Source organism: Pseudopedobacter beijingensis (genome assembly GCF_042678145.1).
In the GTDB taxonomy this organism is placed as follows: domain Bacteria; phylum Bacteroidota; class Bacteroidia; order Sphingobacteriales; family Sphingobacteriaceae; genus Pseudopedobacter; species Pseudopedobacter beijingensis.
Genome location: NZ_JBHUDG010000012.1, coordinates 56,175 through 113,845 on the forward strand (window position 1 = coordinate 56,175; position 57,671 = coordinate 113,845).

Below are 57,671 nucleotides of genomic sequence, written 5' to 3' on the forward strand. Positions count from 1 at the left end.
AGCACATGAATAAAAATCTTTTTGCAAAAGGAGTAGACGGCTGGTGGTTAGACGCTACAGAACCCGTAATGAAGCAAAGAAATGTTTCTGACGGAATTGTTCATCATGAAAACGAAGTATCCGATATGTTGCATAACCCTAAAAATCAACAGACAGCTTTGGGAGACTTTGAGATTTATGCAAACGCCTATCCTTTGCAAAGTGTTGCAGGAATTTATGAAGGCCAGCGTAATGCAAATAAAAATAAACGCGTGTTTATTATGACCCGATCTGCTTTTGCAGGGCAACAACGTTACGCTTCTATGCTATGGTCTGGCGACATCAGAGCTAGCTGGCAGGTTCTAAAAAATCAAATAGCAGGAGGCGTTAATTTATCTATGACCGGTATCCCGTATTGGAATACGGATATTGGAGGTTTTTTTATTACGCCCAACTACCCCAAAGGAGTTACCGATACCGCCTATCAAAAACTATATGTAAGATGGTTGCAGTTTGCAGCATTTACACCCATGTTTAGGTCGCATGGCACACAAACTCCACGAGAAATTTACCAGTTTGGCGAAAAAGGATATTGGGCGTACGATGCAATAGAGAAGTTTATCAACCTGCGTTATCAGTTGCTTCCCTACATATATTCCAATGCATGGGAAGTTACCGCCGCCGCCTCAACCATGATGCGTGGTTTGGCAATGGATTTTAAGCAGGATAAGAAAACCTGGGATATTAACGACCAGTATCTTTTTGGAAAAAGCTTGCTGGTAGCGCCAATTGTCGACTCGTTAAGCAATACCCGCCAAATTTATTTACCCAAAGGAACTACTTGGACAGATTTCTGGACGGGAGAACAACATCAGGGAGGAAACACCGTAGTAAAAAAAGCACCTACAGATATTATACCCCTATACGTTAAAGCAGGCTCTATTATTCCGTTTGCCCAAAAACAACAATATGTTGGAGAAAAAGCAGACGAAACACTTGAATTAAGGATTTATACAGGTGCCGATGGTGAGTTTAGTTTATACGAGGACGAGGGGGATAATTACAATTACGAAAAAGGAATATCCTCTTTAATAGCTTTTAGTTGGAACGATAAAAACAAGAGCCTAACTATAAGTAAAACAAAAGGAGAGTTTCCGGGGATGTTAAAAAAACGTCGTTTCCATATTGTATTGGTTAATCAATCTAAAGGCACAGGAGCCCAAATGTCGGCCAGCTTTAAAGCGGTGGAGTATTCAGGTAAACAACAGCAAATTAGATTTTAGGATATAGATGTTCTGATTGCTTACAAAAGCGAAAACGCCAATAAAAGTAATCGGGAAATGCCCTCTGACAAATAAAGATCACTAAAAACAAATAGATGAAAAGATATATTATAGGAATAGCCATCGCATTAGTTGCATGTAAAAAGTCTGATTCTACAACAGACAAGAAAACCAATGGCGAAGGAAATAACAATACCATTCCAGAAAATACAATAGTATTTGATGCCGCAGCCACAGCAGAAGAAAAGCGTGGCAAAACAGGTTTTCTAAGCTCTATAACTTTAGAAGCCCCACATAACGATCTGATTTTACCTCTAAAGCCCTATATCTGGCGGGTGGGCAGAGCCAATAATGAAAACTTTGATCTGTATCCAAGATTAAAGAGCCTGAATGTAGAAAAGCAGCTTCTAATAGTCAGCGACTTCAGAAACATTTTGCCAACATCTACCATTTTTAAACAATATGGTTATGGCGCTTTAACAGATACATTAGCCTCCAGAGCTCAGAAAAAGCAATACACATACGAGTGGGATCTGTTTAACGAACCCAATGATTCTTTGAAAAAAGACTTAAACGAGTTTATGCTTAAATATTGGAATCCCGCTTATCATGCCGTTAAAGCAAAATTTCCGGACGCTATTATTCATGGTCCCTCCATTACTATAAACAATTCCGGCGATGCAAAGGCAGACTCGGCACTCATCTATAAATTTATTGATGCAGCCATTGCCCATAATACCCTTCCAGATTATATCAACTGGCATTTTCAGATAGGTTATAACATTAGCGATTGGCATGGAAACTATGCAAAATCAATAAAACAGTATTTAGCCCAAAAAGGAAAAACAGTTAAAGGTTTTGTAGCAGGCGAAACAGTCCGCCCCGGAGACGAAAGAAATACCAGTCCGGCAGTATTGGTAGATGTTTTTGCCGCACAGGAAATCCATAACATTACACAAATTCATGCAGCATGGACTTCTGTGCCTGTTTATGGTGTAGCCACGTCTACACTACCCGTATTGGGTGGTTTACTGGCCGATACAAAAGGAAAAGATACCAGAGGAGCCTGGTGGACTTACGAGTTTTACGCCAGAACAAAAGGAAAAAGGATGATTTGTAAGAATGGCGAGTCGGGCAATAAAGGATTGGTTGGACTAGGGTTTAGAGACGACACCAATAATAAAATAAGTATTATGCTTGGAGTGCGGGACCCTCTGGGCGCTCAAAACAACCAGATACTAAGGGTAACCAATATCAACCAGCTTAAAAATTTAAGTAGCAATGGAAAAGTAAAGATAAAAGTGTGGTACAACAAGCAAACAAAAGATGCTGTAACTGCTTATGGCGCTAAAAATTTAGAATTAATTAAGGATTACAATATAGAAGTAGCAGACAACCAAATAAACATCCCTTTCAACTTATTAAAATGGGATGCCTTACTGATAGAAATTACCAAACCAGAGTAACAAAGAGGGCAATAACCTCCTACCTCTTCCTTTTACGTCATCCCGACCGAAGTGGAGGGATCTCTAACTTTAAGTCTCAGAAACGGGTTGAATGATGAACTTTATGAATGATGAACGGGGTTAAACTATGAATTGTTTTAAATGTTGAATTTTTAATGCTCAATGTTTGAATCGATGAACTATCCCTATTTATCTGAACCACGGATTATATGGGATTATTGGATTTCACGGATTTGATAAGTATAGCAGACTGGTATCAGTGTAATCTTTCAATCTTTTAAATCAGTGATTCTGACAACAAGAATTTAAAACAGATCTTTCGACTGGCAAGTATGCTTAAGAAAACCTCCTGCCTCTTCCTTTTAACCTGATTTCGATTATAAAAAGGCTATGAGAGTAATGCCAAAAGAGATTGCTTCGTTCCTTGCAATGACAAAAATAGGGGCGTCATTGCAAGGAACGAAGCAATCTAGTTAGCTGTTCAAAATGTTAGCAATAGCGCATCTCGAACTTAAAAATAAGAAGAATTTTATATACGTAAACATAGCGATGGATTTAAAAAATCCACCCGATTTATTAGTTCAGGATAACCCTTTGGAATATCCCGAACAGCTGAAAAAGATTGCCACCTGCACAGGTTTCGAGTGCCTCAACCTGACCTCCTTCTCCTTTGTCACCCTGAGGTTCTCGAAGGGCTCAACCTGACCTCATCCAAAGATTTGTCGATCGTTTCTTGTTGTCCGATGTTCGAAAGACGAAAAACAAAGAACGACCAACGAATAAGCAACAAAAAAACGCCATTCCGGTTCCAATCCATAGCAACCGAAATGACGTCTTTTTTAAGTTTACCCCTCTGTTTATCTCTTCACTACTTTTTTGATGACTGCGCCATCTTTGCCACTAAAACGTAACAGGTAAGTCCCTGCCGGATAGTCAGCCAAAGAAACTGTTATGCTGCTTTCGCCTGCCTGTATCTGCAACTGCTGTAATACCCGGCCGTTTAGATCGGCAATGGTTAAAAGGTTATAACTATTGCTGCTAAAACTGCTGTGTACCAGCTCTGTTGTAGGATTGGGATAAAGGTTGAAAGTAGAAAGTGGAAAGTTAAAAGTTACTGTCCTGATGCCCAGTTCTGTGGCGGTACCATCTTTATCTACCTGTACTAATTTGTAATAGTTGTTCCCGTTTAAGGGGTTTGTGTCTGTAAAGTTATAAGTTGTAGGTTGTAAGTTATCAGTTACCGGCACTTCGCCAATGGGCGTAAATAGTGTATTGTCGCCACTGCGGTAAATAACAAAACCTTTGTTGTTTTGTTCTTCTGCGGTTTGCCATTGCAGTTTCACCAGGTTACCGCTGGCTTTAGCGGTATAGTTTACCAGGGTTACAGGTAATGCCCCGTCCTGATTTTCATAAGCGCCCATATCTATGTTTGTACCTATAAGGCGGGCTTTGCCGGCTAAGTCTTTGGTATTGGCATCTAAACCTATATATAAAGCATTACTGCCTGCATTAATAGCCGGGCTACTGGCTTTTAAGCTGAAATCTCCATTGGCTGCATCTACAAAATCTGGATCGGTACTGCCATCCATATTGCCATTATTGGTATCTGTTAAACCTTGTACTAAGCTGTAGAAAATATCAGCTCCAGCACCATCAATGCCGGTATTATCATTGCCATATATAATACTGTTGCGTATTTGAGGATTTGAATTAGTACCCTCATTATACATTCCGCTACCGCCATAAGTAGCTCTATTTGCACTGATGCTTACATTGGTTAGAACCGGAGAGGAAGAAGAATTATAAATTCCGCCACCATCACCATCAGCTGTATTTGCACTGATGCTCACGTTGGTTAAAACCGGAGAGGACAACCGTCCATTATAAATTCCACCACCTATATCAATGGCTCTATTTGCGCTGATGGTTATGTTGCTTAAAATCGGAAAGGAATCCGGACTATTATAAATTCCGCCACCATAAGTAGCTGTATTTTGGCTGATGGTTACGTTGCTTAAAACCGGAGAGGAAGACTCACCATTATAAATTCCGCCACCATAATAATCAGCTGTATTTTGGTTGATGGTTAGGTTGCTTAAAACCGGAGAGGAAGACTCACTATTAAAAATTCCGCCACCAATATTCCGGTAAATGTATTGTGAATTTACCGTGATACTTATACCATTATAGTTGGCATTTCCACCTGTTAGGGTAAAGCCGTTTAATTCTGCGGTACCTACATCACCTGCGCTAATGACTACGTGGTAGGCATTTTCTTCGTTATTTGTAAAGCCTGCATCATCTCCATTAAAATCGCCACTTAAAATACTGGTATGGGTGCTTAAGGTTAAATCTCTATCTGTTAACTCGGTTTCTGTACCTGCAAAGCCGCCATATACTTGTACATCTTTTTTCAGTACAAAGGCATTGTTACGGTCGTTAGCATTGGCATCGCTCATGTTATCTGCCCGGTACATGGGTTTATAAGTTCCGCCTGCTACCCAAACCTGCTGTACGTTAGTGGCATTAATGGCCATTTGTAAATCGTCAGTAGCATTTGCCCAAGAGTTGCCTGTAAAATCACCATTTCCGGTTTCGGTTACATAAATAACGTTATTGGCAGCGGGGGTTAAAGATGTGCTGTATGAGCTTTCGTAAGCACCTAAGTCTATTTTTCCTTTTTGTATGCGGGCGTTACCGGCTAAATCGGTAGTAATGGCGCTTAAATCAGGGGTTTTCCCGGTAGCAAAATAAGTATTATCTCCTTTATTAATAAGGGGACTGGTGCTTTTTAAGCTGTAATCTCCATTGGCTGCATTTACAAACTGTGGGTCGGTACTGCCAGCAATATTGCCATTATTGGTATCTGTTGAACCTTGTACCAAGCTGTAGGAGATAACAGGTGTTCCTCTACCAGTAATGCCAGTATTATTGTCGTATATAATACTGTTGCGTATCTGAGGTTTTGAATCGTCATCATTATTATGCATTGCACCACCACCAGCACCAGCACCAATATTAGCTGTATTTCCGCTGATACTCACATTGGTTAAAACCGGAGAGGAAGAATGATTAGCAATTCCGCCACCAGCAAGATGAGCTGAATTTGAGCTGATGCTTACGTTGGTTAAAACCGGGTTGGAATACTCATTATTAATTCCGCCACCACTACCACTAGCTGTATTTTGGTTAATGCTTACATGAGTTAAAACCGGGAAGGAATAAGAATTATAAATTCCGCCACCACTATTACCTGAATTTGAGCTGATGCTTACATGGGTTAAAACCAGGAAGGAATAAGAATTATAAATTCCACCACCACTATTACCTGAATTTCCGCTGATGCTTACATGGGTTAAAACCGGAGAGGAATAAATATTATAAATTCCACCACCAGTATTCCGGGGTATGTTTTGTGAATTTACCGTGATACCTTCGTAATCGCTACTATTGTTGGCATTTCCGCCTGTTAGGGTAAAGCCGTTTAATTCTGCAGTACCTACAGCACCTGCGCTAATGACTACGTGGTAGGCATTGTCTGTGTTGTCAGTTGCAGCGCCTAAATCACCACTTAAAATACTGGCATTGGTGCTTAGTTTTAAATTTCTATCTGTTAATGCGGTTTCTGTACCTGCAAAACCACCATAGAGTTGTACATCTTTTTTCAGTACAAAGGCATTATCGCGGTCGTTGGCATTGGCATCGCTCATGTCATCTGCCCGGTATTTGGGTTTATAAGTTCCGCCTGCTACCCAAACCTGTTGTACGCCTGTGGCATTAATGGCCATTTGCAAATCATTAGTAGCATTTGCCCAAGAGTTGCCGCTTTGGTTACCGGCACCGGCTTGTGTTACGTAAATAACGTTATTGTCATCGGGGCTTAAAGGTGTGCTGTATGAGCTTTCGTAAGCGCCTAAGTCTATTTTTCCTTTTTGTATGCGGGCGTTACCGGCAATATCGGTAGTAATGGTGCTTAAATCAGGGGTTTTCCCGGTAGCAAAATAAGTATTATCTCCTTTATTAATAAGGGGACTGGTGTTTTTTAAGTTGTAATCTCCATTAGCTGCATCTACAAACTGTGGATCGGTACTGCCATCTATATTGCCATTATTGGTATCGGTTAAACCTGGTATCAAGCTGTACGAAACAACAGATGCACCTCCAACAATTCCAGAACTATTGCCATATATGATACTATTGCGTATCTGAGGTTTTGAACTAGTATCGTAATTATAAATTCCGCCACCACTATTAGCTGTATTTGCACTGATGGTAACATTGGTTAAAACCGGGGAGGAGGCAACATTACAAATTCCTCCACCATTATTAGTAGCTGTATTTGCACTGATGGTAACATTAGTTAAAATCGGGGAAGAGGAAGCAACATTACAAATTCCGCCACCAAGATCTTCAACTGTATTTGCACTGATGGTAACATTGGTTAAAACCGGGGAGGAGGAAGAATTACAAATTCCGCCACCACTATTAGCTGTATTTGTGCTGATGCTTACGTTGGCTAAAACCGGTTTGGAGCCAGCATTATAAATTCCGCCACCAGAATTCTGGTATATGCTTTGTGAATTTACCGTGATATTTCCACTACTGTTGGCATTCCCACCTGTTAGGGTAAAGCCGTTTAACTCTGCAGTACCTACAGCACCTGCGCTAATGACCACATGGTAGGCATTTTCTCCGTTGTTTGTAAAGCCTGCATCGTCTCCGTTAAAATCGCCACTTAAAATGCTGGCATTGGCGCTTAGGCTTAAATCTCTTGCGGCTAAAGTAGCTTCTGTACCTGCAAAACCACCATAGAGTTGTACATCTTTTACCAACAGGAAAGCAGCATCACGTTGGTTGCCCGCACTAACCGGTGTATTATCAACAGGATTTATACTCGGTGTATAAGTTCCTTTGGCTACATATATTTTTAGCGGATTGCTTGCATCCCACAGGTTAGCACTTTTGTTTGCCTGTGCCCATTGCAAGGCTTCGCTTAGCTCGCCTAAGGCATTTGTCCATGATGAGCCATTGCCCGTAGCTCCTTTTTTTACGTAAAGGATGTTTCCGGTAGGTGATATCTCCGCTGCTATAACACAAAATGTGCTGAGCAGAAGGCACAAAACCGTCAGAAATCTTCTCTGTAAAGGTGTTTTCATAATTGCTTTGTTTATTATAATAAATTATCTGTTTATTAAAGCTGTTACTGTAAAGGCTATCAAATAGGAATCATCCTGCTTGTGTTTAGGATATATAAGTCCTTTTAAAATGATTTTTCCCGTTTATTTATAGCCTACAATTGTCTCTTTTTAACAATAAGAGCTCAATATAGGACAATAGCGTATATATTCTGGCTTTTTAGGGGTGGACAAAAAGGGGGACATTTTACAATGTATTGATTATCAGTGGTAAAATTAGCTGTAGAACTACTTGTTGAGACGTTTTAAACGAAGGATTCTTAACTATGAACCAGGGAATGATGAATGAGTAACTGGATTAGATGATGAATTATAGAATGTTGAATGAATAATGATGAACTACTTTATGAACGATGAATGATGAACGGGGTTAAACTATGAATTATTGAATCGATGAGCTATCCCTATTTATCTGAACCACGGATTATATGGGATTATTGGATTTCACAGATTTGATAAGTATAGTAGACTTGCATCAGTGTAATCTTTCAATCTTTTAAATTAGTGATTATGACAGAAAGCCTTTTGACACAAACCTTTCGACTGACAGGCTCGCTCAAGAAAACCTCTTGCTTCTTCCTTTTACGTCACCCCGACCGCAGTGGAGGAATCTCCAACTTTAAGTAGCAGAAACGGGTTAAATGATGAACTTTATGAACTATGAATGATGAAAGGGGGTAAACTATGAACTATTGAATCGATGAGCTATCCCCGTTTATCTGAATCACGGATTATATGAGATTATTGGATTTCACAGATTTGATAGGTATAGTAGATTGGTATCAGCGTAATCTTTCAATCTTTTAAATCAGTGATTCTGACATCAAGAATTTGATACAGATCTTTCGGCTCGCAGACTCGCTTAAAATGACGAAGGAGTAAGAAGCAAACGATCAACGAAAGACAACCAACGAAAGACGAAAAAGATAGTCCCTCCGCACAGGTTTCGAGTACCTCAACCTGACCTCCTTATCCTTTGTCACCCTGAGGTTCTCGAAGGGTTTGTTACCTTTCGCACAGGTTTCGAGTCCTGAGGTTCTCAAAGGGCTCAACCTGACCTCATCCAAAGATTTGTCGATCGTTTCTTATTGTCCGATGTCCGATGTTCGAAAGACGAAAAACAAAGAACGACCAACGGAAGACGACCAACGAATAAGCAACAAAAAAACGCCATTCCGGTTCCAATCCATAGCAACCGAAATGACGTCTTTTTTAAGCTTTCCCCTCTGTTTATCTCTTCACTACTTTTTTGATGACTGCGCCATCTTTGCCACTAAAACGTAACAGGTAAGTCCCTGTTGGATAGTCAGCCAAAGAAACTGTTATGCTGCTTTCGCCTGCCTGTATCTGCAACTGCTGTAATACCCGGCCGTTTAAATCGGCAATGGTTAAAAGGTTATAACTATTGCTGCTAAAACTGCTGTGTACCAGCTCTGTTGTAGGATTGGGAAAAAGCTGAAGGCTAAAGGCTGAAAGCGAAAAGCCTACTATCCTGATGCCCAGCTCTGTAGCGGTACCATCTTTATCTACCTGTACTAATTTGTAATAGTTGTTCCCGTTTAAGGGGTTTGTGTCTGTAAAGTTATAAGTTGTAGGTTGTAAGTTATCAGTTACCGGCACTTCGCCAATGGGCGTAAATAGTGTATTGTCGCCACTGCGGTAAATAACAAAACCTTTGTTGTTTTGTTCTTCTGCGGTTTGCCATTGCAGTTTCACCTGGTTACCATTAGCTTTAGCGGTATAGTTTACCAGGGTTACAGGTAATACCCCGTCCTGATTTTCATAAGCGCCCATATCAATGTTTGTACCTACAAGACGGGCATTGCCGGCTAAGTCTTTGGTATTGGCATCTAAACCTATGTATAAACTATTACTGCCTGCGTTAATAGCAGGGCTGGTGTTTTTTAAACTGTAATCTCCGGTGCTTACATCTACAAACTGTGGGTCGGTACTGCCATCCATATTGCCATTATTGGTATCTGTTAAACCTTGTACCAGACTGTAGGAGATAACAGGTGTTCCTCCAAAAATCCCCGTATTATTATCATATATAATACTATTGCGTACCTGAGGTTCTGAATTAGTATCGCCATTGTAAATTCCACCACCATTAATAGTAGCTGTATTTCTACTGATGGTAACATTGGTTAAAACAGGACTTGAGGAAGTTACATTATATAGTCCACCGCCTAATTCTGTGGCTTCGTTCTCTGTAATTATAATATTGCTTAGCACTGGCGACGAATGAGATTGGTTAGCTATTCCGCCACCATCTTTGGCTTGGTTTCTCAGTATGGTTATTCCGGATAGCACTGGCGATGATTCGTAGCCGAAAATACCTCCGCCCGATTCGCCCGCCGTGTTGCGGGTAATCATTAGGTTTTGCAATACTGGAGACGACACAGATAGGTAGATACCGCCACCAGAGCACTGGTAAACCTGGTTGCCGTTTATAAGAATATCGGTACTTGATGATGCATTAGCCCCGGAAAGGGTAAATCCATTCAGCATTGCACTGTTATTGTTGCCCGAAGAAACAACCACATGGTTGGCATTTTCTCCGTTGTTTGTAAAGCCCGCATCGTCTCCGTTAAAATCGCCACTTAAAATGCTGGCATTGGTGCTTAGGGTTAAATTTCTATCTGTTAACGCGGTTTCTGTACCTGCAAAACCGCCATACACTTGTACATTGTTTTTAAGTACAAAGGCATTATCGCGGTCGTTGGCATTGGCACCGCTCATGTTGTCTGCCCGGTATTTGGGTTTGTAGGTTCCGCCTGCTACCCAAACCTGTTGTACGCCTGTGGCATTAATGGCCATTTGCAAATCATTAGTAGCATTTGCCCAAGAGTTGCCGCTTTGGTTACCGGCACCGCTTGTTGTTACGTAAATAACGCCACTGGCATTGGGTGCTAAAGGGGTATTATAGGGGCTTTCGTAAGCACCCATATCTATGTTTCCTTTTTGTATGCGGGGGTTACCGGCAATATCGGTAGTAATGGCACTCAAATTAGGTGTTTGGCCTGCATCAAAATAAGTATCGCTTCCTTTGTTAATAACAGGGCTGGTGTTTTTTAAGCTGTAATCTCCATTGGTCGCATCTACAAAATCTGGGTTGCTGGTATTGCCATTAATATTGCCATTATTGGTATCGGTTAAACCTTGTACCAGGCTGTAGGAGATAACAGGTGCAGCTCCATTACTATTATAAATCCCGGTATTATTGCCGTATATTATACTGTTACGTATTTGAGGTTTTGAACTAGTACCATCATTATAAATTCCGCCACCATCATAGGTAGCTGTATTTGCACTTATGGTAACATTGGTTAAAACCGGAGAGGAAGAGTAATTAAAAATTCCGCCACCATGATTAGCTGTATTTGCACTGATGCTAACATTGGTTAAAACCGGGGAAGAAAAAGCGTTATAAATTCCGCCACCACTACCATTAGTAGCTTTATTCTCGCTGATGCTAACATAGGTTAAAATTGGGGAAGAATTATCATTAAGAATTCCGCCACCATGATTAGCTGTATTTGCACTGATGCTAACATTGGTTAAAACCGGAGAGGAAAAAGCGTTATAAATTCCGCCACCATAATACTGGTATATGGTTTTTGAATTTACCATGATATTTTCGATATCGCTGGCATTTCCCCCTGTTATGGTAAAGCCGTTTAATTCTGCCGTACCTACATCACCTGCGCTAATGACTACATGGTAGGCGTTGTCTGTGTTGGTATTTACAGTACCTAAATCGCCACTTAAAATACTGGCATTGGTGCTTAGGTTTAAGTTTCTATCGGTCAATAAGGTTTCTGTACCTGCAAAACCACCATACACTTGTACATCTTTTACCAACAGGAAAGTAGCATCACGTTTGTTGCCTGCGTTAACCGGTGTATTATCAACAGGATTTATATCTGGTGTATAAGTTCCTTTAGCTACATATATTCTTAGAGGATTATTTGCATCCCACAGGTTAGCACTTTTGTTTGCCTGTGCCCATTGTAAGGCTTCGCTTAGCTCGCCTAAGGCATTTGTCCATGATGAGCCATTGCCCGTAGCTCCTTTTTTTACGTAAAGGATGTTATTGGTCGGTGTAATCACTATCACAGGATCGCCCTGATACTCGTACGCTCCCATATCTATAATTCCGCTTCCGCTAAATTTATATACACGGGCATTGCCGGCCAGATCTTTGGTGTTAGCATCTAAACCTGTATATAAACTATTATCTCCTTTATTAATAAGGGGGCTGGTGTTTTTTAAGCTGTAATCTCCATTGGCTGCATCTACAAACTGTGGGTCGGTATTGCCATCCATATTGTTATTAGCCGTACTGCTTAAACCTTGTACTAAGCTGTAGGAGATAACAGATGTTCCAGCACCTTCAATGCCGGTATTATTGCCGTATATGATACTGTTGCGTATCTGAGGTTTTGAATTTGGATCACTATTAGAAATTCCTCCACCAAAATTAGCTGTATTTGCACTGATAGTAACATTGGTTAAAACCGGAGAGGATTCATAATTATAAATTCCACCGCCAGCATTCGTGGCTGTATTTCCGTTAATGCTTACGTTGGTTAAAACCGGATAAGAAGCATTATTTGATGAAATTCCACCGCCAGCGGTAGTAGTTGTATTTGCGCTGATGATTACATGGGTTAAAACCGGAGAGGAAGTTTCATTATAAATTCCGCCACCCGCAGACCGGAATATAGCTTTTGTATTTACCATGATATATCCACTTCCGTTTGCATTTCCGTTTGTTATGGTAAAGCCGTTTAATGTTGCAGTACCCACAGCACCTACGCTAATGACTACGTGGCAGGCATTTTCTCCGTTGTTTGTAAAGCCTGCATCGTCTCCGTTAAAATCGCCGCTTAAAATGCTGGCATTGGTGCTTAGGGTTAAATCTCTATCTGTTAATGTGGTTTCTGTACCTGCAAAGCCGCCGTATATTTGTACATCTTTTACCAACAGGAAAGTAGCATCACGTTGGTTACCCGCACTAACCGGTGTATTATCAACAGGATTTATACTCGGTGTATAAGTTCCTTTGGCTACATATATTTTTAGCGGATTGCTTGCATCCCACTTAGCGGCATCTTTGTTTGCCTGTGCCCATTGTAAGGCTTCGCTTAGCTCGCCTAAGGCATTTGTCCATGATGAGCCATTGCCCGTAGCTCCTTTTTTTACGTAAAGGATGTTTCCGGTAGGTGATATCTCCGCTGCTATAACACAAAATGTGCTGAGCAGAAGGCACAAAACCGTCAGAAATCTTCTCTGTAAAGGTGTTTTCATAATTGCTTTGTTTATTATAATAAATTATCTGTTTATTAAAGCTGTTACTGTAAAGGCTATCAAATAGGAATCATCCTGCTTGTATTTAGGATATATAAATCCTTTTAAAAGGATTCTTCCAGTTTATTTATAGCCTACAATTGTCTCTTTTTAACAAATAAGAGCTAAATATAGGACAATAGCGTATATATTCCGGCTTTTTAGGGGTGGACAAAAAGGGGGACATTTTTCAATATGTTGATTATCAGTGGAAAAATTAACTATAGGACTAGTTGTTGAGACGTTTTAAACGAAGGATTCTTAACTATGAACTGTTTTAAATGTTGAATTTTTAATGCTTAATGTTTGAATTGATAAACTATCCCTATTTCTCTAAATCACGGATTATATGGGATTATTGGATTTCACGGATTTGATAGGTATAGTAGATTGGTATCAGCGTAATCTTTCAATCAGTGATTCTGACAGCAAGGATCGATGGTCAACCCCGCTCGGGATTGATAGTCAACCTCGCTCGGAGTTGTCAAGCTTTTCTGTTTGTAAGCTTTATTATCTACCTATTACAGTTAGTTCTTTATCAAAAGATTGCTTCGTTCCTCGCAATGACGTCCCTATTTTTGTCATTGCGAGCCAGCGAAGCAATCTCTTTTGGCATTACTCTTATAGCCATAATCGAACTCAGGTTAATAGACTTTCATCAGTGCAATCTTTTAAATCAGTGATTCTGACAGAAAGCCTTTTGACACAAACCTTTCGACTGGCAGGCTCGCTCAAGGACGAAGCAATAAGAGGCCCATCGTCAACGAATAACGATCAACGAAAGACGATTAACGCCCAATGACCAACAAATAACATACAAAATGAATGATTTTGATACTATTCTGAACAAAATTGCACCACAGCAAACCCCTTTCTAAAGAGCTTTGTATAAACACATAACCAATTTTACTTAAAAGTCTGTTTATATGGATTCAGAAAATTTATTTACAAAGAAGGTTAGATGGAAACAAAAGAACCATTTAATCCGACTGCTACTTTTAGTATTAATAAACCTATCGTTCTCGGTAGCAGTTTTTGCACAAGTTGCAGTTAAGGGTAAAGTTACCGATGCAGCAGGTCTTGCTTTGCCCGGCGCCCCAATAAAAATCAAAGGGACCACAACGGGAACTACCACAGACGCAAATGGTAATTTTACCATTACGGTACCTAAAATGGGCGTTACCTTACAGATACTATATATGGGGTTTATTTCCAAAGAAGTGGTGGTAAACAACGCTAACTTAGTGGTGGTTTTGCAAGAAGAGCAATCCAGCCTTAAAGAAGTTGTAGTTGTAGGTTACGGAACCATGAAGAAACGAGATGTAACCGGAGCCATAACTTCTGTAAGTGCCGAAGACATCGAAAAAAGAATGCCGTCAAACGTATTCCAGGCATTACAAGGTGCTGCACCAGGAGTCCAGATTACTTCAGGTTCTGGACAGCCCGGAGAAAGCTCTTCTATACAGATCAGGGGAACATCCACATTTTCAAGTGATGGCGCAAGTCCGCTGTATATTGTAGATGGCGCTCCACTAGATAATATCGACGCTATCAATCCAAGAGATATAGAATCTATAGAAATATTGAAAGATGCGGCTTCCGCTGCTATTTACGGTTCCAGATCTGCAAACGGAGTAATTATCATTTCAACCAAACAAGGAAAAGAAGGCAAACCGTCTATAGATGTTAAATATGATAGTTCGTGGGGTAACCTGGCGCATTATATGCCACAGGCAAACAGTGCCGAAAGAAAACTGTACGATCTAAAAAGACGGGAGTTCTTTTTGGAGAACAGACCAGCTAATGCCAACGAAAGTATTCAGATATTAAACGATTCGCTAAACGTTTACTTCAATGTAGATAACGATTATCAAAAGCTGGCTTTTCAGACCGGAAAGAAAGATCAGGTAGATTTGAGCCTGGGCGGAGGAAATGCAAATCTGAAATACTTTGTGAATACAGGTTATTATAAAGAAACCGGAATTATTCCCAATACAGGTTTCGACAGATTTACCACAAGGATAAACTCGGATTACAGACCTTCGAAACGTTTGAATATGGGAACCAGACTTTCTTTAACCTATTCTAAGAAAAAAGGTGTAGACGAAGGAGGTTTTCTCAATAGTATCTTAACTCGTAGACCTTATTTCTCTTTATACCATCCGGATGGTGATATTGTAGGAATCTTTAATGGACAAAAAAGTCCTGTTGCCTTGCCAAAATACATGCTGGACTTTACAGATGGCTATCGTGGTAATTTCTTCCAGTTTGTAGAAGTAGAACTGGCAAAGAAATTAAAGTTCAGAACCAACTTAAATGCAGGATATTCTTTAAACAAGCGAAACACCTTAACGCCAAGTATTATTTATGATGAGTGGCAGAAAAATAACTCAGGGTCATCAAACAATTATTTAAACTGGAACCTGATGTCCGAGAACTATTTCAGCTACTCCAATACATTTAATAAAAAGCATAACGTAAGTGCAATGTTAGGAGGGAGTTTACAGAAATGGCGATTTGAGCAGGAATCTCTTTACGGTATAAACTCGTCTACAGATGCTATTTACACCATGAATGCATTTGTTTCTAATCTGGACTTAAGCAAAACAGGAACCTGGAGAAGTGGACATGCCCTGGCTTCTGTATTTACCAGAGTAACTTACGATTATAAAAGCCGGTACCTGTTTAACGCAGTGTACAGAAGAGACGGATCATCTCGTTTTGCTAAAAATAATAAGTGGGGCGGATTCCCTTCCGTATCTGCCGGATGGCGTTTCTCTGACGAAGAGTTTATGTCTAAAATCAGACCAATAATGGACGATGCCAAACTAAGAGTAAGCTACGGTATTACAGGAAACGAACAAATTGGTAATTACGACCATTTATTATCTTATGCCACAAGTACCATTTACGATGGTGTAGGTGGTGTAGCACCCGCCAGATTAGGAATAGACAACCTGGCATGGGAACAAACCAGTCAGTTTAACGTAGGTCTGGACTTAAGCTTACTCAAAGGAAGAGTAAAACTGGTAGCCGATTATTATGATAAATACACCAAAGACCTTTTAGCCAACTTCCAGATACCAAAAGAATGGGGATACAGTTCAGTAGTACGTAATATTGGAGAGGTAAGAAACAGAGGGATAGAATTAGGGTTATCATCAGATATTATTAATAAAAAAGATTTCAAGTGGAATGCCTCTGTAAACTTTGCCAGAAACAATAACACTATAGAAAAACTATCAGAAGGAAAGCCCTATTTACAAGGAACCCTTTGGTGGATGCAGGAAGGAGGCAAAATAGGTGATTTCTATGGTTACAAAGCAATAGATATTTTTCAGTACGATCAGTCCAATGCATTTACAAACGATGGCGCACAATTAACACCCGTGTTTGAAAACAATGTGTTTACCAATACTTATTTGTTGAACGGACAAGCGTATACCGGACCAGTTAATCAGAAAAAACTACCTGATGGCAGACCTTTCAGAGGAGGCGATGTCAATTGGCAGGAAAGTTCAGATTCACAAGATTGGACTATTGATGATAAAGACCGTATGATATTGGGTAATGCACAACCCAAATATACCGGAGGAGTAAATTCGCAGTTCACCTATAAAAACTGGTCTTTATTTGTGTCCGTATATTTTGCAACAGGCTTAGATATTTACAATTATGCCGCTCAGGACAGAAATGCATTCAGATTCTCCGGTAACACACCAGCACCAGAGGTTATCCATAATATCTGGGTAAACCAAGGCGATATAGCTAAATATCCAAGACCATATAACGACGATTTTGACAATGCCAGACTAGGACAGGGAAATTCAATGTATATAGAAGATGGTTCTTATTTAAGATTACGAAATGTGAGGTTAAATTATAATCTGCCAAAAACATTGGCACAGACAATAAAAGCAAAGAACCTTAATCTATATGCTTATGTAAACAATGCCCTAACCTTTACAAATTATACAGGTTACGATCCGGAGTTTTCCAACTATTCGGTATTGGAGATTGGCAGAGACAATAACCGTTATCCGCGTAAACGCGAGTTTGGATTAGGTATAAACGTAAACTTTTAAACAGACGAACATGAAATTCTTAAAGATATATTTTGTTGCCGTTTCATTGATGTTTGCATCATGCAACGACTTTCTGGACGAGCAACCTATCAGCGAGATTCCTGCAGGTGAGATGTGGAAAACCTCTCGTGATGCGCAGGCAGGAGTTTCAGAAATATATGGATTGTTGCGTAACGCATTAAGAGAAAATTACTGGGCCTGGGGAGAATTCAGATCCGATAATTTCGAAAAAGGAGCACCAACAGCCGTAGATCAGGAAATGTTAATGGCTAACCTATTGACATCAACACATCGTAATGCATCGTGGACAAGCCTGTACAGGGTAATTAACCAAACCAATCTGGCTATTAAGTACTTGCCTCAGGTAAATATGCCTTCTGCAGCAGATAAAAATGATTTGTTGGGACAAGCCTATGCTTTAAGAGCATTAAGTTATTTGTATGCAGTAAAAGTATGGGGCAATGTGCCATTGCTAACCAGTCCTATAGAAAACCTTAAAGAAGGAGTTTACAGCCGTCAGGTTAGTGCAAACAGGGTATTACAAGAAGTAATAATACCAGATTTGAAAAAGGCAGAAACCCTGATTAACAGAACTAAAAACAAGGAAAGAAAGAAGATATCCATCTACGGAGTTTGGGCAATTATGGCAGATGCTTACACCTGGCAACATGAATATTCGCTGGCAGACCAAACGATAGATAAAATGTCGCATGAACCCACATTTATGCGTTTAGAAACTGATATCGCTTCTTTAAAAAGAATGTTTGTAGAAGAGTTAAAAAACAAAGCGCCAGACTTTACACCTGAAAATGATGACTATACATCCAAAGAACTCATATTCGTGCTTCATTACGACATGAAAGAAGTTGGAGCCAATGGTTATAGTTTCATGTACCAATGGTTTACCGGATCAGGAAACCGGGTTGCGGTTTTATCTAATGCCCTGCTGTCAAAGTTTGAAACAGGTGATTTGCGTAAAGATATTTATGCGCAGAACTATCAGGGAGGCTGGGAACTTAACAAATTTATAGGCGGTACAATTAGTACAACCTTGAATAAAACCTGTGAAGTAGCCTATCCCGTTTACCGTTACACAGATATTCTTTTATTGCAGGCAGAAGCCAAAGCCAATTTAGGGAAATGGGAAGAAGCTTTGGACATTGTAAAAAAAGTAAGAGACAGAGCAGGAATTGGTGCAACAACACGTTCGGCGGCATCCTTTGCCAATCAGGACGAAGTGATAGATTATATTCTTAAAGAACGTCAGGTAGAATTGGTAGGCGAAGGTAAACGTTGGTTTGATTTAGTTAGAACAAACACCTGGAAGAAAACCATGGAGCCTATAAACGGAATGAATGACCCAAGAAAGGTAGTATTTCCGGTTTATTACTCGCACCTCATCGAAAACCCAGAGTTAGAACCCAATCCAGGATATTAATACAGATTGCGATGAAAAAACTTAAAAAAACAAATAAGATATATATTGGGCTAATTGCCCTGATAACTTTTGTCCTGTCTGGTTGCAGCTTGCAAACCGATTACGATTATAAAGGACAAACGCTGGATCCGCATGTGAATAAAACAGCATGGGAGTATTTCCAAAGTCGTCCGGATGTGTTTTCGGTATTTACCGAAGCCATAACCTACGCCGGAATGGAAGACTATTACAAACAGACCGACGTAAAATACACCTTTTTGGCATTGAACAATACCGCAATGAATTTATTCATTACAAATACCAATCCTGCTGCGGTATCTGTTACACAATTAGACCAAACAGTAGTTAAACAAATGCTGCAATACCATATTGTAAAAGGAGAATATAGTGCATACAAGCAATTGCCGGTAGAGCCTATGTTTGTACTTACATTACTTCCCGGAGAACCCGGTTTAATGACCCTATTGGTAAGAAAAAGCCCGTGGCAGGACGATGCAGGAAAAATATTTGTAAACGATACGGGCAGTAACGGAACATCTCCGTCCCGCTCTGCAGTTACCAGCAATATTCTGCCAACAAATGGAGTAATACATGTATTCGCAAATTACTGTTATTATAAACCTTAGTAATATGAAAACAAGATATTTATTGATAATGATGGCACTATTTACAGTTATCTACAGCTGTAAAAAAGAGGATTCCATAAATCCGGATAATTATAAAGTGCCACAAATAGAATTTGCTTTAGAAGAGCAGCCAGCAGATTTAAATAAGCTGGATAATTTACCTGCAGTGGGTGTGGTTACCTCAGAGCTGGGGCTTAAAGAAGTGAAGATGTATATAGAAAAAGGGGCGGAAAAAGCACTATATAAAGAAGTAACCAGCTTTTTTAATGATAAGTCTTACTCATTTGCAGAAAAATTTGAGTACTCAGCAGATTATAAAAACTTAATAGTTGAAGCAACAGACTTAGCAGGTAGAGCCACCACAGGTGTCTTATCTTTTAAAGTTACTGATGTTATAGGTGCACCAACTATAGTATTTAATCCGGCGAAAATAAGCTATGATGAATTAGACCCAACACCTATTCCGAATACAACCTTCAAGGCAAGTTCCGTAGCCGGATTGAAGACCGTGGAAATAACACGTATTACTAAAACACAACAAATTCCGTGGGGCTATCCTGTAGATTTTAACGATGCGCCATTAGAATACGATTTTGACGCGTTTATAGATTACAAAGAAGACGATATAGGCTTAAAAGTTAAAGTAACAGATATCTACGGGCAAGTAAAAATAGAAACGCTGCCTGTAGAATATAAAGTAGTACCTCCGCCTGTTTTAACCATTGGAACAGATATCATCATCATGGAAAACGAAGGCAATTTTGCTATTCCGGTGCAGGTTGTTTCAGTTGCCGGTGTAAGTAAAATAGAAACCTATAAAGTTGAAAAAAGTGGTGAAACATTAGCCAAAACAACAAACTATAACGGGCAAAATGATCTGCAGACCACGGAAACTATTCTATTTACCAATACCATGCAGGCCGTAAGAGTAGAAGTAACCGATAAAGCAGGTAAAAAAGACAGCAAACTAGTAAAAGCCGTTGTGGGCATGAAGTACCTAGCGAGTTATGTAGTCGGAAGTCATCGTTATACAGCAGGCGTTGCAGAAGATCCCGGAGTTTTCAGTCTTTTCTCTATAAATGATATGAAAGGATATAACATAAATGATGTTTTAGGAAAAACGGAAAACAATGTAGATATCAAGTTCTATATGTTTGGAGCAAGCGCTGTTCCACGTATCTATTCGATAGATGGAGGCACAGGAACCAAAAGCAATGAGTTTACAGGAAAGAACGGAACCGTAATGGATTTCGCAACAGCAAATGCTACAAGATTTCTTAAGTTACCAGGCACCTTTGATTTTGATAATGCAACAGTTGCAGATATACAGTCTATCGTACCGAGTTTAATAACAAGTAATAACATTAATCCGGCCGCAGCAGGAGATGTTATAGCCTTCAAAACCGGTCCGACCTCTACAGCAGGAGCAAACAAAGTAGGAATAATGAAAATCATTAAAATAGAAAATACTTCCGCATTGGTTAAAGACCAGGGAACATTTACTATATCCGTGAAGTTTTTAAAGAATTAGTGCGATGGTTTAGGTTTAATAATTACTGATCTCGTGTTGAGCGAAGTTGAACAGCTTGTCAATCAATCAGGCATTGATCTTCGTTCAACATGATAAATCAGTACTTTTCTAAGCACATCCATAATACATTTTATCCTTAATTTATGAAGTTTTATCAATCGCTTATCTTGTTCTTATTACTTTCTCTTACCGCATCAGCACAGAGAGATATCCAGAGCCTAAACGCTGGATGGAAGTTTTTTAAAGGAGATAAAGCAGGTGCCCATAACCTTTCTTACGATGACAAACAGTGGGAGAAAGTAAATGTTCCGCATACCTGGAATGCACAAGATGCTTATCAGACAAAGGAATATTACAGAGGAGATGCGTGGTATAGAAAAACCTTTTTGGCACCCAAAGATATGGTTGGCAAACAAGTGTTTATTCGGTTTGAAGGTGTTTTACTTAAAGCACAGGTTTATTTGAATGGGCAGCTTTTAGGAACTCATAAAGGAGGATACACTGCATTTAATTTTGATATAACTCCCTTTCTTAAATCAGGAGAACAGAACGTATTAGCTGTTAAAGTAGATAACTCACCACAAAACATTGCTCCCTTATCAGGAGATTTTACACTTTTCGGAGGAATATACCGTGATGTTTGGTTAATAGCAACTTCGAAACTGCACTTTGATATGGACAACTTTGGATCAGATGGTGTTTTTGTACAAACACCTGTTGTTTCCGAACAATCTGCAAATATCAGTATTAAAGGAAGCCTTAAGAATAACCAAAGTAAAGCACAGGCTGTAAAAATTGCGTACATTCTGGAAGATGCAGAAGGGAAAGTTGTTCTCCATAAAGAACAACGATTAAGTGTAAACAAGAATCAATCAAGTCCTTTTCAGTTTGATATAAAAGAGGTTAAAAAGCCCAAACTCTGGTCGCCCGAAACCCCTTATTTATACACCTTACGTACACAGTTGATTGATGCAAAAAACAATCAGAAACTGGATGAGATGAGTAATCCAATTGGTTTCAGATGGTTTAGGTTTGATGCGAAAACGGGTTTTTATCTTAATGGGAAACCTTATAAGCTTTTAGGTGTATGCAGACATCAGGATCAGCAATGGACCGGAAGTGCATTGTCTGACGAAACACACCGTCGGGATATGCAGATGATTAAGGATATGGGTGCAAACTTTATTCGTATAGCACATTATCCGCAAGATAAAGCCATATTAGAAGCTTGCGACAAGTTGGGTTTATTGGCCTGGGAAGAAATTCCGGTAGTAGATATGGTCTCTCCCGAAGCTGAATTTTTCGAAAGCACAGAAAGTCAGTTACGAGAAATGATTAGACAAAATTATAATCATCCGTCCATCATCCTGTGGGGCTATATGAACGAAGTATTGTTGGGTACGTTAAGAAAAGTGAGTGAGCAAGACAGGCCCAAAGTATTTAAAGCGACACAGGGTTTGGCTCAGAAATTAGAAGATATTGTGCGTAAAGAAGACCCATACCGATTAACCGTATCAGCACAACACGAAGCACCTGAAGAGTACGAAAAGTTAGGCTTATCATCTGTTTCCAATATTCTGGGATGGAATCTTTATCAGGGATGGTATGGCGGAGACGTTACTCAGTTTGGTCGTTTTATGGACGATCAACACGCCAGGTATCCTGATAGATCACATATTATCAGTGAATACGGAGCCGGTTCAGACAGGCGAATCCATAGCTTGAATCCCGAATGTTTTGATTTCAGTATAGAGTATCAGCAGGAGTATAACGAAAAAATGATGCAACAGATACTGGAAAGACCAAATATTGCCGGTTCTGCCTTGTGGAATTTTATAGACTTTGGTTCTGCTTTTAGAGAAGAGTCTATGCCGCATATCAACAACAAAGGAATTGTTTATGCCGACAGAACACCTAAAGATGTTTATTATTACTATAAAGCACTATTTAATAAAAAACCAGTAGTGCATATAGCTTCGAGAGATTGGACCAGAAGAACAGGTATATCAGAAAATGGAAAAGCTGTAATTCAGCCCATAAAAGTTTACAGTAACCTGAAAGCGGTAGAACTTTTTATAGATGGCAAATCATTAGGAATTAAAAACACCTCAAACTGTACGGCAATATGGGATGTTCCATTCAGCGATGGCGAACATATCCTAACAGCACAATCTGCACAAAAAGATACGGACCTATCCGATGCTTTACGCATCTCGTTTCAGGCACAACCCAAATATCTTCAAAACATAGATAATCACTTCGAATTGGGTGTTAATGTAGGCAGCACAAGCTTTTTCACAGATGATGTTTCGGGATTTACATGGATTCCAGAGCAGGCTTATCAACCAGGAAGCTGGGGATATATTGGTGGAGAAATTTTACGTAATACACCAGACAGAATTGGCATACAGCTTGAAATAGCAGGAACGCATAATATTCCTTTATACCAAACTATGCGTAAAGGACTGCAGGAATTTCGCTTTGATGTTCCCAAAGGAACCTATGAAGTAGAATTGCATTTTACCGAGCCAGGGCAAAAGAAAGAATCTATATTAAATGATATCGGTTTTGATGCCAGTAAAACAGACGAACGGAATATCTTCAGTGTTTCACTTAACAACAGAATGATACTGGAAGATTTCAACATGCTTAAAACCTATGGGCCAATTATTGCCGTTCATAAAAAATATATTACAGAAACAGCGCAGCATATATCTATTAAATTTAAACCCATCGAGGGCAATACGTTATTAAGCGCTATCAAACTTAGAAAGATAAATTAAGCCATTTACCAATGTTAAAAACAGTTTTTTCAATACTCTTATTTTGTATTATCAGTGCCGTTTCGTACTCGCAACAAGGCAACGGAAAAAAAGTATATGCAGATTATCATGGAACGAGATACAGCCGCAAACACGATGGAATGTTAGGTCGATGGTCTTATTATGATAATACATCAAAGTCTGTAACTGCTTTAAAAAGGTTGTCTTATAATGCCGATAATATTCTGGAAAACGGACAGCATGATATTGCTGCAGTAGCTTATCCTTTAACAGGGATTCAATCCAATCTGGATCCAGACTTTGTGGAATACCAAATCTTAACTGCGAAATCAGCAAAAATAGATGGCTTTTTTATAGAATGGGGATATCCGGAGCATGAATCAACATTGCTGTTGAACGCCATGCAAAAAGTGGCTGCAAAATATGATTTTGAAATTGGAGTAAACTGGTGTGACGGCTGGCTATATTACGATTGGATTACCAAAGTAAAACCAGAAATAAAAACCAGAGAAGATAAGACCAAACATTTCAGATATGCTTATCAATACCTCATTGATAGTGTTTTTTCTGTAAAGACAGCACCTAGGGTTAAAGGAAAACCAGTTTATTATCTTTTTGGAGGAGGTATTACTCCTACAGAATATCAAAGTGTAGTTGATTCAAAAGATATAGAAAATGTTTACGGGAAAAATGCTCCGCAGACACTAAGACGTATTATTGAGTGGGGGAAAATTGAAGGAAGGAAATATACACCCGCACCAATGAGCGAGGATACCAGGCAATGGCAGGCATTAGATATGATGCCTACCGCCTGGATACCGGCTCGGGTAAGGCCCATGGATAAAACTTATCCACATTGGGACCATTATGCCACCAGAGACGATGTGTTGAGATATATGGCTCCTTTTAAAGAAAAGTTATGGGATGGAGCAAATCCAAAAGGACTGACTAAATCTGGCTTTGTCGTTCCGGGAATGGATAACAGAGGTTGCGGAGGTTGGGGAAGAGGACATTTCTTCTACATCCCCAGAGATAATGGACAAACCTATGAAGACCTTTGGAAATTGAATATGCAAAGTAAAGATAGTTTGGACATGGTTTTTATTGCTTCGTGGAGTGATTACACCGAAGGTCACGAAATAGAACCAACCGTAGAAAATGGCTATAGAGAATTAGAGACAACGTTAAAGTATGCCTCAGCTTTTAAGAATGAAAAAATGGATAAAGGGGGGCTCGAACTACCTTTGCGCCTGTTTAAGTTAAGAAAGGATTATTTGTTTCTGACAGCTTTAAAAGCATCCGTTTTACAAGCCAAAACTTTGTTGGATGATGCGGCATTAGCTATTAGTCAACAAGACTTTATGTTAGCCGAGAAAAAGATGGGCGAATGCGAGTCTATCTTTACCGAACAGCATAAAAAAGTAAAATCTAAAAATTATATCATATCCAGGGATTTATTGGTTAATGGCAAAAGAACCCCGGGGTTACTAGATACCAGAGAAACCAAAATTAACTTGGGTCAGGCGTTACGGAAAAAACTGGATAATAATTATTACACCGGATATATAACATTTGAATACCTGGATGAAGGAATAGAAAGCCTTATAATCAAGAGCGAAACCAATAAGTTACCGAAAAGTAAATATGCTGTAGTTGGCGAAATCAGAACAAAAGGTACTGGAGATTGGAAAAAGGCAAAAATAAAGTTGATCGATCAGAATATTGCGTTTAAGGATTTGTCTGACAATGCAGATTTTGTCATAAACGGAAAAGTGAAAGTAAGAAATCTCTCTTTTGACTTCACCGTTTTTGAACCACTAAAGTAAAACTGGTCTTCCAGATAAATAATATAAAAGGGTTTTGATGTTTGTTTTAACAAGTATCAAAACCCTTTGGTTTTTACCCGTTTTCTCTGTTTTTAGACGCCAGAACCATGTCAGATAGGTAATAGAAACTTTAAAAACGATCTCTATCAAACCCCCTTTAATATTGCCGTAATTTTACAAAACCTTTCCCGAAAAATTCTTTTCTTTACGACCGAATGAACGTTCGATCTTTTATATGGATAAAGTACAGGCGATTTTTAAGAGTACGTTGAGGTTGATACATCAATTTGGGTTCCATGGTACTCCCATGAGTCAGATTGCAAAACATGCCGATGTTGCTATAGGAACAATATATCACTACTTCGAGTCTAAAGACGAATTAATATTTGCGCTATTTAAATATTGTAAGAAAGAAGTAGCTGAATATATATTCAAAGACGACAGTATTGAGAAAGAGTTTAAAGAACGCTTTTTTGCTTTATGGCTGAATTTTGTAAGGTTTTATATAGACAATCCGGAATATTTAAGCTTTCTGGATCAGTTTTACTCATCGCCTTATTTACAGCAAGCTTTAACGAATGAGACTATCTGTGGGCAAGATCATGTTTCTGCCTTTTTGCATGAAGGAGTAAATGCCGGAGCTGTTAAAAATCTAGACACCAATATCCTTAGTGTGGTGTTTATAGGAACGGCAGTATCTACAGTAAAAAGACATTTGCATAGCCTGCATCAGTTTGATAAAAAAAGCCTTAACCATATTATAGAAGTTATTTGGGACGGGATAAAAAAATAATGAATTAGAATTATGAAAGTCAGATCCATATTTATTTACATGTTATGCATAAGCGGCTTATCAAGCTCGCTGTATGCGCAATCAGATAAACCAAAGCTCCCCGAGCGGGCAACTTTGAGGCAGCTAATAGACTACGCCCTAGAAAATAAAATTTCTGTAAAGCAGGCGCAAATTGATGAAGAAATCGGAAGAAAAGATATCGCCTCGGCACTATCCGGGTGGTTTCCTCAGATTTCGGCCAACGGATCCTATACCCATAATATAGAGACTCCCACCACTTTTTTTAACGGACAAAATATTAAGATGACCGGGCAAGAAAATACGAGCGCAGTAGTTTTGCAGGCCGATCAGCAATTGCTGAATCCTTCGTTAATTCAGGCATCAAAAGCGTCAAAATACGTTAAACAGCAAAATGCTCAGAATACTGAAAGCACTAAAATAAATACGGTGGTAGATGTGAGCAAGGCATATTACGATATTCTTACCAGTGAAGAGCAGGTAAAGATTATTCAGGAAAATATCAGCCGTTTGCAAAAACAGTATAATGATGCAAAAGTACGTTACGAAACTGGTTTAGTAGATAAAACAGACTTTAAAAGGGCACAAATTGGTTTGAGCAATGCGAAAGCTGATGAGAAAAGAACGGTAGAACTCAGAAAATATAAATATGATTATTTAAAGCAGGTTTTAGGCTTGGGGGCTGTTGATAATATTTCGCTTTCTTTTGCAGATAAATCAATGGAAAATGAGATTTCTTTAGATACAACAGTTCAGTTGTCTTATCAAAACAGAATAGAATATCAGCAGATGCTAACAGCAAAAAAGCTGCAAAACATCAATACACAATATCAGAAATCTACATTCTTGCCAAACCTGAGTGCATATTATAACTATGCCTGGGACTTTAGAGATAAATCTTTCAACAATCTCTATAATCAGAACTTCCCAAGATCGGCAGCGGGTTTAACATTATCACTTCCTGTTTTTCAGGGTACAAAGAGATTGCAACAAATCCAGAAATCAAAATTGCAGGAAGAACGTTTAGACTGGGATATCATTAACCTGGAAAATCAGATCAACAGTCAACATAGTTTAGCAATGGCTACATACAAGTCAAACTTAAACGATTGGAAAACCAATAAAGACAATGTAGACCTTTCAAAAGAAGTTTACAATACCATTAAACTTCAATACGATGAGGGTATTAAAACATATTTAGATCTGATGACAGCAGAGACGGATTTACGTACCAGTCAGCTAAACTATTTAAATGCTTTATATGCCGTTCTGTCAAGCAAAATAGACGTACAGAAAGCATTGGGAATTATTGAATAATACATGAAACAGAAGAAAAACACAATTATGAAAATACAATCTATAGCATTACTTTTTATTGGTACAGGAGCTATATTACAATCTTGTGGAAACAAAAATGCAGCCAATGGGCAAGCAGGTGCTGCTCCTGCTGTAGCGGTAACTACGGCTGCGGTTACTCAACAAATTGTGACCGGTTCAGAGAGCTATCCGGCAATTGTTGTCCCAATAAATGAAACTGAGTTAAGAGCAGAAGTAAGCGGATACATCACCAATATTTATGTAACGGATGGTGCGACAGTGAATAAAGGCGAGAAGCTGTATGAAATAGACCATACCAGATACGTAGCAGCGGTAGATCAGGCAAAAGCAAGCCTGAAAATTGCAGAAGCAAACCTTGAAAAAGTAAGAAGAGATGTACAACGTTACAGAAAACTTTCGGAGCAGGATGCGATTGCGAAACAAACTTTGGATTACGCAGAAACAGATCTAAATAATCAGGAAGCACAGGTACTAGCAGCAAAAGCGGCATTAACAACTGCAGTTACCAATCTGGACAGATCGGTTATCAGAGCACCTTTTGCCGGAACAGTAGGTATTTCTCAAGTTAGAAATGGAGCGTTGGTATCAGCAGGGTCTACCCTATTGAATACAATATCAACCACCAATCCAATTAATGTAGAGTTTCAGGTTCCAGAAAGAAGTCTGTCTCAGTTTGTGGCGCTTCAAAAGTCAGGAGCAAAAGAAGCTATTCAGTTAAAGCTTTCCGGAAACAGCATTTATCCTAGTCACGGATATATCTCAACCATAGACCGCGCTGTAGATGCTGGGACAAATACCATCAAGGTAAGAGCAAGATTTGATAATCCGGCTAATGAACTGAGAGCGGGAATGAACGCTTCTATTAAGGTTTTGGAGAAATCTGCACAAGAAGAAATGGTTATACCATATAAAGCAGTACAAGAGCAATTAGGCGTTTTTAGTGTTTTTATAGTGGGTGATAGCAGCAAAGTAAAACAACAGGCTGTAAAATTAGGAACCAGCTTTGACGATAAAGTTGTCATAAAAGAAGGATTGAAATTAAGTGATAAAGTTGTTGTAGAAGGCATTATGAATTTGCGTGATGGAGCAACCATCCAGGAACAAACAGGTAATTAGTTTTCAAGAGAAATTAAAAAATGATATCAAAAGTATTTATAAACAGACCGGTTACAGCTATGGTCATATCTATTCTGATACTTATTGTCGGAGGGATATGTATTTATACGCTGCCAATTAGTCAATATCCGAATATAGCCCCTCCTACAGTTTCTGTTAGTGCTACCTATACCGGTGCAGATGCGCAAACAGTAGAACAAACAGTTACAACTCCGATAGAAAGTCAGATTAACGGAACTCCGGGCATGATTTACATGCAATCTAACAGTACTTCAGACGGAGGTTCGCGTATTACAGTAACATTTGAGGTAGGGACAGATATTGATATTGCAACCTTAGATGTTCAAAACCGTGTGGGAATTGCAGAACCTGCACTTCCTGAAGCGGTAAGACGTCTGGGAATTACTACACGTAAAGCCAATACAGATATTTTGATGATGGTTTCTTTGGTTTCGCCGAAGGGAACAAGAGACAATAAATTTTTGGCTAACTACGCCAATCTGTATGTAAAAGATGCATTAATGCGTATTAAAGGCGTGGGAGATGTAATGTCTTTCGGCCAGCCCTTTTCTATGCGTATCTGGTTAGATGCAGTAAAACTGTCAAATCTAGGCATGACTCCGGCAGATGTGAGTACGGCCATACAGGAACAAAATACAAGAATCCCGGGAGGTAGTGTAGGTGGGCGTCCACAGGAATCATCACAGGTATTCGAATATCCGGTAATTTCAGACAGTGATCTTTCTTCTGTGGAAGACTTTGAAAGTATAGTGGTGAAAACCAATACTGACGGATCAATTGTATTGTTAAAAGATGTTGCCCGGGTAGAGTTAGGTCAGTTTGCCTATAATATCGATACCAAAGTAAACGGAATGCTTTCTTCGGGTATGATGATTTCACAAACACCGGGAGGTAACGCTGTTGAAACCGCAGATGGAATTTATAAGGCATTGGACGAATTAAAAAAATCATTCCCATCTGATGTAGACTACGTTGTTGGTTACGAAACAGTTTCTGTAGTGCATGCTTCCATCGATTCGGTGATACATACACTAATAGAAGCCCTGATATTGGTAACCGTAGTGGTGTTCTTCTTCTTACAGAACTGGAGAGCAACCCTTATTCCGGTATTGGCCATCCCTGTTTCCATTATAGGAACATTTATTTTCTTTAACCTATTTGGTTTTTCCATCAATAACTTAACCATGCTTGCATTTGTGTTGGCTATTGGTATAGTGGTGGATGATGCCATTGTGGTGGTAGAGGCTGTACAGCATTATATAGATCATTACAAGATGAGTGCGAAGGAAGCAACCTTGAGAGCAATGAAAGATATTACTGCTCCGGTTATTGCTATCGCATTAATATTGGCAGCAGTATTTGTTCCGGTTGGATTTATACCGGGTATGGTGGGGCAGTTATACCAGCAATTTGCCATAACTATTGCTGTTTCCGTACTTTTATCAGCATTTGTTGCACTTTCATTAACTCCAGCGCTGTGTTCTTTATTGCTAAAACCAACAGAGGTAAGTAAAGACTCAAAAGGTTTAGATAAGCTTTTCTATAAGTTTAATACCTGGTTTGCAAAAACAACTCACAACTATTCCAGTGGCGTAAAAACATGTATTAAAAAGGCACCGTTAGCGCTGATTATATTGGTATGTATATTTGTTGGTACCGGATTTATGTATTCCAAAAAGCCAACAGGTTTTATCCCCAATGAAGATGCTGGTATATTTATTATAGGTATTAATTTACCAGAAGGGGCTTCAAGTTCAAGAACAGATGCTGTTTTGGAGGATCTTTATCAGGATTTAAGAAAAAGCTATCCAGAGATAAAATACGTAACCTCAATTTCAGGGATGAATATCATGAACCGTTCGGCAAAACCTAATGGAGCCAGTATGTTTATTTCCTTGGAAAAATGGGCTGATAGAAAGAAAACGGCCGGACAAATTGCCGGAGAAATAATGGGTAAATACAGAGGATACGAAAAAGCAAGGGTTCTTGCCGTTACTCCACCTCCAATTCCGGGATTAGGTTCTTCGGGAGGTTTTACCATGCAGATTCAGGATCAGAAATCTGTAGATATTAAAGAATTTGAAGGGGTGCTAGGTAAGTTCTTAATGGCGGCAAATCAACGTCCTGAGATTGCGATGGCTTATACCCTATTCAATACAAATTCTCCAAACTATAAATTAAAAGTAGACAGAGAGCAGGCAAAACGAATGGGGGTTCCGGTATCGTCTATTTACAGTACTATTTCTGCTTATTTAGGAAGTAGCTATATTAACGACTTCACTAAATACGGCAGGAACTTTAGAGTGGTGAGTCAGGCAGATACAACTTATCGTAAGCAGATAGAAGATGTGGGTAAGTTGTATGTTAAAAACACCAGAGGAGCAGCAGTTCCATTAAGTTCACTGGTATCTTACGAAATGGTTCAGAATCCGTCAATTATCAACCACTTTAATATCTTTAGATCTATAGAAGTGAGTGGTGAAGCAGCTCCGGGATACAGCTCCGGAGATGCATTAAAAGCATTGGAAGAAGTTGCTGCTCAGGTATTGCCAGAAGGATATTCCTATGATTTCTCTGGAGCGAGTTTGCAGGAAAAACAATCGGGAAGTCAAACATTAATGATTTTTGCGCTTTGTATCATATTCGTATTCTTGTTACTGGCATCTCTTTACGAGAGCTGGTCTGTACCGTTTTCAATTTTATTATCCGTTCCTCTAGGGGTATTTGGAGCTATTTTAGCGCTGACGTTATTGCCTAAACTGGATAATAACATCTTTGCCCAGATCGGTTTAGTAACTATTATTGGTTTGGCAGCAAAGAATGCTATTCTTATTGTTGAGTTTGCCAAAGAACGTGTAGATATAGGTATGCCTTTGGTTAAGGCAACTTTAGAAGCCGTTCAGTTACGTCTTCGTCCTATTATTATGACATCATTAGCTTTTATTTTGGGAATTATTCCATTGATGATGTCTGTAGGAGCGGGTTCGGTAGCCAGAAAAACTATTGGCTGGACAGTGTTTGGTGGAATGGCATCAGCTACATTCCTTGCTATATTTGTAGTGCCTGTACTTTTTGTAGTGATTACAAGATTTGCATACGGTAAGAAAAAGCTTGCAGGACTGGAAGCTTCTTTCGATGAGGAAAAGGCAAAGAATCTAAGTGCACATTAAAGAGTGTTTTTCATAATTTGCAAAAAGGGCTGTTCATTTGGACAGCCCTTTGTTTTTAAGGACAGATTTTGTGTATTGTATTTATTAAAAATTAATTTATAAAAACAACACCCGGATAAAAGTGTTATTAGCATAATTAAAAAAACGAAAAACATGAGCACATCTTTATTTAAAACAGTAAAGTCAGCGGTTAATCATTGGTATATACCGCTAATTGTAGGAATTCTCTTTTTTATACTGGGAATTTACGTTTGGTCACAGCCTTTAGCCTCTTATTTGGCTCTATCCATTTTTTTCTGTGTATCTTTTATTGTTAGTGGCGTAGCCGAGATTATTTTTTCGATTTCCAATAAAAATGAAATGGATAATTGGGGATGGACATTGGCTTTTGGAATCATTAACTTATTAATGGGGATTTTATTAGCCACTCATCCAGGATTAAGCATGGCTACCTTGGCATTTTATGTGGGGTTTGTCATTCTATTTCGTTCAATCTCTAGTATAAGCGCATCTATTGAGTTGAAGAATTATGGAGTGAGCGATTGGGGTTGGATGATGTTTTGGGGAATACTGGGCGTAATATTCAGCTTTATATTGTTGTGGAATCCTCTTTTTGCAGGCTTAACACTAGTGGTTTGGACCGCTTTGGGGTTAATGTCTATGGGGATATTTGGAATTGTTTTTGCCTTTAAGCTGAAAAGCCTTAAAAAGATGAAAGAGAAAATACGTAAATCGGTGGATTTATAAATTCTGTTTTTTTATAAAGAGTAGGAGGCTATTTACAAAAGCCCCTACTCTTTTTTTAAACAATAATAACTTTAATGTCATTCTCTTCTAGTTTTTTCACCATTGAAGAAGAAACGTTACTGTCCGTTATAATATAATTCACTTGGTCTAATCCGCAAATCCGCCCCAGGCCCCTTTTTCCAAACTTAGTACTGTCGGTTAATATAACAACCGTTTGTGCAGTTTCCAGCATTTTCTGGTTGACTGTAGCTTCCGCCAGGTTACTTATAGATACACCGAAATTCGGGTCAATTCCGTCTACACCTATAAATAATATGCTACAAGATATTTCCTCTAAAACTCTTATGGCGTGGCTGCCGGCAACAGAAGAAGAATTAGGCCTTATAAGACCTCCCAGCTGTAAAACTTCAATATTAGGCTTCGAGCTTAATTCTAAACCAACTTTAAGAGCCGGTGTGATAACAGTTAAAGGTCTGGTTGGAGCTAAAATCTGCGCCAACTGAAAAACAGTAGTTCCTGAGCCAATCATAATAGAGTCGCTGTCTTTTATTAACTCTAAGGCGGCTCTGGCTATCCTTTTCTTTTCCTCTGAATTAATCAGCGCTTTTTCATTAATAGGGCGGTCTCCTGCATAAGGGTTTGTCATGGAGGCTCCTCCTTTTGTTCTGAAAATCAAGCTCTTGTCTTCCAGGAGTTTTAAGTCCTTCCTTATGGTTACGCCAGAAACTTTCATTAGGTCACTAAGTTCCTGAATAGTAGCCCTTCCCTCCTCCTTCAGTTTCTGGAGAATGAATTGATGTCTGTCCGTGATGTTTTTCATGAATTTTAATTCCTAAAGCACATAAAGATATAAATTTATAAATAATCAAATATATAAAACATCTGTTTAATTTTATCTGCTTGTGTTTTGTTTAAAAAAGTTTAAAAATATTTTGATTTATATTTATTTTGGTTTAGTTTTATGTTTAATTATAAACTTTTGCTGATTATTGCTGTGTTTTTTAAGATTGTTGTCTCTTTTTATTTGTTTTTTGCTTAATGTAAATTTAATATAAACTTACTTTTTGCTTTATAGAGCTTTTGTAATATTGTTTTGTAATCTTTTTATACATAATTTAAATTATTTAAAATCTAAACCATGATTTATTTAAGAAAAATGCGAATCATTTTGTTTTTGTTTTATACAAAATATAATTCGCTTCAAAAAGATTTTAATCTGGATAAAAAGTGGGGTTATCGACTGTTGGTCCGATTTTCCTTTTTATTGCTTCTCATTTCCGGTTTAAGTCACTACTCCTCTTTGGCTCAGGTACCTGTTCTAAGTATTAAAGGAAAGATTGTTGATGAAATAGACGGACAGGTTATTGTGGGGGCCAGGATAGAAAACAAAGCTCAGAAAGTTCTTGGAATAACAGATGTGAATGGTTTTTATTCTGTTAAGATAGCCAAAGGAGAAGAGATGTATATTAAGATGTTGGGATATGAGAAAAAGCAAATTAAAGTAGAGTCGTCAAACCCTAATTTTATTATAAAAATGGCACAGTCGGCTACCAGGTTAGATGAAGTGGTGGTTACGGCTCTAAATATAGAGAGAGAGCAAAAAGCATTGGGTTATGCTATAACCACTATAACTAATCAGCAGCTTACAGATGCGATATCTAATAACTGGACTGATGCTCTGTCAGGAAAAGTGGCAGGTTTAAATCTGGTTCGTTCCAATGCGGGACCTACTGGATCTAATAGTATCATCCTTAGAGGGGAAAGTAATCTTACAGGAAGCAATGACGCACTTGTGGTGGTAGATGGTGTTATTATAAACGGGGGTAGCGGTAGAATGAGTGGTGGTTCTGGGGCATATCTGGATGAAACCGTGGTGGATTATGGTAGTGGATTGAGTGATATAAATCCTGATGATATAGAAAATGTTACTGTTTTGAAAGGACCTGGCGCGGCGGCATTGTATGGCTCAAGAGGAGCTAATGGAGCAATTATTATCACCACAAAATCAGGGAAAACAAAAGAAAAAGGATTAGGTATAAGTATTAATAGCAATACTTCTTTCGGAACAATCAACAGGATGCCTCTGTTGCAATATGAATATGGGCAGGGAGATGATGGTGTTAATTACTATTCTTATGGAGATACTGAAGATGGTACTGGTACTCACCGGACAACGAAAGCTTTCGGGGCAAAATTTGACGGACAATACTTTTATCAGTACGATCCTGTAACTAATGCAAGAGGAACAACCAAAACACTTTGGCAGCCCTATAAAAACGGAGGATTTAATGAGTTTTTTGAAACCGCAAAAACGTACACCAATAGTGTTTCTATAGATGGTGGTACAGATAAAACTACAGCACGTTTTTCTTATACCAATGTAAAAAACACATGGATAATTCCTAATACCGGATATGATAGAAATACGGTTTCTATGTCGGTAAATTCAAAACCTTCTAAAAATTTACAGGTAACATCAAAATTGAATTATACCAGTAAAACCTCAGATAATTTACCTGCAGGAGGCTATAATAACCAGTCTATAATGTACGGCTATATATTCTGGCAGCCAAGTGCGCCAATATCCTGGTTGAGGAATTATTGGCTTCCAGGGCAGGAAAATATTAAGCAAAGTACGCCATTAATGACAGGGCCTGATAACCCTTATTTGGTGGCTTATGAGATGTTGAATAAGCAGAACAGAAACTCTGTAACCGGTAATATTGCCGCTACATATAATATAAATAAGGAAATGAGTTTTATGATAAGGACTTCTATGGACCTGGCAAATGATGCCCGCTCTCAGCAGAGGCCTTTTGATACCCATAATTTTCCTAAGGGAATGTATCGTACACAGGATGTGATCTCCAGAGAAATTAATAGCGACTTTTTGTTTAAATATAAAAAACAGGTAAATAAAGATCTGGATCTTACAGCTTCTTTAGGAGGAGCTATTCTAAAAAACTACTACAATAGAAATGAAGTAAGAGCGGATACTTTGTTGTTTCCGGGTATTTTTACATTTGCTAATAGTGCTGTTAGGCTTTGGACTAATCCATATAGGGCAGATTATGGGATTAATAGCGTTTATGGTATTGTTGCCGCAGGATACAAAAACTATGCTTTTCTGGATTTTACATTTAGAAATGACTGGAGTAGTTTGTTGGCTACACCAACAAGCAGAAATAATGTTTCTATCTTGTATCCATCAGTAAACGGAAGCTTGGTACTTTCCGAAATGCTTCAATTGCCATCTAGTTTTAGTTACCTTAAATGGAGGGCTTCTGTTTCCGGAGTAGGTAGCGGAGGTACTACGCCGTATAAAACATCCTTTACCTATCAATCGGATCCTTCCTATGCGGGCGGCTTGTATAATCCCAATGTACTGAATAACCCTGATTTAAAGCCTTTGTATACCTATAGTTATGAAACAGGAGTTGAACTTAAAATGTTTAAGAGCAGATTGGGCTTAGATGTTACGGTGTATACTTCAGATACTAAGGATCAGATATTGAATTCTCTTTTAGATCAATCTGCAGGTTATAGATATTTGGTGGTTAATGCCGGCCGGGTCCGAAACAGTGGTATAGAAGTGGCATTAAATGGCTCACCATTAAAAAGTAAAAACGGATTGTCCTGGACAGTTAATACTACTTTCTCAACTAATAAAAATGAAATTTTAGAATTATCGGAGAATTTAGATGAGTTTACTTTACAAACGGGGCCGGGAAGTAATGGTTATATCATTGCTCATGTAGGAGGAAGTATGGGCGATTTGTATGGCAGGGGTTATTTGCGGTCGCCGGATGGGCAGATTGTTTATAAAGATGGAATGCCGGAGCTATCTTCTGACTTGCTTTATTTGGGTAATACCATGCCTACGTTAAAAGGAAGTATCCAGAACCAGTTTCGATATAAAACATTGTCTTTTGGTTTTATGTTTGATGCCCAATACGGAGCAAAAGCATATTCACTTACTCAAGGAAAAATGGCTGTTCAGGGAAAAACAACAGCCACACTTGCCGGAAGATATAATGGGATAATTGGTACAGGTGTTATGTTAAATGATCTGGGTGAATATGTACCTAATGCTATACCTGTGGATGATCTTTCAGCTTATTATGATACTCATTACGGGATCAGTAATGTTGAGGGATCTACTTTTTCTACCGATTTCATCAAGTTGAGGGAAGCACGTATTGACTATACTTTTAAAAAGAAGTTGTTGGCAAAGGCTGGTTTGCAGAGAGCTACTCTTGGATTCTTTGGTAGAGATCTGTTTGTTTTTTCTAAATGGCCGGGTTTTGATCCGGAATTTGGAACTCTTAGCGGATCTGAAATAAATAAAGGTTTCGAAATAGGACAATTCCCTTCGACCAGAACGTTTGGAGTGAATTTAACAGTAGGTTTTTAATCGGAAATATCATGAAAAAAGTTAAATATATAATTGCAGTTGTGCTTTTAACAATGGGGTCTTCTTGTACAAAGAATTTCTCGGAAATGAATACAAATCCCAATACTGCCGAAAAAGTATTGGCAGAGAATCTTCTTCCAAGGGCACTTGTACAAACAGTGTCTGCAAATCTAAGTCGTAGCAGAAATATTACTAATGAGCTTATGCAGGTTACGGTTAATACTCTGGTGGAAACCGATCGTGTTTTTAGATATGATATCAGAAGAAATGTAGTAGAATCTCCCTGGAATGGTTGGTACGCTCAATTGACAAACTTTAAAGATGTTTATAAGTATGCAGAAGAGAATAAATCTGATGCAAATAAGACAAAGGCTTATATGGCTATATCCTTAATTTGCCAATCATGGATATATTCAATTATTACTGATACGTTTGGAGATGTACCCTATTCCGAATCCAACCGGGCAAAAGAAGGGATTTATATGCCAGTGTTTGATCGGCAAAAAGATATATATGCAGACATTTTCGCTAAGCTGGAAGAAGCCAATAACTTATTGAAGGGTGCTAAGGATGTAGATTCAAAATATGACCCTGTTTATAAGGGAAAAGTAGCATCATGGCGAAAGTTTGGTAACTCATTATATCTCCGGTTATTAATGAGAGTTTCAGGGAAAGCTGAAGTTTCAACTGAAGCAATCGATAAAATCAAGGATATAGTAGATATAAATCCGCTGAATTATCCGTTGATGGAGAGTAATGATGAGTCTGCTATAATGAAATTTACAGGAATAGATCCTTATATAAGCCCCTTTGCTTCTTTAAGAGATGCACAGTGGAGATACCCTAAAGCATGTAGCTTTTTTGTAGAAAAACTGGACTTATCTGCAGACCCTTGTTTAAGTCGTTGGTTAACCCAATATAACGGATTATATGAAGGTATACCCAGTGGTTATGTTTCTGGAGAAACACCTGGAGGGAAATCTTACTTGCAAAATGCTCTGATGGCTGAACCTTTGACAGGTAATATGATGAATTACGGAGAGTTACAGTTGATTTTGGCGGAGGCTGCATTAAAAGGATGGATAAGTTCAAAAACAGCAAAAGATTATTATGAAGCTGGGGTTAATGCCAGGGTAACGCTTTGGGGAAGAAGTATAGGGACTTACCTTTCCGGCAATCTGGTAAAATGGAATGATCCTGACTCTTTTGAACAAAAGATGGAAAAAATACATTGGCAGAAATATCTTACCCTATTTTTTACAGATATGCAGGCATGGATAGAGTATAGGAGAACGGGGTACCCTGTTTTACCAAAAGGACCTGGATTAAGAAATGACGGAATTATGCCTACCAGATTGTATTATCCTTTAAGTATCCAGGCAGCAAATAGAAAAAACTATGATTTAGCTGTCTCCATTCAGGGAGAGGATGATTTAAAGACTAAAATGTGGTGGGAGCTCCCTTAAAAACCAAAGTGTTTATTGTAAAAATTAAAAGTATGAAAAAGATATTGTTCAAGTTATACTTAATGCTGTCAGTAATCCTGTTATTAGCATCATGTAAACCAGAGGTAAAGGAAACAGGTATGCCAAGTCCGCTTATTTCAATAGAAGATATTAGGCTAAAATATAATGGTTCCGGTATAGAGTTAAAAAGAGAGGGTATGTTAGGAGCCACTCATATTTGTGGCGTGGTTGTTTCTGATCCATTAAATGGAAATGCACCAGAAGGATTGGTGATTGTGCAAAATTATAAACGTAAAAGACTAAGGGGAATTGCACTTCAATTAGGAGATGCTGCTAACCATTATTATGCGGGAGATTCTGTTGTTGTAAAAATAGAAGGTGGGATGCTGGATAGAGTGGATGGTATTTTGCAGATTTCTGGAATTTCAGAAGAAGCAGTAACAAAAATATCTGCCGATAAAGAACAGAAGGTAAATATTGCAACCACAACCTTTACAGATATCACTAAAAAGATGGATATCTATGAAAGTACTTTGGTGCAGTTAAGATCTGCTGTGGCACCCGAAGAAAATGCGGGAAAACCTTTTCTAGGTACAGTAGTCCTTAGCGACTGGGCAAATACCATTTTGATGGAAACGAAATCAAGTGCAAGTTTTGCTACAGATCTTGTACCTGGGTTAGGTGATTATACGGGTATTGCTTTGTTTAACACGGAAAATCAATCTACAATATGGTTAAGAAGCAGCAGCGATTATCAGGGACAGGCTTTAGAACCATATAAACCGGGAGAACTGTATGCTAATTTTCCTGAAGGTTGGGAGAACGTTATAGGGGTACGAAAAGGAGGCTATACATCTGGTGCAGGAGAAACTTACCCTACAGGAGAATGGTTAATGACAAGATGTTATACCTTGAATTCAGCAAATGTTATTAATAAGACAGGAACCTGGTCTTTAATGATGCAGAATAACCAAACAGGGGTTGTAGAGATGAACTTTAACCTGCCTTATGGCGTGTCTAAGTTTTCTTTTGACTATGGTTCTGCAGTGCCAGGTACAGACACAAAGTTGCCAATTAATGTAAAAGTGGAGTATTCTCAGGATTCAGGAAATACCTGGAAACAACTTGAAACCTTGCTTATTGTAAGTAATCCATCCACAAAATATACAAAGGTATATACTCTGGATCTAAAAGGACCGGTTCGTTTCAGAATAAGCAAGGATAATGCCGATGCCAGATTATTTGTAGATCAGGTAGCAGTTTATCAGAATTAAAAGAAAATGTTCGTAAAAATTGAACAGCAATATTTTGTCATTCCGGCTTGTGAGAGGACTTGTCTTTTTTTAATAGAGAGTTTTCTCTTACAAGTTGGAACAGTAATCTTGAATTGTCTTGGTAGACCTTATAAAGGCCTTCTCAAAATTTAGAGGTCACTCTTTAATATGAAATAAAAAATATGAAAAAATTAATATTTGGAACAGTTATAGGAATGTTCTGTACTCTTAATTATATCAGTGCTCAATCACAAGTACTGTATTCTGGATTTCCGGAGAAATTTGATACTGAATTAATTAAGGAGAGTTATGAGGATGGGGAAGTTAAGCTGAATACAGGAATGTGGCGTTTAAAAGGAGTTAAATTATTGACCCGACGAAAAGGAATGGAGATAGATGATGACGGAACGAAGGGTTTATTGTTTGTATCCAATAATAAAGGGGCTATGGTTGCTGAAATGAAATTTGATCTGGAAGAAGGGATATCAAAAGTAAGTGTGCAATCCTTCTCTTTTGGAACAGATGCACCTTGTAAATGGCGTTTACAGATGTCAACAGATAGAGGAAGCACCTGGAAATGGGTGGGAAAAGAAGTTGTTGTGGATAATAAAATACCTAGGGAAGAAGAGGTAAAAATAAATGCCAATGGACCAATAAGGGTTAGGGTGCTGAAGTTGGGTTTGGGAAATCCAAAAGAAGATTCTAGTATTCAGAATGGAAGGCTGGTTATAGATAATATAGCGATTTACAAAAAGTAGAGATAAACGTTCTTAGGGATGAAAAATTTAAAAAGAAGAGCTTTTTTAAGAGTCTTGTCATTGCTGCTTTTGGTTTTAGTGCCATTTGCAGGATGTGTACAAAAGAAAGAAATAGCTAAAGAAGATCAATGGTTCCAGATGGTAGTGCTTCCCGATACACAATATTATACCGCTGAAAAACATGGCGGAACAATGGAGATGTTTGAGCAACAAATAGAGTGGATTCTTCAAAACTATAAAAATGAGAAAATAGCATACGTTGCCCATTTGGGAGATATTTCTGATCATGGAGAGCAATATCCAATAGAGTGGGAACGCGCCAGAAACGTGATGTATAAGTTAGAGAAACCACGTCCCGGATTGCCTGATGGTATTCCGTATGGTGTAGCGGTAGGAAATCATGACACTTCACCAAATGGTGTTCCTAAGCAGCTAAAGACGGGGTATGAAGCAAGCTTTGGCAGAGACAGGTTTTTAGGGAGAGCTTATTATGGAGGGGCTTTTAATGACCGAAATGAAAATGACAGTCATTTTGATCTATTCTCTGCAGGGGGACAGGATTTTCTGGTTCTTTATCTGGCCTTTAATGAAAAAGGAAATAAAGGTTACGATGAGCAATATGAAAAAGAAACATTCGAATGGGCAGGAAAAGTATTGGAGAATCATAAAAATAGAAAAGCGATTATAGTAAGCCATTCAATTTTGAAAAGACCGGCAAAAACCAATAGTCATTTCGAACCCAACGGAGGTAATAATGAAATCCAAAGTAATTTTACGGCACAAGGGAAGTCAATTTATAACTATTTTAAAGTTTATCCCAATGTATTCATGACCTTGTCCGGTCATATTAGCGGCGAAGGGTATAGAGTGGAAAATTTTAACGGTAACACTATAAAAATGTATCTGTCGGATTACCAATCCAGAAGAAATGCTCCTTATACAGAGAAAGATCGTAATGGAGGAAACGGATTAATGCGCTTAATGAAGTTTAATGTAACAAAAGGGACATTGAGTGTAAGAACAATGGCCCCAAGAAAAGACGGAAAACATATCTGGGAGGAAGATGGAGATAGTATGTTTACGCATTCATTATATCGTTAATAAAAATGTAATAAGGTACGAATTATGCTGAAAAAACTCATTAACAGATTATCCTTTTTAATGCTCACTTTTATAATGGGGCTAACAAGTAATACCTTTTCTCAGTCTCGTGAATTCCAAGTTTTGAGCTATAATATAAAGCATGGATTTGAAGGGGATTCCACTACCATTGCAGAATATATAAAGTGGATAAATAAAATTAATCCAGACATAGCCTTATATCAAGAAGCTAATGGATTTAATCAAAAAAAGATGCAGGAGTTAGCAAAGAAATATGGACATTCCTATGTTGTAGTCATGAATCAGGAATCTGGGCATGAGGTTACACATCCATTAGCTATTACTTCACGCTATCCTATAAATAATACAGAAATGTTTTTAGATAGTATGTGGCATGGGTATATCCACGCTCGAGTACAAGGAATAGATCTGTTTGTTACGCATCTAGCTCCATTTACATTAAAAGATAGACAAAAAGATATTCAAAGAATTATAGAGCATACAAAAAAATTACCCAAGGCATCTAAAATTCTGGTTGCCGGAGATTTTAACTCTTTATCCAGAGTGGATGCAGCGATGTATGATGATGTATTACTAACATCCATGCGGAAAATAGAAGGAAGACTGGAGCCAAAAAGCGGGACACCTATAGTTAAGAATAGAATTATTTATAGAAATAATTTAAATAATGGGCAGATAGACTATTCTGTTACCGACATGATGTTAAATGCAGGATTTATAGATAGCTATTATGAGCTTAATAAACACTTTAAAAATAGTGTGCCCGCAAAATCTTATCAAAAGAAAAGTTCCAAGTTACGTCGTATAGATTTTGTCTGGGTTAATTCAAATCTGTCAAACTCATTGTTAAAAGCCGATATCATTCACGATAAGTATACCGATTTTATGTCAGACCATTATCCGGTATTAATAACATTAAAAAAGGAATAGAAAGAAACTAAACAATAAAATATATGGAAAAAGTTTACTTAAAAACAAAAAGTCTTTTTTGTTTAACGGGGCTTTTATGCTCTTTAAACTCCTATGCTCAAACCGTGACAGATCCGGAGGGGAATGTTTACCCAACAGTTACCATTGGTAACAGAGTGTGGACTGCGGCAAACCTGAAAGTTAAGAAGTATTCTGATGGATCTAGTATTACTAACGGGATTGATATCAATAATACAGGATGGACTGCGTTAGGTACAAATGGTGAAGGAGGATATACCCATCATCCTTTTACAAGTGTAGTCATAGATCCTGTTTTAGGTACTAATGCAACCAGTAGTCAGCAGGTTATAGATACATACGGCTTGTTGTATAATGGTTATGTTGTAAAAAACAGTTTGGGAAAAACTTTAAACTTACCAACAGGATGGCGTGTTTCAACAGATGCAGATTGGCAGGAGCTGGAAACAGAATTGGGTATGGTGAGTTCTGAGCTAAACACTGCTACCTGGAGAGGGGCAACAACAGGAGTACACGTTGGTCAGGATTTAAAAGGTACAAGTCAGTTATGGAAGAGTGACTCTAAAGGAGGAACAGATGTTGTAGGTTTCAATGCCCTTCCTGCCGGAACCAGACAAACCAGCGATGGTGCTTTTGTGTATTTAACAGAAAGAGCCGTTTTTTGGTCGCCTATAGGTACAGAAAGCGCCACTCAAATGTCCCGTAGAGTTTTGGAATACAATAAAATAAGTATTCATAGATCAAGCACTTTAGATAAAAAAGAAGGGATGTCTATTCGTTTGGTAAGAGAGCAGACCGCACCAGTGAACCTGATTAATTACCGATTGAAAAAAGGAGCTAATTATGCAGTTATCAGCTGGGAAACCGTATCAGAACAGAACAATGATTATTTTGTAGTCGAGCGCTCCTCAGATGGTAAGAATTTTAAAGAATTAGCCAAAATACCCGGAAAAGGCACAACAACCCAAAAGCAGAATTATGCTTTTACAGATTATTTTCCTTTAAGTGGAGTTAATTATTATCGCTTACGACAGATAGATAAAGACGCTACGGTAAATAACTACGGTATAATAGCGATAAGTTTCAAATTTGATGAGGCAATAGTACTATCAGCACATCCAAACCCTGTAAATGGAAGTAATGTAACCATAAGCTTTGCTGGTTATCAGGGGAAAGCCATAAGTTTTTCGTTAATAAACACTATTGGGATAACCATTTACAATGAAAACGTTAACCTTGCAGAAGGTCAGGCAGATTATATATTAAACCTTCATAAAAAGCCGGCCGCCGGACAATATATTTTAAATGTAAAAGGAGAAGGACTTGAAAAGTCTTTAAAGTTAATAGTGAAATAGCTTCCGTTATATAGAGAGGTTATCAGATAAACTAAATAAAATGCTAAAATTTATTACAATCAGTTTACTGTTCATTTTCACCTGCGGACACACTTATTCGCAGGTGAAATTAAACACCTTAAACATTAACAGCACAGCCGATTTAAAGGAGTTTTTTAGTTATACATCAGACAGAATACCTTTGGTTTGTGCACACCGGGGAGGAGATCGGGTTGGTTTTCCCGAAAATGCAATTGCTACTTTTGAAAATACGTTAAGCAGAATGCATGCCTTTTTTGAAATAGACCCGCGGTTGACAAAAGATGGTGTAATTGTAACTTTTCATGATGAAACCTTAGAACGAACAACTAACGGAACAGGAAAATTAGCCGATTATACCTGGGAGGAACTAAAACAACTCAAACTTAAAGATACCGAAGGGAATATTACCCCATACAGAATCAATACCTTAGAAGAGGTACTTCTGTGGGCAAAAGGAAAAACCATATTAATATTAGATAAAAAAGATGTTCCCCTTAATAAATTATTAGCCCTTATAGAGGCCAATCAGGCAGAATCTTATGTGCTGATTTCGGCATTTAGTATAAATGATGCAATATATTATTATAGCCGTAATCCAAAAATCATGTTTGAAGCTGTTATAGAAACAGAAGCAGAGATGAATGCCTATGAATCTTCAATCATTCCGTGGGAAAACATTGTCGCATTTACCAGAAGAACAGATGTAGTTGATGACGGAGTGCCGGCAAACGTAAATACACTCTTAAACCAAAAGTTTAGGGAAAAAGGTGTTATGTGTATGCTTTCTACTATGAAATATCAGGATAAGGAAAAAAACAGAGATACCAGAGTAGCAGGTTATCGTAATTTGGTAGCAAACCACGGGATAGATATTATACTGTCAGATAGAGCGTCAGAGTTGTCAGAAGCATTAAAAAACCTTATACCCGGAACAAGTTCAAAGTCTAAGTTTTTTCAGCAGGGAATATTTGATTCCGACTATTCACAGGCAGTAACAGATATAGATGGTAACATATACAATACAGTAACTATAGGTAATCAGGTCTGGGCCAGTAGTAATTTAAAAGTAACCAGATACCGTAATGGCGATCCAATTCCTACGGGATTGAATAATTCAGCCTGGTCTTCCACAGTTTTGGGCGCATATAGCGTTTATCCTTTTACAGATGCCGGCGAAAACAATGAGGCAGCAGTTAAAGAAAAATATGGATTGCTATACAATGCATATGCTATAAATGACTCAAGAAATATTGCTCCAATAGGTTGGCGAGTGGCTACAGACGATGATTGGAAAGAATTGGAAACCTATAACGGCATGGCGACAAGTGTCCTTGATTTATCAGACTGGAGAAATACAAATGGAGAAGGACAACAATTAAAAAGCGAAGAAGGGTGGACATGGGATAGTAAAGCAGGTACAGATAAATATGGTTTTAATGCCCTCCCTGGTGGATATCGGGCTGCATCAGGAACTTATGGACAAATAAAAAACAGAGCCTATTTCTGGACAGGAAGTACCAGTACTAAAACCACCCCGTCTAACTGGAGAAGAATTTTAGAGTACAACAAAATAAGTATACACCGTGTAGATATTTCACGTAACGAAGGTTATGCTGTAAGGTTGATAAAAGAGAATAATACCGCACCAGTAAACCTGATCAATTTCCGGTTGAAAAAAGGAACTAATTATACGGTTATCAGTTGGGAAACCGTATCAGAGCAGAACAATGATTATTTCGTAGTCGAGCGTTCTTCAAATGGTAAAAATTTTAAAGAATTAACCAAAATATCCGGAAAAGGTACAACAACCGAAAAGCAAGACTATACTTTCACAGATTACTTTCCTTTGGGTGGGGTTAACTACTACCGTTTAATACAAACAGATAAAGATGGTACAGAAAATAATTATGGTATCAGGTCAGTAAGCTTTAATCTCAATAACACCGTGATGTTTTTAGCATACCCAAATCCTGTACAGGATAGTGAAATTACTATAAAATTAGCTGGTTATAAGGGGAAAGCAATAACCCTATCGCTGGTGAATATTATGGGGCTAACTATTTATAAAGAAAATATTCTGGTAGCGCCAGAGAAGACAGATTATGTATTAAACCTCACTAAAAAACCGGTAGCAGGACAGTATATCTTAAATGTTCAGGGAGATGGGCTTAATAAATCTTTAAAATTAATGGTCGCTAAATAATAATACGGATTGCACATTAAAAACAGATCAGTTTATATGGCGGGATTTTGGTTTAAGCTTCCTTGTATTTTGGCCATATAATAACTCAAAACCGTATGACTCATATTAAAAAAGGAATACAGATAAGGAAGGACAAATTTTTATAAATCATAAAGAACAAAAAGATAAATCAGATGAAAATAACAATAGCCTCCACCATCATTTTGCTGTTGCTTTCCAGAATCAGTAGTGCAGAAATTATTTTTCCGTCCATTATAGGAAATGGTATGGTGCTTCAACAACAGTTTAAAGCACCGTTGTGGGGAGAAAGCAATCCCGGTAAAAAAATTACCATTATTACCTCGTGGGATAACAAGTCCTATCAGACTGTTTCAGATCAAAAAGGCCTTTTTAAAATCACTGTAAATACACCAGGGGCAGGTGGGCCATATAGCATCAGTTTTAATGATGGAAAAGAGATAAAACTGTCTGATGTTTATATAGGAGAAGTATGGGTTTGTTCAGGACAATCAAATATGGAGTTGCCAGTGAGGGGGTCAGGTGATGATTTTGTATTAAACTCAAAACAGGAAATTCTAAATGCAGAGAACAAGCATATACGTCTTTTTAGAGTAGATAGATACAGCACTCCAATGGCAAGAACCCATTCTAATGGGGCATGGCAGGAAGCAAATGCTAAAAGTGTATCTTCATTTAGTGCAGTGGGGTATTTTTATGCTAAAATTCTTGAAAAAGAACTTAAAGTGCCTGTTGGGATTATTGAAACAGCCTGGAGCGGAACAAGAATTGAAGCATGGATGAGTGCAGAGAGTCTTTCCAGATTCCCTATGATAAAAGTGCTGCCAAAAGAAAAAATGGCTGAAGGTCGTACCAAAGAAATGCGTAACAATCCTTCTGGGCTCTTTAATGGGATGGTGATGCCTGTTATTGGCTATGGCATTAAGGGGGTAATCTGGTATCAGGGCGAAGCAAATCGTTTAAAACCTTTAGAGTATTTCCATCTTTTTCCTGCGATGGTAGAGGATTGGCGGCAACGATGGGGTCAGGGCAACTGGCCTTTTTATTACGTTCAGATAGCGCCATATAGCTATCCCAAAGATGAAGGGAAGAATGCTATGATGGTTCCGCTCATGCGTGAAGTGCAGCTTAAATCTATGGACAAGATACCTAATAGCGGTATGGTAATAAGTGTAGACGCAGGTAGCGAGAATACTATTCATCCTCCCGACAAGCAAATTATAGCCCAAAGATTAGCTAATTGGGCTTTAGCTAATGATTATGGTAAAAAAGAGATAACCTTTATGTCGCCATTATATGTATCTAAACAAATTGCAGGTAATAAAGTCAAAATACAATTTAAATATACAGGGAAAGGACTTGTCTCTTCCAGAAAGGCATTAACAGATTTTGAGATAGCTGGTGAAGACCGAAAATTCTATCCAGCCAATGCCGTTATAATTGATAAGAACATTATAGAGGTTAACTCAGAAAAGGTAATAAAACCTGTAGCGGTAAGATATGCATTTACACGATGGGCTCAGGGAAAGCTATATTCTTCTGAAGAGCTACCTGTAGCCCCTTTTCGAACAGATGATTGGGAATTATAACTGATGGACCAAAAGGAGAAGCTTTGTCTTTAGGTGTTTTCTATAAACTATAGGCGATAAAGCAGATTTAGCTTGAAAAAGAACAATGTATTTTATATGTACGAGCTAAAGGATTAAATAAAACATTAAAAGTATTGGTTAGTTAAGATCTTTTAATAAAACTAGACAAATGAAAATTTTAAAACTTATTTTTTTATTAATCATTAGTTCCGAGGTATATGCGCAGGTAGAGCTCCATACACTGAGAATCGAAAATCAAAATGATTTAAAAGAGTTTTTTCGATATGCACCAGACAGAATACCTTTAGTGTGTGCGCATCGGGGTGGCGTAAAACCAGGTTTCCCTGAAAATAGTATTGCCACTTTTGAGTATACCTTAAGCCAGATACCCGCTTTCTTTGAAGTAGATCCAAGATTAACCAAAGATGGAGTAATTGTAGCCTTCCATGATGCTACATTGGATAAAAAAACCGATGGAATAGGAAATCTGGCTGACCATACCTGGGAAGAGGTACAGCAACTAAGACTTAAAGATAATAACGGAAATATTACTCCTTATAAAATTCATAAGCTGGAAGAAATTTTGCAATGGGCAAAAGGTAAAACCATATTGATCTTAGATAAAAAAGATGTTCCTTTTGATAAACTATTAACGTTAATAGAAGCTAATCGGGCCGAGTCTTATGTTCTCATTTCTGCTTACAAATTAAAAGAGGCATTGTATTATCATAAACGCAATCCAAAACTGATGTTTGAAGCGATGATAAAAGATGAAAATGTAATGGAAGCATATCAGAAATCAGGAATTCCGTGGCAGAATATCGTAGCCTTTACAGGGCAACCATTAAAACCAGAATTGAATGCAAAATTGCGGGCTAAAGGAGTAATGTGTATGGTGTCTACCATGAAATTTGAAGAAAAGTTAGGTTCTCGTGGCGCCAGGGCAGCAGGTTATAAGAAGCTTGTGGAGAACGGAATAGATGTTGTTCTGACTGATAGAGCGATAGAAGTTTCAGCAGTACTCAAAAATAATATATCTGAAGAAAGCTCAAAAAGTAAATTTTTCCAACAAGCCACATTTAATTCCGGTTATACCAATGTAAAGGAGGTAAAAAGAAAACTTATTCCTAAATGAAGGGGGGAGTAGATTATTTTTTTGATTATATAATGTTTCTGTTTAAATTTACTCTACTATAAAAACAGAGATTTGTTTTTATAACCTCTCCTATTTACCCGTGATTTTCTGAAAAAAGAATTTATTAAGTCCGTAAAACTCCGCCAAAGTCCATGAAAGTCTGCGAAACTCCGTCTATACTGTACACTTGCGCCGCACTTGTCGTATGCCTGACTCGATAATGATTCTATGTTTGTTCGAGAAGTCTTCGAGTATTCTTCGGAAAAACAGCTTTTTTGTCGAAGCCGTCTCGAAGAACACTCGAAGAGCAATGCTGTGTGTGTCGAGTCAATCTCCTGTCTGTCTGGGGGACATCTCCTTGAAAAGCTTTTGGAGAATGTATAGGAAAACAAAAATTATATATCTGGCTGTTCAGAATTTTTGGCCTGTTTGTTTGATAATTAACAGAGCATTTTCTTAAGGCTGAGTTTATATTTGAATTTTGTTGTTTTAAAAATGTTAAAATTCAAATATTTTTTGTTTAAAAACATTTAATTGTGTTTATTTGTTGTGTTGGTGTTGTTGAAGCCACCTGTAAAACCTAAATAAAGAATATGTCTGTACCAATTTTCATTCGATATATGTTTTCGGATATAAGTATGAGGAGATTTCTGCTACCTCTCTTTTTGTGGTTTTCTCTTCCTTTATCAGAAATTAAAGCCCAAAACGAACGGATTCATCAACTTGAAATAGCTAATGTAAAAGCGCTGAAGGCATTTTTTAAATATACCCCAGACAGGATACCATTAATTTGCGGGCATCGGGGTGGGTTAAAGTCTACTTCTCCAGAGAACGCTTTGGCTACTTTTGAGTTGGCTTTGAGAAAAGCGCCCCTGTTTTTTGAAATAGATCCCCGTCTGACTAAAGATAGTGCCGTAGTTATTCTTCATGATGCTACTTTAGACAGGACGACTACGGGAACAGGTAAACTTGTTGATTATACGCTGGAAGAGGTAAGAAAGCTCAAGTTGAAAGATTCGAAAGGCAATGCAACTTCTTATAGGGTGCCCACTATAGAAGAAGTTATAGACTGGGCCAGAGGTAAAACTATTCTGATGATAGATAAAAAGGATGTTCCTGTGGAAATGTTGTATGAAATTATTAAAAAGAATAAGGCTGAATCTTTTGTTTTGATATCCTCCTATAAACCGGAAGAAGCAGTGTATTATCATCAAAAGGACAAGAATCTGATGTTTGAGGCATTTATCAAAAATGAAAAACAAATGCAGGCTTATGAACAGGCAGGGATACCCTGGGAAAATATAGTAGCCTATTTGGGGCAGCCTAAAGATAAAAAGCTTTATGATCAGCTCCATCAAAAAGGAGTGATGGTGATGATATATACAGGGCCGGTTTATGATAAGATAAAAGATAAGGAGCAAAGAGCTAATAGTTACCGGGAAATAATTTCAAGTGGTGCCGATATTTTGTTAAGTGACAGGGCTGTGGAGGCTTATGAAGCCATAAAGGAGCTGATGCCATTGAAAAGTAGTAAACGTAAATTCTTTAAATCAAGATGAGGAAGTCTATTTTATTTGCACTGATGCTAGTTTCTTTTAGTGCACTAGCCCAGAAAAAAGAAATCAACAAAGTAGATCGTCCGAAGTTGGTTATAGGAATTGTGGCCGACCAGATGAGATGGGATTATTTATACAGGTACCAAAATCATTACGGGAAAGGGGGCTTTAACAGACTGCTGTCCTCTGGTTTTTCTTTTGAAAATGTAATGATTACCCACTCCCCTTCTAAAACAGCGGTTGGCCATTCTGTGATTTATAGCGGATCGGTTCCGGCTATTAACGGGATCACAGGAAATAGCTGGGTAGAGGTACCTTCCGGAAAAAAAATGTATTGTGTGTCTGATTCTACCGTTGATGCAGTGGGTTTGGTAGCGGGAAGCGAGGATAGAGATGCTGGTAGGATGTCTCCAAAGAACCTGCTGGTAACAACAATTACAGATGAGCTGCGGTTAGCTACAAACTTTAGATCAAAGGTTGTGGGCGTGTCTTTAAAAGACAGGGCCTCTATCCTACCCGCAGGTCATGCCGCCAATATAGCCTACTGGTTAGATGATGTGTCTGGTAGATTTATTACCAGTACTTATTATGCAAAAGACTTGCCTCGTTGGGTAGATGATTTTAACGAAATAAAATTGCCCGATCAGCTGGTTTCAAAAGGATGGAATACGCTATTGCCTATAGAAAGCTATACGCAAAGCACAGAAGATTATGTTCCATGGGAAGGGCGTTTTATTAAAGAAAAAAGATCAGTATTTCCTCATGATTTAAGTATCGATTATAATGCTAGTAAAGGAACCATCCGCAAAACACCTTTTGGCAATACGTTGACGTTGGAATTTGCGAAAAGGGCATTAGAAGGGCATGATTTGGGGAAAGGAGAAGAGACGGACTTTTTGACCGTTAATCTGGCATCTACAGATTATGTGGGACATATGTACGGACCTAATTCGGTGGAGATAGAAGATGTGTATATCCGTTTAGATAGAGATCTGGAAGCCTTTTTTGATTATCTGGATAAAAAGATAGGAAAGAGTAATTACCTGGTTTTTTTAACGGCAGACCACGGGGCTGCACATGTTCCTGCCTTTCTTACAGAGCAAAAGATCCCTTCGGGGGTTTTGAATGGTGGTACTGTAAGAAAAGCACTGAATAAGGTGTTGAATGAGGAGTTTGGACAAAAAGACCTGGTGACTTCGGTTTTAAATGACCGGGTGCATTTCGACAAGGCAAAAATCAAGACAGCGGACGAGTATGAGAAAATCAAGAGAAGTGCGATAAATATATTGGGAGCCATTGAAGGAGTACAAATGGTGGTTGATCTGGAAAATATAGATAAGGAGGCGGTGCCGGAACCTATTAAATCAATGCTGGTTAATGGTTATAACCGAAAACGAAGTGGGCCATTGGTTATTGTTCCAGAGCCAGCCTGGTTTGCAGGTAGCAAGACGGGAACAACTCATGGAGTGTGGAATCCTTACGATACGCATATCCCGCTTGTTTTTATGGGTTGGAATATTTCCAAAGGCAAATCAAACCAGTTGCATTCAATGACTGATATTGCACCTACGTTAGCCGCGTTGTTAAAAATACAGATGCCAAATGGATGTGTAGGTAAACCCTTAACAGAAATATTACCCTAGCTTAAAGATCAATATCAATATAAACTTAAAATTTGCACGATGTCATCATTTTTAATTCCAGAGAGGCGCAGGTGGTTAATTATTTTTATCATATTCCTTGCTATCGTTTTTAATTATTACGATCGTCAGATCGTGTCCATATTAAAACCTGTTCTTAAAAAGGAATTCGATTTGGATGATGCGGGTTATGCTATTGTAATCAATATTTTTACCATTTGTTATGCCTTAATGTATCCTGTTTCTGGCTGGTTGGTAGATAAGTTTGGGGCAAAAAAGGTGATGTTTTTTGGTATCCTGGGGTGGTCTTTGGCTTGTTTTGGCGGGGGGCTGTCCCGGACATTTACTCAGTTTACCTCCTTTAGGGCATTGTTGGGATTGGCTGAACCTACAAATTTTCCTGCTCAGTTAAAGGTGGTTACTATTTGGTTTTCAGGTAAGTTAAGAGCTACGGCCAATAGTCTGTGTGTTGCCGGAAGTTCTATCGGGGCTATTATAGCACCGCCCTTGGTTGCATGGTTGGCAATAACTTATAATTGGCATACTGTTTTTATTGTTGCAGGTTGCGTTGGGCTTTTAATAGCATTGTTATGGGTTTTTATTTATCAAGATCCGCCAGCTTATATTGCTGCTGAGGCTTCGGGAGTATCTAAACCAGAAAATACTGTTGCTTTCTCATGGGGACAGTTATGGAAAACCAAAAGCTTGTGGGGTATTTTAGCTATTCGTTTTGTGAGTGATCCGGTTTGGTATTTTTGTTTGTTCTGGCTTCCGGGATATTTGCAGGAGGAGTCTGGATTATCGCTGGCTCAGGTGGGGATGTTTGGTTGGATCCCTTTCCTGGTTGCGGATGTAGGAGCAATTGGAACATCGGCCTGGTCTGATTACATGGTGAGAAAAGGAAAAGAACCATTAAAAGCCAGGAAAATTATGCTAAGTCTTATCGCCATACTGGCTCCTTTGTGTATTCTAACGCCTTATGTATCTAATGCCTATGCTACCTTGTTGATTTTTAGTCTGGTTGCAGTGGCTTGTTTGAGCTGGTTGTTTACTATTAGTGTGGTAATAGCGGAGGCTTTTCCTGTGAAAAATGTGGCTAGTGTATTGGGTATAGCTGGAGGCTTTGGTGCTGTAGGCGCTGTGCTGTTTAACTATTTTGTAGGGCAGTTTATGGGGACTATAGGGACGGATAAAATTTTTATAGCTATGGCATTTTTACATCCTATTGCCGTTTTAATATTATGGACAATGGTTAAGAAAGAGACCCCAGATGAAAAGAAAGGTTTGGCCGGGGAATTATTATTAAAAGATCAATAGTGTTAGCTGTTATTGCTAATCCGAGTTACGTACTTTATTGAAATTAAAAGAAAAAATATGGGTTTTAAAAGTTTAATGTGTTTTGGGGTTTGGATACTTATTGCAGCTTGTAGCAAAGCAAATAAAAATGATCCGCCAGAAAATCCCGCTGCTGAAACTGTTATAAAAACAGGGCAAACTATTAGGGTAATGACTTACAATATACATCATGCTAACCCTCCTGCAAAAGTAGGAGTAATTGATATGGAAGCAATTGCTGCGGTTATTAATAAGGAGCAACCAGATATTGTGTTTCTTCAGGAAGTAGATGTAAATACAACCCGATCAGGTGTTTCTTTAGACCAGGCAAAGGATTTAGGTATCCGTTGTAATATGTATTCTTATTTCACGAAAGCTATAAACTATAAAGAAGGTGAATATGGCAATGCGATTTTATCTAAATTCTCTTTATTTAAACAGGGAGGACGTATTTTGCCTAATGTGATAGGCTTTACGGGAGAAAGCCGCTCTCTTGCTTATGTAGGAATTAAGACCGAAGATAATAACATGATTTATTTTGCTTCTACTCATTTAGATGAGTCAAGAGACGATAACAGGCTTCGTCAGATAAAAGGATTATTTGAAATTAATGAACAACTTAATGCACCTATAGTACTTGGTGGAGATTTTAATGCAAGGCAGGGAAGTGAGAGTATAGATTTATTGCAACAGCAGTTTAAAATTGGATGTATTGAGGACTGTCCGGTAATTATAGATCATATCACACTCAATAAAAAAGCAGAAAGTATATTTAAAGTGATAAAATATGAGATTGTAAATGATGAAACTCAAGCTTCTGATCATAATCCGGTTATTTCAGATATTAAATATAAAGAATAAGGTTTTACAGGCAGGTGTGTTTATTTGGTGATGTTTACCACGACTCTGCAATAAATGAGCATATATAATTTTTAAAGATGATAAATAAAAAAGCAAGCATTTCTGAACCGGCAAGGGAGATTCCGGTAAGAATGGAAGTAGATGTATTAGTGGTTGGAGGCGGTCCTTCCGGAATTATTGCTGCACAAGCTGCTGCCGAAGATGGTTTAAAGGTAACGCTAATTGATAGCAGAAGTTTTGTGGGAGGAAATATGACGATTGGTTTGCCTATTCTGGGTTTTTTAGGCCAAAAAGGGAACCAGATCATTAAAGGTATACCTCAGAAATTTATAGACAGGCTTAAGGAAAAAGATGCAGCCAGCGAACACAGGCCATGTCCTTTACACATGTCCCTTACTTTGGTAGAGCCGGAAGCAGTAAAAAACGTAGGTCTGGAAATGTTGCAAGAAAGTGGTGTAGATGTGTTGCTGTATGTATTTAGTGCCGGAGTGGTGATGGAAGGCAACGAGATAAAAGGGGTGATTATAGAGAGTAAATCAGGTAGGGAGGTTATTTTAGCGAAAACGGTTATTGACTGTACAGGAGATGCGGATGTTGCGTATAGAGCAGGGGTTGAGTGTGAACAGGGAAATGAAGATGGAGGGGCGCAACCACCAACATTAATGTTTTGTATGGGAGGTGTGGATACTGAAAAACTGAGAATGAGTATTGCTGAGGAGCCCCGAACCTATCTTACAGATTTTATTCCGGCAGAATATTTTGGACAGAATAATCAGTTTATTGTGGTTGGTTTGAGAAGCCTGATGCAGAAAGCCAGAGATGAAGGGTATGATTTGCCGGTAGAAAGAACCATCCTGATAACGGGATTAAGAGAGGGGGAAGTGTGGGTAAATATGTCGAGGATAAACGGTGTTGATGGTACTAACCCGGAGAGTTTGTCTTTTGGAGAAATGGAAGGCAGACGACAAATAGAAGAAATACAGAAATACCTGATAGCCTATGTGCCTGGTTTTAAAGATGCGCATTTTACCAAGATGGCTCCGTTCCTGGGGATACGTGAAACGCGTCGTATTGTGGGTAAATATGTAATGACAGCCCAGGATATTTTAAGCTGTGGTCGCTTTGATGACGCCATCGCTGTAGCCAGTTATCCTTTGGATATTCACCATCCGCAAGGTGGAGGGTGTACTCTGGAATGGTGTGGAGACTGTTATGATATTCCTTATCGTTCGTTAATTCCCGAAAAAATAGAAAATCTTATTGTAGCAGGAAGATGTATTTCAACAACACATGAGGCTATGTCTGCAATTAGAGTAATGGCACCGTGTATGGCTATGGGTGAAGCGGCTGGAAGGGCAGCTAAAATTGCTGTTAGAAAAGGCATTAAACCGTCTCAGGTTAATGTTGAAGAGCTCAGAGGGGAATTATTAGAAAAAGGGGCGTATTTAAATCCGGTAGAGCAATCGGTGTAAGGTGTAAAATACTCATTATAAACAGGGGTGAATTATTTGCTAATCCTAATAATTATTCCTTTTAAAACATAGCTGATATGATAAAATCAAATAGAAGGTCCTTTATAAGAGGTGTTGCCATGGTGGGAGGTGTTGCTTTTATGCCGAATCTGGTATTGGGGGCAGAGAAAAATAAAAGTGGTAAGTTGTCGCATAAAATTCTATGTTGTAATATTAGGGTGGCATTAGATGATGATGAAAAGAATGGCGTGGGTTGGAGTACAAGAAAATTTGGATGTATTCAGATAATAAAAAATCAAAAACCTGATGTTTTTTGTCTGCAAGAAGTTTTGAGGATCCAAAATGACGATCTTAAAAAAGCTTTCCCTGATTTTCAGTCGTTCGGATTTGAAGGGCCTGAAATGGATAAGTTTAAAGAGGGTTATCACGGTATTGCTAAAAACCCGATTTTTTTCTCTAAAAAGAGATATGAATTATTGGATGCCGGAAGTTTTTGGCTTTCAGAAACTCCGCTTGTAGCAGGAAGTCTTTCCTGGGAATCTGCAAGAGCAAGACATGTAAACTGGGTTCGTTTGTATGATAAGATGTCAAAAAAGGAATTCAGAATATCAAATCTGCATTTAGATCATAAGAGTCAGAAGGCCAAAGTGGAGCAGGTTAAAATGGTTTTGGAATATGCAAAGCAATATCCTGTAGATTTTCCGCAAATATTAACAGGTGATTTTAATGCAGGGGCTTCTAATCCGGTTTATACAACGGTTAAAAGCTATGATTGGACTGATACATATACAGCCTTACATGGTGAGGCTGAGCCGGGATTTACTGTGCATATGTTTAAGGGAGAGAATTACGAGAAGAAAGATAAAGGGAAGAAGATAGATTTTATCTTCGGAACACCAGGTGTAAAGCCTTTGTCTGCAGCTATTATTAAAGATAATGTGCGTGGAGTATATCCAAGCGATCACTATTTCGTTTCTGCAGAAATTCTTCTTTAGATACTATTTATTAAGTATAATAGTTGTTGGTTAGAGGTTGTCTCAGAAGAACCTTGTTGTCCCGAGAAAGTCGAGGGATCTGTTTCAGGAATACTTAGGAAGAAAGCTTTTCTTCGCCGTACTCATCGAAATGACAAGTTTTCTTATTTGAGACAGCCTCTTTTTTTATGAAAACAGCTGTTGTTAATAACTTTCTTTTGTCGACTAGGTGCAATGTCAATATCTGAGTCACGGATTAAAGGATTTTACAGGAGCTGGAACCTCTGCCTGTGAGTATAGTGAATAGCGTCACTCCAGATCGGTTAATAAATTAGAGTTTTTAACTCTGTTTAATCATTCACAACGTCGAATCTTTATACTAGTATCAGTTTATAAAAAAAAACATCCAGATGATAGCTAATCCTGCTGCGATCTGGATGTTTGAATTTTTATTTTTTGCTTGTTATTGAGCGTTAAATGCTGTTTATTGATAAGATATAGCAGCCAATAAATCTGTGGTTATTTTATCCTGTTCATAAATGTTTCCAAAACGATCTGTAGCTATAACCTTTACAGTGGCATTAGGGTTGTTGAGCGTATAGCTATAAAGATGCATTGTTGTTGTGGTGTAGTTAGTTGGGTTTCGGTTTAAGATTCCCAAATGGTATCCTAAAGACCAGGCGTCTTTGTTTAGGCTGGTATTAAGTGTCATGTTTCCGCTTTTAATTCCGTTTTCGTAGACTTCAATTTTCCAGTCGGGATC

Annotated in this window: 33 protein-coding genes (2 of these 33 cut by a window edge); 29 read left to right on the forward strand and 4 right to left on the reverse strand. The window is 38.4% G+C overall.

Translation table 11 applies throughout. The annotated features are described in order from the left end of the window. Together ACFSAH_RS08165 and ACFSAH_RS08170 are read left to right on the forward strand one after the other, a co-directional pair. Positions 1 to 1,262, forward strand: the 3' portion of a protein-coding gene (locus ACFSAH_RS08165) for a glycoside hydrolase family 31 protein (protein WP_379662226.1). It extends 1,066 nt beyond the left edge of the window; 1,262 of the gene's 2,328 nt are visible here — the last part of the coding sequence; its start codon lies off the left edge, out of view; the stop codon is at positions 1,260 to 1,262. 95 nt (positions 1,263 to 1,357) lie between these two features. Beyond that, complete coding sequence (locus ACFSAH_RS08170; protein WP_379662227.1) at positions 1,358 to 2,728, forward strand: hypothetical protein; 1,371 nt, start codon at positions 1,358 to 1,360, stop codon at positions 2,726 to 2,728. 857 nt (positions 2,729 to 3,585) lie between these two features. Here the strand turns inward: ACFSAH_RS08170 and ACFSAH_RS08175 are convergent. Further along, positions 3,586 to 7,884: a beta strand repeat-containing protein gene (locus ACFSAH_RS08175; RefSeq protein ID WP_379662228.1), complete on the reverse strand. Its 4,299-nt coding sequence runs from the start codon at positions 7,882 to 7,884 to the stop codon at positions 3,586 to 3,588. Between the two features lie 1,269 nt (positions 7,885 to 9,153). Next, positions 9,154 to 13,236, reverse strand: a complete 4,083-nt coding sequence (locus ACFSAH_RS08180) for a choice-of-anchor Q domain-containing protein (protein ID WP_379662229.1) — start codon at positions 13,234 to 13,236, stop codon at positions 9,154 to 9,156. Between the two features lie 965 nt (positions 13,237 to 14,201). On the opposite strand from ACFSAH_RS08180, the gene ACFSAH_RS08185 reads away from it, so the two are divergent. The 11 genes from ACFSAH_RS08185 (at position 14,202) to ACFSAH_RS08235 (ending at position 32,767) form a co-directional block, all read left to right on the forward strand. After that, the gene (locus ACFSAH_RS08185; protein ID WP_379662230.1) at positions 14,202 to 17,360 is read left to right on the forward strand and encodes a SusC/RagA family TonB-linked outer membrane protein; all 3,159 of its coding nucleotides are present in this window, start codon (positions 14,202 to 14,204) and stop codon (positions 17,358 to 17,360) included. A gap of 10 nt (positions 17,361 to 17,370) precedes the next feature. Beyond that, positions 17,371 to 18,798: a RagB/SusD family nutrient uptake outer membrane protein gene (locus tag ACFSAH_RS08190; RefSeq protein WP_379662231.1), complete on the forward strand. Its 1,428-nt coding sequence runs from the start codon at positions 17,371 to 17,373 to the stop codon at positions 18,796 to 18,798. Positions 18,799 to 18,809: 11 nt separating this feature from the next. Continuing rightward, positions 18,810 to 19,424 carry a fasciclin domain-containing protein gene (locus ACFSAH_RS08195; protein ID WP_379662232.1) on the forward strand — a complete coding sequence of 205 codons (615 nt, stop codon included), beginning with the start codon at positions 18,810 to 18,812 and terminating at the stop codon, positions 19,422 to 19,424. A gap of 4 nt (positions 19,425 to 19,428) precedes the next feature. Next, the gene (locus ACFSAH_RS08200; RefSeq protein WP_379662233.1) at positions 19,429 to 20,955 is read left to right on the forward strand and encodes a hypothetical protein; all 1,527 of its coding nucleotides are present in this window, start codon (positions 19,429 to 19,431) and stop codon (positions 20,953 to 20,955) included. A gap of 143 nt (positions 20,956 to 21,098) precedes the next feature. After that, a complete protein-coding gene (locus tag ACFSAH_RS08205) occupies positions 21,099 to 23,738 on the forward strand; it encodes a glycoside hydrolase family 2 TIM barrel-domain containing protein (protein ID WP_379662234.1) in 2,640 nt (879 codons plus the stop codon). Between the two features lie 11 nt (positions 23,739 to 23,749). Further along, positions 23,750 to 25,564, forward strand: a complete 1,815-nt coding sequence (locus ACFSAH_RS08210) for a glycoside hydrolase family 99 protein (protein WP_379662235.1) — start codon at positions 23,750 to 23,752, stop codon at positions 25,562 to 25,564. A gap of 235 nt (positions 25,565 to 25,799) precedes the next feature. Further along, a complete protein-coding gene (locus ACFSAH_RS08215; RefSeq protein ID WP_379662236.1) occupies positions 25,800 to 26,357 on the forward strand; it encodes a TetR/AcrR family transcriptional regulator in 558 nt (185 codons plus the stop codon). A gap of 39 nt (positions 26,358 to 26,396) precedes the next feature. Next, a complete protein-coding gene (locus ACFSAH_RS08220; RefSeq protein WP_379662237.1) occupies positions 26,397 to 27,692 on the forward strand; it encodes a TolC family protein in 1,296 nt (431 codons plus the stop codon). A 3-nt stretch (positions 27,693 to 27,695) separates the two neighbouring features. Beyond that, the gene (locus tag ACFSAH_RS08225; protein WP_379662238.1) at positions 27,696 to 28,829 is read left to right on the forward strand and encodes an efflux RND transporter periplasmic adaptor subunit; all 1,134 of its coding nucleotides are present in this window, start codon (positions 27,696 to 27,698) and stop codon (positions 28,827 to 28,829) included. Positions 28,830 to 28,849: 20 nt separating this feature from the next. Continuing rightward, positions 28,850 to 32,020, forward strand: a complete 3,171-nt coding sequence (locus tag ACFSAH_RS08230) for an efflux RND transporter permease subunit (RefSeq protein ID WP_379662239.1) — start codon at positions 28,850 to 28,852, stop codon at positions 32,018 to 32,020. A 153-nt stretch (positions 32,021 to 32,173) separates the two neighbouring features. Beyond that, on the forward strand, positions 32,174 to 32,767 hold the full coding sequence (locus ACFSAH_RS08235) for an HdeD family acid-resistance protein (RefSeq protein WP_379662240.1): 594 nt from the start codon (positions 32,174 to 32,176) through the stop codon (positions 32,765 to 32,767). Positions 32,768 to 32,822: 55 nt separating this feature from the next. Here ACFSAH_RS08235 and ACFSAH_RS08240 read toward each other — a convergent pair whose 3' ends face one another. After that, the gene (locus ACFSAH_RS08240) at positions 32,823 to 33,587 is read right to left on the reverse strand and encodes a DeoR/GlpR family DNA-binding transcription regulator (protein WP_379662241.1); all 765 of its coding nucleotides are present in this window, start codon (positions 33,585 to 33,587) and stop codon (positions 32,823 to 32,825) included. A 318-nt stretch (positions 33,588 to 33,905) separates the two neighbouring features. On the opposite strand from ACFSAH_RS08240, the gene ACFSAH_RS08245 reads away from it, so the two are divergent. The 16 genes from ACFSAH_RS08245 to ACFSAH_RS08320 all read left to right on the forward strand — a co-directional run bounded on the left by ACFSAH_RS08245 (position 33,906) and on the right by ACFSAH_RS08320 (position 56,929). Then, entirely contained in the window at positions 33,906 to 37,181 is a 3,276-nt protein-coding gene (locus ACFSAH_RS08245) for a SusC/RagA family TonB-linked outer membrane protein (RefSeq protein WP_379662242.1), read from the forward strand. A gap of 11 nt (positions 37,182 to 37,192) precedes the next feature. Beyond that, positions 37,193 to 38,647 (forward strand): SusD/RagB family nutrient-binding outer membrane lipoprotein, encoded by a 1,455-nt coding sequence (locus ACFSAH_RS08250; RefSeq protein WP_379662243.1) that lies wholly within the window; start codon positions 37,193 to 37,195, stop codon positions 38,645 to 38,647. Between the two features lie 32 nt (positions 38,648 to 38,679). After that, entirely contained in the window at positions 38,680 to 39,921 is a 1,242-nt protein-coding gene (locus ACFSAH_RS08255; protein ID WP_379662244.1) for a DUF5689 domain-containing protein, read from the forward strand. Between the two features lie 182 nt (positions 39,922 to 40,103). After that, the gene (locus ACFSAH_RS08260; RefSeq protein ID WP_379662245.1) at positions 40,104 to 40,679 is read left to right on the forward strand and encodes a hypothetical protein; all 576 of its coding nucleotides are present in this window, start codon (positions 40,104 to 40,106) and stop codon (positions 40,677 to 40,679) included. An 18-nt stretch (positions 40,680 to 40,697) separates the two neighbouring features. Next, positions 40,698 to 41,780 (forward strand): metallophosphoesterase, encoded by a 1,083-nt coding sequence (locus ACFSAH_RS08265; RefSeq protein WP_379662246.1) that lies wholly within the window; start codon positions 40,698 to 40,700, stop codon positions 41,778 to 41,780. Between the two features lie 24 nt (positions 41,781 to 41,804). Further along, entirely contained in the window at positions 41,805 to 42,731 is a 927-nt protein-coding gene (locus ACFSAH_RS08270) for an endonuclease/exonuclease/phosphatase family protein (protein ID WP_379662247.1), read from the forward strand. A 23-nt stretch (positions 42,732 to 42,754) separates the two neighbouring features. After that, positions 42,755 to 44,104 carry an FISUMP domain-containing protein gene (locus ACFSAH_RS08275; protein WP_379662248.1) on the forward strand — a complete coding sequence of 450 codons (1,350 nt, stop codon included), beginning with the start codon at positions 42,755 to 42,757 and terminating at the stop codon, positions 44,102 to 44,104. 40 nt (positions 44,105 to 44,144) lie between these two features. Then, a complete protein-coding gene (locus tag ACFSAH_RS08280; RefSeq protein WP_379662249.1) occupies positions 44,145 to 46,328 on the forward strand; it encodes an FISUMP domain-containing protein in 2,184 nt (727 codons plus the stop codon). Between the two features lie 173 nt (positions 46,329 to 46,501). After that, positions 46,502 to 47,935 carry a sialate O-acetylesterase gene (locus ACFSAH_RS08285; RefSeq protein WP_379662250.1) on the forward strand — a complete coding sequence of 478 codons (1,434 nt, stop codon included), beginning with the start codon at positions 46,502 to 46,504 and terminating at the stop codon, positions 47,933 to 47,935. A gap of 169 nt (positions 47,936 to 48,104) precedes the next feature. After that, positions 48,105 to 49,070 carry a glycerophosphodiester phosphodiesterase family protein gene (locus ACFSAH_RS08290; RefSeq protein ID WP_379662251.1) on the forward strand — a complete coding sequence of 322 codons (966 nt, stop codon included), beginning with the start codon at positions 48,105 to 48,107 and terminating at the stop codon, positions 49,068 to 49,070. A gap of 593 nt (positions 49,071 to 49,663) precedes the next feature. Then, positions 49,664 to 50,629 carry a glycerophosphodiester phosphodiesterase family protein gene (locus ACFSAH_RS08295; protein ID WP_379662252.1) on the forward strand — a complete coding sequence of 322 codons (966 nt, stop codon included), beginning with the start codon at positions 49,664 to 49,666 and terminating at the stop codon, positions 50,627 to 50,629. Continuing rightward, positions 50,626 to 52,269 (forward strand): alkaline phosphatase PafA, encoded by a 1,644-nt coding sequence (pafA, locus tag ACFSAH_RS08300; RefSeq protein WP_379662253.1) that lies wholly within the window; start codon positions 50,626 to 50,628, stop codon positions 52,267 to 52,269. Before ACFSAH_RS08295 ends, pafA begins: the two co-directional genes overlap by 4 nt. Positions 52,270 to 52,308: 39 nt before the next feature. Beyond that, positions 52,309 to 53,583 carry an MFS transporter gene (locus tag ACFSAH_RS08305; RefSeq protein ID WP_379662254.1) on the forward strand — a complete coding sequence of 425 codons (1,275 nt, stop codon included), beginning with the start codon at positions 52,309 to 52,311 and terminating at the stop codon, positions 53,581 to 53,583. Between the two features lie 57 nt (positions 53,584 to 53,640). Continuing rightward, positions 53,641 to 54,462, forward strand: a complete 822-nt coding sequence (locus ACFSAH_RS08310; protein WP_379662255.1) for an endonuclease/exonuclease/phosphatase family protein — start codon at positions 53,641 to 53,643, stop codon at positions 54,460 to 54,462. A 77-nt stretch (positions 54,463 to 54,539) separates the two neighbouring features. Further along, complete coding sequence (locus ACFSAH_RS08315; protein WP_379662256.1) at positions 54,540 to 55,934, forward strand: FAD-dependent oxidoreductase; 1,395 nt, start codon at positions 54,540 to 54,542, stop codon at positions 55,932 to 55,934. A 77-nt stretch (positions 55,935 to 56,011) separates the two neighbouring features. Further along, the gene (locus ACFSAH_RS08320; protein WP_379662257.1) at positions 56,012 to 56,929 is read left to right on the forward strand and encodes an endonuclease/exonuclease/phosphatase family protein; all 918 of its coding nucleotides are present in this window, start codon (positions 56,012 to 56,014) and stop codon (positions 56,927 to 56,929) included. A 463-nt stretch (positions 56,930 to 57,392) separates the two neighbouring features. Here the strand turns inward: ACFSAH_RS08320 and ACFSAH_RS08325 are convergent, their stop codons facing one another. Next, on the reverse strand, positions 57,393 to 57,671 hold the 3' portion of the coding sequence (locus tag ACFSAH_RS08325) for a calcineurin-like phosphoesterase C-terminal domain-containing protein (RefSeq protein ID WP_379662258.1). The gene runs 1,263 nt beyond the window's last position; 279 of the gene's 1,542 nt are visible here — the last part of the coding sequence; its start codon lies beyond the right edge, outside the window; it ends in the stop codon at positions 57,393 to 57,395.

What these genes read in the sequence shown, in the direction of transcription:
- ACFSAH_RS08245 (WP_379662242.1), top strand. Translation starts at nt 33,906, where the DNA reads ATGATTTATTTAAGAAAAATGCGAATCATTTTGTTTTTGTTTTATACA.
- ACFSAH_RS08195 (WP_379662232.1), top strand. Translation starts at nt 18,810, where the DNA reads ATGAAAAAACTTAAAAAAACAAATAAGATATATATTGGGCTAATTGCC.
- ACFSAH_RS08255 (WP_379662244.1), top strand. Translation starts at nt 38,680, where the DNA reads ATGAAAAAGATATTGTTCAAGTTATACTTAATGCTGTCAGTAATCCTG.
- ACFSAH_RS08320 (WP_379662257.1), top strand. Translation starts at nt 56,012, where the DNA reads ATGATAAAATCAAATAGAAGGTCCTTTATAAGAGGTGTTGCCATGGTG.
- ACFSAH_RS08170 (WP_379662227.1), top strand. Translation starts at nt 1,358, where the DNA reads ATGAAAAGATATATTATAGGAATAGCCATCGCATTAGTTGCATGTAAA.
- ACFSAH_RS08200 (WP_379662233.1), top strand. Translation starts at nt 19,429, where the DNA reads ATGAAAACAAGATATTTATTGATAATGATGGCACTATTTACAGTTATC.
- ACFSAH_RS08225 (WP_379662238.1), top strand. Translation starts at nt 27,696, where the DNA reads ATGAAACAGAAGAAAAACACAATTATGAAAATACAATCTATAGCATTA.
- ACFSAH_RS08305 (WP_379662254.1), top strand. Translation starts at nt 52,309, where the DNA reads ATGTCATCATTTTTAATTCCAGAGAGGCGCAGGTGGTTAATTATTTTT.
- ACFSAH_RS08235 (WP_379662240.1), top strand. Translation starts at nt 32,174, where the DNA reads ATGAGCACATCTTTATTTAAAACAGTAAAGTCAGCGGTTAATCATTGG.
- ACFSAH_RS08290 (WP_379662251.1), top strand. Translation starts at nt 48,105, where the DNA reads ATGAAAATTTTAAAACTTATTTTTTTATTAATCATTAGTTCCGAGGTA.
- ACFSAH_RS08250 (WP_379662243.1), top strand. Translation starts at nt 37,193, where the DNA reads ATGAAAAAAGTTAAATATATAATTGCAGTTGTGCTTTTAACAATGGGG.
- ACFSAH_RS08295 (WP_379662252.1), top strand. Translation starts at nt 49,664, where the DNA reads ATGTCTGTACCAATTTTCATTCGATATATGTTTTCGGATATAAGTATG.
- ACFSAH_RS08175 (WP_379662228.1), bottom strand. Translation starts at nt 7,884, where the DNA reads ATGAAAACACCTTTACAGAGAAGATTTCTGACGGTTTTGTGCCTTCTG.
- ACFSAH_RS08185 (WP_379662230.1), top strand. Translation starts at nt 14,202, where the DNA reads ATGGATTCAGAAAATTTATTTACAAAGAAGGTTAGATGGAAACAAAAG.
- ACFSAH_RS08260 (WP_379662245.1), top strand. Translation starts at nt 40,104, where the DNA reads ATGAAAAAATTAATATTTGGAACAGTTATAGGAATGTTCTGTACTCTT.
- ACFSAH_RS08215 (WP_379662236.1), top strand. Translation starts at nt 25,800, where the DNA reads ATGGATAAAGTACAGGCGATTTTTAAGAGTACGTTGAGGTTGATACAT.
- ACFSAH_RS08315 (WP_379662256.1), top strand. Translation starts at nt 54,540, where the DNA reads ATGATAAATAAAAAAGCAAGCATTTCTGAACCGGCAAGGGAGATTCCG.
- ACFSAH_RS08220 (WP_379662237.1), top strand. Translation starts at nt 26,397, where the DNA reads ATGTTATGCATAAGCGGCTTATCAAGCTCGCTGTATGCGCAATCAGAT.
- ACFSAH_RS08230 (WP_379662239.1), top strand. Translation starts at nt 28,850, where the DNA reads ATGATATCAAAAGTATTTATAAACAGACCGGTTACAGCTATGGTCATA.
- ACFSAH_RS08205 (WP_379662234.1), top strand. Translation starts at nt 21,099, where the DNA reads ATGAAGTTTTATCAATCGCTTATCTTGTTCTTATTACTTTCTCTTACC.
- pafA (WP_379662253.1), top strand. Translation starts at nt 50,626, where the DNA reads ATGAGGAAGTCTATTTTATTTGCACTGATGCTAGTTTCTTTTAGTGCA.
- ACFSAH_RS08265 (WP_379662246.1), top strand. Translation starts at nt 40,698, where the DNA reads ATGAAAAATTTAAAAAGAAGAGCTTTTTTAAGAGTCTTGTCATTGCTG.
- ACFSAH_RS08180 (WP_379662229.1), bottom strand. Translation starts at nt 13,236, where the DNA reads ATGAAAACACCTTTACAGAGAAGATTTCTGACGGTTTTGTGCCTTCTG.
- ACFSAH_RS08210 (WP_379662235.1), top strand. Translation starts at nt 23,750, where the DNA reads ATGTTAAAAACAGTTTTTTCAATACTCTTATTTTGTATTATCAGTGCC.
- ACFSAH_RS08285 (WP_379662250.1), top strand. Translation starts at nt 46,502, where the DNA reads ATGAAAATAACAATAGCCTCCACCATCATTTTGCTGTTGCTTTCCAGA.
- ACFSAH_RS08240 (WP_379662241.1), bottom strand. Translation starts at nt 33,587, where the DNA reads ATGAAAAACATCACGGACAGACATCAATTCATTCTCCAGAAACTGAAG.
- ACFSAH_RS08275 (WP_379662248.1), top strand. Translation starts at nt 42,755, where the DNA reads ATGGAAAAAGTTTACTTAAAAACAAAAAGTCTTTTTTGTTTAACGGGG.
- ACFSAH_RS08190 (WP_379662231.1), top strand. Translation starts at nt 17,371, where the DNA reads ATGAAATTCTTAAAGATATATTTTGTTGCCGTTTCATTGATGTTTGCA.
- ACFSAH_RS08310 (WP_379662255.1), top strand. Translation starts at nt 53,641, where the DNA reads ATGGGTTTTAAAAGTTTAATGTGTTTTGGGGTTTGGATACTTATTGCA.
- ACFSAH_RS08280 (WP_379662249.1), top strand. Translation starts at nt 44,145, where the DNA reads ATGCTAAAATTTATTACAATCAGTTTACTGTTCATTTTCACCTGCGGA.
- ACFSAH_RS08270 (WP_379662247.1), top strand. Translation starts at nt 41,805, where the DNA reads ATGCTGAAAAAACTCATTAACAGATTATCCTTTTTAATGCTCACTTTT.